This window comes from Thalassospira sp., from assembly GCF_048059015.1.
Classification (GTDB): Bacteria; Pseudomonadota; Alphaproteobacteria; order Rhodospirillales; family Thalassospiraceae; genus Thalassospira.
Genome location: NZ_JBLLNT010000003.1, coordinates 1 through 57,671 on the forward strand (window position 1 = coordinate 1; position 57,671 = coordinate 57,671).

Below are 57,671 nucleotides of genomic sequence, written 5' to 3' on the forward strand. Positions count from 1 at the left end.
ACAGGGTCACAAGCTTGCCATTCTATCGAATGGTGCAAAACATATGTTGATCTCGGCCGCCAAGTCATCGGGTATTCTGGCCCTGTTTGATCACATCATTTGCGTTGATGACCTTAAAACCTATAAGCCGCACCCAACCGTCTATCAGCTTGCGGTCGATAAACTCGAAGTCGAGGCTGCTGAAATATCGTTCCAGTCTTCAAATGGCTGGGACATCGCAGGTGCTGGACACTTTGGGTTCAGAACAGCCTGGATCAATCGGACCAAGCAACCAACCGAACGCTTGTCGCATACGGCTGATGTTGTTCTAGGTGGTCTTGATGAATTGCTTCCGCTCATCAAAGAACAGGCAAAGGCGTAGCGGGCGCTTTATACCCTGCTGACCGTGTAAGTTCGACCATAAGAAAAGGCAGGTCCAACCTCGGGCCTGCCTTTATCGTAGTGATGGTTAGAACAGGTCGGTTACGACCCCAACAAGTTATTACTTGTGTTCTTTTTTCACATTGGCTGCGACAACCTGCCCTGCCTGAATGACGGTAAGACCTCCTTCATCCGCAAGACTTTCGATCCGGCGGCAATGCCCTTCAATATGGGCGCCGGGTTCGATCGAAAGGCTTTCATGCAGAATGTCGCCCATCATCCGTGCAGTGTCCGATAGTGAAACATCACGTGCACGGACTTGACCGATGACAGCACCGCAAATGCGGATTTTGTCTGCAACGATTTCGCCACGGACTTCGCCGTGTTGACCAATCGTAAGGTTACGGGTGCGAATATCGCCATTTACCGAACCATCAACCTGAACATCTGATTCTGAGACCAGATCACCGGTTACGCGCAGATCAGCGTTGATAACCGAAAGGCCGCCTTTTTTTTCGGCTGTGTTTCCGTGTTTATTAGTCCCTGTTTGTGTCGTCTTGCTCGTTTTTGAAAACATAACGTCCCGCCTCAATAAACTTTAGGGGATTTACCGGCTTGTCATGGACCAACACTTCATAGTGAACATGGCTACCCGTGCTTCGCCCGGTGCTTCCCATTAACGCTATTTGGTCTTGGTAACGCACTTCGTCGCCCTTCTTTGCGAGGACCTTGTATAAATGGCCATAACGGGTTCGAACGCCGTTACCGTGATCGATTTCGACCATCTTCCCGTATTTTCCACTCCATCCTGCATGCACCACTTTGCCGGGTGCTGTCGCAAGAATGGGGGTTTTGATCGGCCCGGCTAGATCTACACCGGAATGAAAAGCCCACCGGCCATTGATGGGGTCTTTTCTCTTACCGAACGAACTCGATACGTAGTAGGACGTCGCAGGTTCACCAAGCGGCGCCTTTTTTATCCGTTCATGCAGGCTGGCCAAATGATCCATCCGGTCACCCAGAGCCATAGCTACACCGACAAATTCTTCGTCTTTAGGATGTTCTGGCTCAAACGCCACGAACGGACCACCAACGCCAGGTTCCGGCTCTGCGCCAGGGTCCTGAGGCTTCATTGGCGGTAACACGAATGCCTCTGGCAGTAAGCCGGTCATTTCAAGAACGTTTTCCAGTTCCAGAATAGTAGTGTCAGCGGTTTCCGCGACACGCTGCATGGCCTGCTGTTGAACCGAGTGCAGATCAGCAATCCGCTGACGTGCGTCGCTCAGCTCGCCTTGAAGCTTTTTCGACCGCTGTAATGCCTGATCACGTTCGCGCATCACACGCGACATAACCGTTTCAACAGTCTCCAACTCGTCGCGCAGCGCAAGGTTCCTGTTGGTAATCCCGTCGATTTGCCCCTGAAGCGCATTCATCTGGTTGTCCATCGACGTGCGCAAAGCTGAAATCCGGACTTTCTCCTTCTCGCTATCAGCAAGCTTGGAGGTGTAATCCTGTACCCGCGCTTGGAGCTGCAGGTTCTTCTCCGCCATCGACAGCAGGTTGCGATGGGTGTCTTCCATTTGCGACGTGATCTCACCAAACCGGCGTTGGCTTTCGGTCACACGTGCAATCAGTCTATTATAGGACAATTCACTACGGAAAAGCTGTTCTTCACGCATGGCAAGGCGCTGATCAAGGTACCAGCTATAGCCGGTAACCCCTACTGACCAAGTAATTGCAGCAACCCCGAACGAGGCGAGCGCGACCTGCGCATATTTTCCAAGCCGAAGCTGGTAAACAAATCATTCGAACGGATCAGCAACTGCCGGTCCGGAAACCATTTATCCACCAAGCGACGAATGCCCTCAAACGCCGACATATTCAGTGTCTAACCCCTAATTGCCCGTAGTTACGCCCAGCTTCGCCGGACGGGTTAAGTTTCTTCTGACCCCACCTGAGACTTATTTTGTATTTCCTTTACGCTACCTGTATCTCGACACGCAAGCAAGCACGTTAACACATCCTTAATCGCAATTTTTTCACTGAGGATGGGTCATCATGTGCTACCAAAGCCCATCATTCACATCTCATACGTAAGCAGATAATGCCTTTTTCCCGTTTTTTGATTACCTGTGCCGCAACCTGGTTTTACAGCGGCAAGAGCCCAAAGGCACCCGGCACTGCCGGATCACTGGCAGCCCTGCCGTTTGGTTGGCTTATCTGGGTTTACGGCGGGAATAGCGCCTTAATCGTTGCAAGTATTATCGTTTTCGCGATCGGTGTTTGGGCTGCCCACCAATATAGCCATCTGCTCGGCATTCATGATGCTGGCGAAATCGTCATTGATGAAGTTGTCGGTCAATGGATGTGTCTGCTGGTCATTCCGCTAGGTGCCGGGTGGTCTGACTTGGTCTGGCTGCTGGTTGCTTTTGTTGCGTTCCGGATATTTGACATTGCCAAACCATGGCCTATTCGCTGGGTCGACCGTCGGGTTGGTGGCGGGTTTGGGATCATGTTTGATGACGTTCTTGCCGGCGTATTCGCCATGATTTCGTTGGTCATCATAACGCAACTGATTGGTGGATAATTTCATGCAAATTGAACAAGATGTCCTTGATGCAGCCGCATCCCTGATCACCAAATGCAAAGCCAAGGGCGAGATGATCGCAACAGCAAAATCATGCACGGGCGGATTGATTACCGGCAGCTTGACCGCCGTTGATGGCAGCTCATCAGTCGTTGATTGCGGATTTGTCACCTATTCCAACGAAGCCAAACATGGCTTGATCGGTGTTGGCAATGACCTGCTCGAACAATTCGGTGCCGTTTCAGAACCTGCCGCGCGCGCCATGTGTGAAGGTGCGCTTGATCGCGCACCAAACGCCACCATTGCGGTTTCCGTAACCGGCATTGCTGGCCCAGGTGGCGGCACGGAAACGAAACCGGTTGGATTGGTTCATTTTGGTTGTGTCGGAAAAGATCGGAAGACCGTGACCTATCACGAGGTTTTTGCAGGAGATCGACATGCCGTGCGCAAGGCAACTGTGCTCAAGGCCTTTGCCCTGATCTCGGATATGATTGATCAAAAGTGATTGGAAATGACGGCGGCACGGGAGCTTGCCGCTGCCCTAGCCTTCCGATGATGGCAGTTCCGGTTCGCCATAAACTTCGCGGGCACGTGTTTCAAAAGCCCCGACCATCAGCTTGACCGCCTCGTTAAACACGACGCCGATCATTTTTTGCAACAATGCTGAGCGGAATTCAAAATCCACGAAGAAATCAAGCCAAGTGCCGCCATCTTCGTCCTCTTCAAACACCCAGTGGTTATTGAGGTATTTGAATGGCCCCTGCAGATATTCGACATCAACACGATGCGGACGCTGCAGGGTAACTTTGGATGTGTATTTCTCGCGGAACATCTTAAAGCCGATCACCAGATCGGCTTTAAGCACGTCCCCATCGCGCTTGCGCACACGTGATGCCACGCACCACGGGAGAAACTCGGAATAGGAATCGATATCCGCGACGAGTTCAAAGAGTTGTTCCGGCGTATAGGGCAGTTTCCTGCGCTCTGCATGCGTCGGCACTCGATATCTCCCCTTATCGTCGCGCGTATCGGTAAAGCTTATTGCGCAGCAGTTTCTGCGCGTGCAGCTTTGGCCTTGGCTTCTTCGGCGGCAGCCAGTTTCTTCTCGCGTGCTTCACGAAGCTGCTCGAAGTCACGGTCTGCGTGGTAGCTTGAACGGGTCAGCGGCGTTGCCGAAACCATCAAGAATCCTTTGCCACGTGCCATGGAAGCATATTCGTCAAACTCGTCCGGGGTCACAAAACGGTGGACCGGCTCGTGCTTGAGCGTCGGCTGCAGATACTGGCCAATCGTCAGGAAGTCGACATCTGCAACACGCAGATCGTCCATCACCTGTGCCAGTTCCTTGCGCTCTTCACCCAGACCAACCATCAGGCCGGATTTGGTAAAGATCGTCGGATCAATCTGCTTTACCCGGTCAAGGATGCGCAACGACTGATAGTAACGCGCGCCCGGACGGATATTGGTGTAAAGCCGCGGAACCGTTTCAAGGTTGTGGTTGAAAACGTCAGGACGGGCCTTTGCGACGATTTCCACTGCACCTGGTTTGTCACGGAAGTCCGGGGTCAGAATTTCGATGGTGGTTTCCGGCGATTTATGACGGATGGCCTCGATCACGCGGGCAAAGTGCGCAGCACCGCCATCGGCAAGGTCATCACGGTCAACCGAGGTGATCACAACATGCTTAAGCTGCATGTCGGCAACCGCCATCGCCAGATTTTCCGGCTCGAACGGATCAAGCGCGTTCGGCATACCGGTTTTCACGTTACAGAAAGAACATGCACGGGTGCAGGTATCGCCCATAATCATGAAGGATGCGTGTTTCTTCTGCCAGCATTCACCGATATTCGGGCATGCGGCTTCTTCGCAAACGGTATGCAGGTTCAAACCACGCGCGAGCTCGCGGGTTTCCTGATAGCCCTTGGAGGTTGGCGCCTTAACGCGAATCCAGGACGGCTTGCGTCCGGATGGACGATCAGGCCGTTTTTGCTTTTCCGGGTGACGAAGTGCTTTTTCTTCGCTACGCGCCGTCGACATAGAGTTACCTCCGAAGGATTGGACGGGCGGCAATTTGCCGCCACGCCACGCATTTGTCAAACCGACATTCGTCAAAAAAGGTCATACCGGGCATGTGCGCCCGGTAAAACCCGATATTTTAGAAGTGGATCGCACGACCATATGCGTCAAGAACCAACTCATGCATCATTTCTGACAGGGTGGGATGCGGGAAGACCGTATGCATCAGGTCTTCCTCGGTCGTCTCAAGGCCCATGGCAACCACAAAGCCCTGAATGAGCTCGGTCACTTCGGTACCGACCATGTGCGCGCCAAGCAATTCACCGGTTTTGGCATCAAAGACGGTTTTCACCAGACCTTCTGCCTCGCCCAGTGCAACAGCCTTGCCATTGCCAATGAACGGGAACTTGCCAACCTTGACCTCATAGCCGGCTTCTTTTGCCTTGGCTTCGGTCAAGCCGACACTAGCGACCTGCGGATGGCAATAGGTGCAACCCGGGATCTTGCGCGGATCAAGCGGATGAACGCCTTTAACGCCTGCGATCTTCTCGACACAAATAACGCCTTCATGTTCGGCCTTGTGTGCCAGCATCGGCGGACCTGCAACGTCACCAATCGCGTAGATGCCCGGCTCTGCGGTTGCCGAATAATCATCAGTACCGATCACGTTGCGATCAACTTTGACCTTGGTGGTTTCAAGGCCAAGGTTTTCGGTGTTTCCGATCACGCCAACAGCAGAAATCACACGATCAACAGTAAGTTCCTGTTTCTTGCCGTCTTTGGTTTCAACCGTGACAACAACGTTATCTGCATTGCGCTTGAGATTGGCGACCTTTGCTTCGGTCAGGATTTTCATCCCGTCCTTGGTCATCATTTTCTGCGCAAGTGCTGCAACTTCCTTGTCTTCAACCGGCATGATCCGCGGCATGATCTCAACCACGGTCACATCAGCGCCCATGGTGTGATAGAAGCTGGCGAACTCAATACCGATTGCACCGGAACCGACAACAACAAGGCTTTTGGGCATTTTGTCCGGCGTCATCGCCTTCTTGTAATCCCAAACCACTTTGCCATCAGCTTCAAGGCCCGGCAGCGAACGTGCACGTGCGCCGGTAGCAATGATATAGCTTTTCGCGGTGTAAGTGCCGGCATCTTTGCCCGTTACAACGATCTTTTTCGGACCATCAAACTTGGCTTCGCCGTTGATCACGGTGACCTTGTTCTTCTTGAGAAGATGGCCAACACCACCAGAAAGCTGTTTGGATACACCACGCGAACGCTCGATCACGGCATCAATATCAAAGGACGGCTTTTCACAAGAAAGACCATATGCCTTTGCATGGTTCATGTTGCGGTAAACTTCAGCTGAACGCAGAAGCGCCTTGGTCGGGATACAACCCCAGTTAAGGCAAATGCCACCAAGATGTTCACGTTCAACAACAGCCGTTTTCAGGCCAAGCTGGGCAGCACGGATTGCGGTTACATAACCACCCGGACCTGCACCAATCACGATTACGTCGAAATTGCTATCCGCCATCGTAGGATCTCCTTCGCCTGCCCGTCACCGGTCACAGGTCTTGAAATTCAAATGCTTGCGGGGACTAGTTAAAGTCCCCGCGCAACTTTGGAACCTCAGAGCAACATGCTCAGCGGATCTTCGATCAGCTTTTTGAATTCAGCCATGAACTCAGCACCAACCGCACCATCGACCGCACGGTGGTCAACAGACAGCGTGCAGCTCATGACGGTCGCAACGGCCAGTGCGCCATCCTTGACGACCGGGCGCTGTTCGCCAGCACCAACGGCAAGGATGCAACCCTGCGGCGGGTTGATGATGGCAGAGAAGCTCTTGATACCAAACATACCGAGGTTGGAAACCGAGAAGGTCCCGCCCTGATAGTCTTCCGGCATCAGTTTGCCGTCGCGTGCCTTGCCAGCCAGTGCTTTCATCTCAGACGAGATTTCAGCAAGACCCTTGGAGCCCGCATCGCGGACAACTGGCGTGATCAGGCCACCCTCAATGGCAACTGCCACCGAGATATCCTGTTTCTTGCACTGCAAGGTCGCCTTGTCGGTCCAGATGGAGTTTGCAGCAGGAACTTTTTTGAGTGCCAAAGAGACTGCACGGATAACAAAGTCGTTCACCGAGATTTTGACACCGTCGCCAGCTTTTTCGTTAAGCTGTTTACGGGTGGCAAGCAGGTTGTCGAGTTCGCAATCGACCGTAAGGTAGAAATGCGGAACCTGCTGTTTGGATTCGGTCAGACGACGCGCGATGGTTTTGCGCATGCCGCTGTTCGGAATTTCTTCGTATTCCGGCAGACCATTGAGATCCGGGTTCCAGCCAGATGCTGCCGGGGCAGCAGCCGCAGCCGGTGCGGACGGTGCAGCAGATGCTGCTGACGGGGCGCCAGCGGCCGGTTTGGATGCCATGGCGGCCTCAACATCGCGTTTAACAACGCGACCACGCGGGCCAGAGCCCGACACACCAGCAAGGTCAACGCCTTCGTTCGCAGCAATGCGACGTGCAAGCGGGCTTGCCTTGACACGCTCACCACCCGCACCCGGGGCTGCCGGTGCCGGACTTGCTGCCGCTGGGGTAGCAGACGGTGCAGGTGCGGCTTCAGCGGCCGGAGCAGCAGCAGGTGCAGCGCCAGCAGCAGAGGTATCAGCACCATCAAGAGCAGATGCGTCTTCGTCTTCTTCAAGCAGAAGCGCGATAACTTCGTTCACAGGAACACCTTCGCTGCCTTCGGCAACAAGGATTTTACCGATCGTGCCTTCGTCGACGGCTTCGACTTCCATCGTGGCTTTGTCGGTTTCGATTTCTGCGATGACATCGCCCGATTCAACGGTGTCACCTTCCTTGACGTGCCATTTGGCCAAGGTGCCTTCGGTCATGGTCGGCGACAGGGCCGGCATCAATACTTTTACAGGCATGAACACATTCTCCCGGTAACGGGGCGGCGCGCTTTGTGTTGGCGCCTGCCCCTGTCCGTATCACTTAGCGATAGCAAACGGCCTTGGCCGCATCGACGATGTGCTGCTCTTGCGGAAGCGCAAGCGCTTCAAGGTTGGCAGCATACGGCATCGGAACATCTTCGCCGGTTACACGGGCAACCGGTGCATCGAGATAGTCAAAGGCATGTTCCATGACCACCGATGCGATTTCCGAACCGATGCCGGCGAAGTGCCAGCCTTCTTCACAGGTAACCAGACGATTGGTCTTCATTACCGAGCGAATAATGGTGTTCACATCAAGCGGACGGATCGTACGCAGGTTGATAACCTCAGCCGAGATGCCCTGCTCTGCCAGTTTTTCGGCAGCCTTGAGCGCCTTGCCAACCATGATCGAGAAAGCAACGATGGTAACATCGGTACCTTCGCGTTCGATCTTGGCCTGACCGATCGGCAGAACGAAATCTTCGTCGTCAGGAACTTCGAAGCTCTGACCGTACATGATTTCGTTTTCAAGGAAGACAACCGGGTTCGGATCGCGGATAGCGGCCTTCAGAAGACCTTTGGCATCAGCAGCCGACCACGGTGCGATAACCTTCAGCCCCGGGCAATGTGCATACCAAGATGCATAGCACTGCGAGTGCTGTGCACCAACGCGGGCAGCAGCACCGTTCGGACCACGGAAGACGATCGGGCAACCAAGCTGGCCACCAGACATGTAAAGCGTCTTGGCCGCAGAGTTGATGATGTGGTCGATTGCCTGCATCGCGAAGTTAAAGGTCATGAATTCGACAATCGGCTTCAGCCCCATAAAGGCAGAACCGGTCGCCATACCCGTGAAACCGATTTCGGTAATCGGGGTATCGACGACGCGACGGTCACCGAATTCATCAAGCAGACCCTGGGTAACCTTGTAGGCACCCTGATACTGCGCAACTTCTTCGCCCATGACGAAGACGTTTTCGTCACCACGCATTTCTTCAGCCATTGCATCACGCAGGGCTTCACGAACGGTCTGGGTTTTAAAGCTGGTGTAGGTTTTTTCGTCCTGGGTCGCGTTCATCACGCTCATCGCGCGCGGTTCTGCTTCAGAACGTTCAATCGCACCACTCGCAGCAACCGGTGCGGCACTTGCCGTGCTGGCAGCCGGTGCTTCTTCAGCAGCCGGAGCAGCAGGTGCAAATTCTGCGGCCGCCGGAGCAGTGCCCGACGATGCAGAGACGTTATCGAGTGCAGATGCGTCTTCGCCTTCTTCAAGGATATAGGCGATCACGGCATTTACCGCGACGTTTTCGGTACCTTCGGCAATGATCAGCTTACCCACAGTACCTTCATCGACGGCTTCGACTTCCATCGTCGCTTTGTCGGTTTCGATTTCTGCGATGACGTCACCGGATGCGACAGTGTCGCCTTCCTTGATGTTCCATTTGGCAAGCGTGCCTTCGGTCATGGTCGGCGACAGGGCCGGCATCAAAACTTCAATCGGCATTGTTCCCTCTCTCCCGGGAAATATCGGTCAAAAGCGGTTCGCGAAATGTCGCGATCACGCGTCGATCAGAATATCGGTGAACAGTTCAGAAACATCCGGTTCCGGGCTGTTCTGCGCGAACTCGGCCGCTTTTGCGACTTCGGATTTCACTTCCTTGTCGATATCCTTAAGGCCAGCTTCATCGATAATGTTGCCATCGATCAGAAGCTTTTTGACCATATCGATCGGGTCGTGTTCCTTGCGCATCTTGTCGAGTTCGTCCTTGGTGCGATATTTCGCCGGGTCGGACATCGAGTGACCGCGGTAACGGTAGGTTTTGAGCTCAAGAATGTATGGGCCCTTGCCTTCGCGGCAATGCTTGACAGCGCGTTCGCCTGCTTCCTTGACCGCAAGAACGTCCATGCCATCAACCTGTTCGCCCGGAATGCCATAGGCCATACCGCGCTGATAAAGATCAGGGCTTGAAGAGTGACGCTGGGTTGAGGTGCCCATAGCGTACTGGTTGTTCTCGATGCAATAGATCACCGGAAGTTGCCAGAGAGCGGCCATGTTGAAGGCTTCATAGACCTGCCCCTGGTTGACGGCACCGTCACCCAAATAGGTCAGACATACACGGTCTTCACCGCGATATTTGTAATTGAAGGCAATACCGGTTCCGAGCGGAACCTGACCACCAACGATACCGTGTCCGCCATAGAAGTTCTTTTCTTTGGAGAACATGTGCATCGAGCCGCCTTTGCCGCGGGAATAACCGCCTTCGCGGCCCGTCAGCTCGGCCATGACGCCACCAGCATCCATGCCACATGCCAGCATATGGCCGTGGTCACGGTAACTGGTGATAACACCATCGTCGCCGGTGATGGCAGCCTGCATGCCGACAACGACTGCTTCCTGCCCGATATAGAGGTGGCAGAAGCCACCGATAAGACCCATGCCATACAGCTGACCGGCTTTTTCTTCAAAGCGACGGATCAGAAGCATTTCACGGTAATATTTGAGGAGATCGTCACTGCTCGCCTGGTTGTCGGCGCGCGTAGTGGCGCGTTTGCGTTTTGTGGTCGCCATGTTTCCTCCCGGTGGATGGCTATCGCTTAAGCATCATGTATGAGCGCTTAATTCGGTACTGGACCACCGAAATGACTACCTAAAACGACCGCCTAGGGCAAGCAATCAAACTTCGAATAAACTGTTGTTTTGCAACGCACAATCACAAATAAACCTATTTATGGTTAATTGATAAGATTTCGCAAAGATGTAGAGATGCAGAGTTTTCAGCTACTTGAGCGGATGCTTTAAAATCCGTTCGTGCCTATATGTCACAAATGCTATGCTTTCATGACGATAATACCGCATAGCCGTTGTAATCTGATTACAACTCAGGGAATGCGCGTAATATCAATGCGCTCAACCCTGAACTCATACAAAAGCGTGATCAACCAGAAGTCAGTTTAAACAACGACTTATCCGATAACGTTTATTACTGAAAAAACTTCACAACTGTGAATTACCGCACACTTGGCCCTGCCCGGCGCGATAAGCAGCCCTTTTCGCCTGCGATCATAAACTGATCAGGCGTATGGATTCTCTATACAATCAGATGAGGGTGTTTTCACGTAAATCAGTTGCTGTTTGCAGCAACCGTCGTTGCAAGATCACCATAGCCATCGCGATGGAATAAGATGACATCATCGGGATGGGCCGCATTAAGCATGGCGCGCGCCCGTTCATCCAAAAGGTCTGGATCAAGGTGGCTGGCACGTAAGGAAAGGACATGTTGCTCAAGCGCCTTTCGACGTTCTGTCGTCTCGTCCAGCACTTTGGCAATGTCAGTTACGCGATCCTGCATCGACCAATAGGTCAGCAAACCACGCTCGCCCTCCACACTGTGGAAGATGAAATAGGCCATGACGGTAAATGCAATAACCGGTGCGACAGCCTGTTTCAGGCGACGAAAGACCGGTGAATTTGACGACATTTACTATTGCCCCTTGCGCGGTCACGCGATTTTGGCGACGACCCAAACCATTCCGGATATATAACATTAAAATAACATACGTTATTTCCCTTGTTATTCAGACACATAGCATCTGACAAGGTCATAAACCCGGCAACATTACCGTTTAAATAGCGCATAGTTCGGTAAAAATAGAGTTAAGCCGCAACTACAAAGCCATTGATCTACGCTCAATTCGCTAATCCTGATATTGGCTTTTGCCCCGTCGAACCGGACGCGAAACCAAACGCCAAAATGCAAACAGGCCGCCTGAAACATGCTCAGGCGGCCTGTTATTTCAGGGCGAGATCCCTCGCCGATCAGATTACTTCAGGATCGAACGACCCGGGAAGTAAGCACCAGCATCGAGAAGCTCTTCGATACGGATCAGCTGGTTGTATTTCGCCATACGGTCAGAACGCGAAAGCGAACCGGTTTTAATCTGGCCACAGTTGGTCGCAACAGCAAGATCAGCAATGGTTAAGTCTTCGGTTTCGCCCGAACGGTGCGACATGACGGCGGTGTAGCCAGCACGGTGTGCCATTTCGACCGCTTCAAGGGTCTCAGACAGCGTACCGATCTGGTTAACCTTGACCAGGATCGAGTTCGCAACGCCTTTTTTGATGCCGTCAGCAAGACGTTTCGGGTTGGTCACGAACAGGTCATCACCAACAAGCTGGGTTTTGGCACCAATAGCTGCGGTCAGTTCTGCCCAGCCATCCCAATCGTCTTCTGCCATACCGTCTTCGATGGAGAAGATCGGGTATTTGCCAACGAGGTCGGCCCAGTATTTGACCATACCGGACGAATCAAGGGTCTTGCCCTCGCCCGCCAATACATAGTTACCGCCTTTGTAGAATTCGGTCGAAGCGGCATCAAGTGCCAGTACGACGTCTTCTTCCGGGCGGTAGCCAGCAGCTTCGATCGACTTCATAACGTAGCTGATCGCAGCTTCGGTCGATGCGATGTTCGGCGCGAAACCACCTTCATCACCGACATTGGTGTTCAGGCCATCAGCAGACAGAGCTTTTTTCAGGTTATGGAAGATTTCCGCACCCATACGGATCGCGTCAGAGCAGGTCTCAGCCGAAACCGGCATGATCATGAATTCCTGAACGTCGATCGGGTTGTCGGCATGCTCGCCACCGTTGATGATGTTCATCATCGGAACCGGAAGCGTGCGTGCGAACGAACCACCAACATAGCGATACAGCGGAAGACCTGCGTCTTCAGCAGCTGCTTTGGCAGTTGCAAGCGAAACACCAAGGATCGCATTGGCGCCGAGGCGGGATTTGTTTTCGGTACCGTCAAGATCGATCATGACGTTATCGACAGCAACCTGGTCTTCGGCATCCATGCCAGCCAGTGCTTCAAAAATCTCACCATTGACCGCGGCAACAGCCTTGGTCACGCCTTTGCCAAGATAACGGTCTTCTTTGTCGCGAAGTTCAACAGCTTCGTGGGCACCGGTGGATGCACCCGACGGAACGGCAGCACGGCCAAAGGCGCCATTTTCCAGGGTTACATCAACTTCGACCGTCGGGTTACCACGGCTGTCAAGGATTTCGCGGCCGCGAATATCGATAATAGCGGTCATGACAGAAACGTTCTCCTCACTGGTAGGAACCATGCCTTTTTTGTAAGGGCATGCAGGTTACAGCAAAAAAGAATGCCGCCAATCACTGACTGGCGGCATTTGATACTTATGCGTCGAACATGTCCAGACGAACCGGATTGGCTTTTGCCACTTTGTCCAATTCCATCAGAACCGAAAGAACTTCGGGCAACTTGTTCAACGGGATCTGGTTCGGGCCATCGGAAATGGCCGTTGCCGGGTTATCGTGGGTTTCGATAAACAGTGCCGCGATACCAACCGATACGGCCGCACGAGCAAGAACGGGCGCGAATTCGCGCTGACCACCTGATGAGGTGCCCTGTCCGCCCGGCTGCTGAACCGAATGGGTTGCATCAAAGACAACTGGGTAGCCCTGACGGGCCATGGTGGGAAGTCCGCGGAAGTCCGTGACAAGCGTGTTATAGCCAAAGCTGGTCCCACGGTCACAGAGCATAATGTTTTCATTGCCGGTCGATGCCAGATTGTTGGCAACATTGACCATGTCCCAAGGGGCCAGGAACTGGCCCTTTTTGACATTGACCGCACGACCGGTTTTGCCTGCCGCCTGCAACAAATCCGCCTGACGGCACAGGAATGCCGGGATCTGAAGGATGTCGGCAACTTCGGCAACAGCTGCACACTGATCAGGCAAATGCACGTCAGTGACAATCGGAAGACCGGTGGTGGCCTTCACTTCTGCCAGGATATCAAGACCTTCGGACAGACCGACACCACGTTTGGAGGTGGTGCTGGTACGGTTGGCCTTGTCAAACGAGCTTTTGTAAACCAGTCCGATGCCCAGCCCTTCGGAAAGTTCCTTAAGGGCTGCGGACATCTCAAGTGCATGTTGACGGCTCTCGATCGCGCATGGGCCTGCCAGAACGGCAAACGGCTTGTCATTGGCGATTTCGATATTGCCGACTTTGAGGGTTTTAATTTCGGTCATTTCAATGACTTTCAGACAATCATGTGGGCACGCGGCCATTCATGCAGTCGGACTGCAGTCTCTTACACCAGACGGCTGCGCTCTTTGGCGGCCTTGATGTAAGAGACGAACAGCGGATGCGGGTCAAGCGGACGCGACCGCAGTTCCGGGTGGAACTGAACGCCGATGAACCACGGATGATCCGGGTATTCGACGATTTCCGGCAGACGACCGTCTGGCGACAAGCCAGAGAATTTAAGACCTTTTTCCTCAAGCTGCGGCATGAAGTTTACGTTAACTTCATAACGGTGGCGGTGACGTTCAAGAACAGTTTCACTGCCATAGATGTCACGTGCGCGCGTGCCGTCAACCAGCTTGCACTCATAATTGCCAAGACGCATGGTGCCGCCCAGATCATCTTCGCCAGAACGACGTTCTACCGAACCACCATCTTTCGCCCATTCGGTCATCAGACCAACAAGCGGGGTTTTGGTCGGGCCGAACTCGGACGAAGACGCATCTTTCAGGCCAGCAAGGTGACGGGCTGCTTCAAGAACAGCCATCTGCATGCCAAAGCAAATGCCGAAATACGGAACCTTGTTTTCACGGGCATAACGTGCAGCGGCAATCTTGCCTTCTGCGCCACGCTCGCCAAAACCACCCGGAACCATGATCGCATCAAGCTTCGACAGGATTTCGTTGACGTTGCCTTCTTTTTCCAGCGCGTCAGACGCAATCCATTCCAGATTGACACGAACCTTGTTGGCGATACCGCCATGGGTCAGTGCTTCGGTCAGGGATTTGTATGCATCGGGCAACTGGATGTATTTACCAACGATACCGATGGTAACTTCGCCTTCCGGGTTACGGATGGTGTTGCAAATGTCTTCCCACGGCTGCAGATCCGGTTCCTGCGCCTGAAGACCGAAGTGATGAAGCACTTCATTGTCCAGACCGTACTGATGGTAGCTGATCGGAACCTGATAGATATTGTCGACGTCATATGCCGGAATAACGGCTGCTTCGCGGACGTTACAGAAACGTGCGATCTTGCGGCGTTCGTTGATCGGGATTTCACGATCACAACGGCACAGAAGAATATCAGGCTGAATACCGACGCTTTGCAGTTCCTTGACCGAGTGCTGGGTCGGCTTGGTTTTAAGCTCACCCGCAGAGGAGATATAAGGAACAAGCGTCAGGTGCATGAACAACGCACGGCCATCGCCAAGGTCGTTGCCCATCTGACGGATCGCTTCAAGGAACGGAAGGCTTTCGATATCACCAACCGTGCCGCCGATTTCGACAAGGACAAAGTCCTCGGTCGCATCGGACATGACGAATTCCTTGATCGCATCGGTGATGTGCGGAATGACCTGAACGGTCCCGCCAAGGTAATCCCCGCGGCGCTCACGTGCGATGACGTTGGAATAAATACGGCCGGTGGTCACGTTATCTGATCGGCGCGATGAGACGCCAGTGAAACGCTCATAGTGGCCCAGATCAAGGTCGGTCTCTGCACCGTCTTCGGTGACATAGCATTCGCCATGCTGGTACGGGCTCATGGTGCCCGGATCGACGTTGATATACGGGTCAAGCTTACGCAGACGAACGGTAAAGCCACGTGCCTGTAACGAAGCACCCAAAGCAGCGGAAGCCAGGCCCTTGCCCAGCGATGAAACAACGCCACCGGTGATAAAGATATAACGAGTCATTTCTTTGCCTCATCTCAAAGCACAAAGCCTCGGTTCAATGCCGTTTAGTGCATCACGAACCGGGGAATACAACAATCAAAAATTGAGGCGGCAAGTTTGCCGCCTCTGGTCGTCGGTTAATTTGTTTAGCGGGTCGGAGCCGCCGGGCCGGTGTCCTCAGCGGGTTCAGTAACCGCCGGGGCCGAAGCCGGTGCCTGCTCCAAGATCGAAGCTGGCTTGGTGTGGCTGTTGGACTGCAGCGCAAGAATGATACTGGTGATCATGAATGCACCTGCAAGAATCGCAGTGGTACGGGTCAGCAGGTTTGCAGCGCCGCGTGAACTCATCACGCCGAAGCCACCGCCTCCTCCGCCGCCGCCACTTCCGCCGATACCAAGCCCACCGCCCTCGCTGCGCTGTACGAGAATTACGGCGATCAAGCCAAGCGCAAGAAGAAGGTGGATTACCAGAATGACTGTTTGCATGGTCTCGAAACTCTTGTCCTAACTTCCGATCCGAACGCAATTTGGCCCGGACCGGGCATAAATTTGATGCGTATTTAACGCGTTTTATGGCTGTTGGCTAGGCGCAAGTTTCAATAATTTGCCAAAAATCTTCAACCTTCAGGCTCGCCCCGCCGACAAGCGCGCCATCGACATCGGCGACACCCAGCAATTCTGCAGCGTTAGACGGTTTGACAGAACCACCATAAAGAATACGGAATTCATTACCGTCTTCAAAACGTGCAACAAGTTCAGCACGGATCGCGGCATGAACTTCTGCAACTTCTGCAACGCTTGCCGTACGGCCCGTACCAATCGCCCAGACCGGCTCATAGGCAATTACGGTATTCTTTGCGGTCGCCCCATCTGGAACCGAAACAGCCACCTGCCCGTTCACGACCGGAAGCGTCGCGCCAAGATCGCGTTCTTCATCGGTTTCGCCAACACAAACCACCGCGATCAGACCCGCATCATGTGCAGCAATTGCCTTTTTACGGATATCGGTCGAGCTTTCACCATGATCTGCACGGCGTTCAGAGTGCCCCACCAGAACATAACCGGCACCAATGTCAGCAAGCATCGGGGCGGCAACATCACCGGTATGCGCACCAGACGTCGCAACATGGCAATCCTGACCACCAACAGCCACCGCGCTATCCTTGGTCGCAGCAACGACTTCTGAAAGCAGCGTTGCCGGCGGGCAAACAAGGATATCGCAACCAAGTGTTCCTTTTTCAGACGCCTTTGCCGCAAGGCTTGATGCCAGTGCAAGACCATCTGCGCGCAGACAGTTCATTTTCCAGTTTCCGGCAATCAGGGGACGGCGTTGGGTCATTGAAGGATACCTCGTGCTGGTCATATTTTTGACATTTGTCTTTTATAACAAACCGATAACAGCAAAATTTCGCACGTTACGAATTGTTACAAGATCAGTTTCGTTGCGGGTTTTAGCATGTCAGTCCCGATGGGCCAAGTACCGGAAATCACGCGTCGATGCATTTCAGGGCGTGTTGGTGTGCACTTCCATGCAATCGCCTGTTGCCGCTGTTACCTCTCGCCATTAAGATGCCCGGCAATTTCGTCGGGATTTCGGTTCGCAGACGATCATAATTAAAAGCTGTCGATACATTATATCGACACCAAACCACGAATTGTTAGGCTTATCATATGCTTGCTGGCATTCGCACATTTTCGAAATCAATCTTTGCCAAGATCATCTTTGGCGTGATTGCACTGAGCTTCGTTATCTGGGGCCTGAACGCGTCGATGCTGAACCTTGGCACGTCTCGTGAAGTTGCCGAAATCGGCAGCCAAAAAGTCACCCCGGTCGAACTGGACCGCGCCTTCCAGCGCAGCGTGCAGAATATGCGAAATGTATTCGGCCCGAATTTCAACCAGCAGCAGGCCGTGCAGATGGGCCTTCTGAACAATACGGTCCAGTCGATTGTATCCCAGAAGGTTCTGCGTGAAGATGCCAAGAACATTGGTATCGGCATCAGCGATGACAAAGTTCGTGACACGATCTTTGCCTCGGACAACTTCAAGGATCCGACCACCGGCCAGTTCAGCCGTGATCGTTTCCTTCAGTCGCTTTATCAGGCTGGTTACACCGAGCAGGAATTCATCGAAGGCGTTCGTGGTGATCTGATGAGCCAGCAGGTTGTTGGCAGCCTGACTGGCACCGCAAGCGTTCCGGACATAATGGCAAAGCAGATCGTTGCCTATCGCAATGAACAGCGCGCTGGCTCCTACTTTGCGCTTAACGCTTCTGAGTTTGCTGACATCGCGACCGCCGATGATGCCACCCTTCGTGCCTATCACGAAGAAAACGCTCCGCAGTTCACCGCACCGGAAAGCCGTGATGTCACGCTTGCGACCCTGAGTGCAGCCGACCTGATGGCAACCGTTACGGTCAGCGAAGAAGAAATCGCTGAAGTCTTACAAACAGCGCGAAGCCGAATTTCAGGTTCCGGAAAAGCGTACGGTCGAGCAGATCCTGTTTGCGCCGAATGACGAACAGTCGGCACTGGAAGCCTATAAGAAGCTTCAGGGTGGCGCAGACTTCATGGAAGTCGCCGCTGAAGCAGGCATGGATAAGTCACTTGTTAAGCTTGGTGAATTCACCGCAAACGACATCCTCCCGGATCTGAGCGAAGCAACCTTTGCCCTGTCAGAAGGTGGTGTGTCCGAGCCGGTTGAAACCGCACTTGGCTGGCACATCATTCGTGTTCCGTCCATCACGGCAGGCAGCACCCAGACCCTTGATGAAGTTCGCGACATTATTGTTGATGGCCTGAAGCAGTTCAAAGCTGAAGACGCGATCTATGATCTTGCCGCAACCTTTGATGAGGAACTTGGTGCAGGTACTGCGATTGAAGATGCGGCACGCGACGTTGGCGCAAAGACCTATAAGTTGAACGGTGTTGTCCGTGGTGAAGGCCTTGCAGGCGAAGCCATCGACGGTGCAGATGAAATCAATGCGAAGATCTTCGAACTTGAAAGTGGCGAAGAAAGCTTCCTTGAAGAAACAGCAACCGGCACTCGTTTCGTTGTACGTCTTGAAAACATCACCCCGTCTGCCCTGCGTCCGTTCGAAGACGTCCGTGAAGATGTCATCGCAGCATGGGAAGCCGATGAACGTCAGAAGCTGATGCTGGCCAAGGCTGAAGAACTCGCCAACAGCATCAACACCACGGGTGCTGATCTTATAGGTCTGGCATCTGAAGACGGCGCGTCGGTCATGGAAAGCGGCCTGACCAAGCGTACCGGTCAGGGCCTTGGTGAAGATGTGAACCCGGCTGTTGCCGCCGCCCTCTTCACCCTTGAAGAGCGCAAGGCAAAAGCAATCCAGACCGGCGAAGACGTTTTGGTCGTCAAGCTTGATGAAATCAAGTCGGCAGATGCCAACACGGTTGATGCCGGCCGTGTGACGGATGAGCTTAAAGAAGCCATCAACGAAGACATCCTAGCGCAGTACCTGACGTACCTGCGTGAAGAAATCTCGGTCAGTGTGAATAACAGCGTGATCAACGGGCTTTATGCCCCGACCGCTGCAAACTGATCCTGAAAATGGGGCGACCGGTTGAACTGGTCGCCCTTTTTCTTTTTATAAGAACCACATTTCAAAATACCAAAGACCAGCAATCGGCGAGTAATCGGATAGACCATGGAAATCAAACCGGATTTCACCAGCTTCAAGCAAAACTATGACAACGGCATCTCGCAGGTTCTTTGGACCGCATTGACCGCCGATCTTGATACGCCAGTCTCGGCGTTCCTCAAGATTGCCGAGGGCATGCCAAATACCTATTTGCTTAAATCTGTTGAAGGCGGTGCCGTTCGCGGACGTTATTCGTTCCTTGGACTGAAGCCTGATCTGATCTGGCGTTGCTTTGGCGACAAGGCGGAACTTAACCGCCGCGCGATGGCCGATGCCGAGGCATTTGTTGCCGAAGATGCGGCACCGCTTGATAGCCTCAAGAAACTGATTGCTGAAAGCCATATCGAGCTTCCTCACAATCTGCCGCCGATGAGTGCCGGTCTCGTCGGCTATATGGGTTATGACACCGTCCGCTTGATGGAAAAGCTTCCTGACAGCAACAAGGACGAGCTTGGCGTCCCTGATGGCATTTTCATTCGCCCGACCGTGACGGCAAGCTTTGACACTATCGAAGATACCGTTACCGTAGTGACCCCGGTCCGTCCGGAAGCAGGTATCAGTGCCGATGCCGCCTATGACCTTGCCTGTGCACGTTTGAATGACGTCGTGCAACAGTTCCAGCGTAACCTGTTCATTGATCGCCGCTCAAAGTCGGTGCCAGACACCCTGCCCGATCCAAAGGTCAGTGTCGATGAAGCCGGTTTCCACGATATGGTCGAGAAAGCCAAGGACTACATTCGCGCAGGCGATATCTTCCAGGTTGTTCTGTCACAGCGCTATACGCTGCCCTATCAGCTGCCGCCATTTGCATTTTACCGCGCGTTGCGGCGCATCAACCCGTCACCTTTCATGTTCTATCTTGATATCGGTGGTTTTCAGGTTGTTGGCGCAAGCCCCGAAATTCTGGTCCGTCTGCGTGATGGCGAAGTCACCATACGCCCGATTGCTGGGACCCGTCGTCGTGGCAAGACGCCTGATGATGACAAGGTCATGGCGCAGGACCTTTTGGATGACCCAAAAGAACGCTCAGAACATCTGATGCTGCTTGATCTTGGCCGTAACGATGTCGGTCGTGTTTCCAAACCGGGCACGGTGCGCGTCACCGACCGCGAACAGATCGAATATTATTCGCATGTCATGCATATCGTATCGAACGTGGTTGGTCAGATCGACGAGACCAAATATGACGCGATGGATGCGCTTAAGGCAGGTTTCCCGGCCGGAACCGTATCCGGTGCGCCAAAGGTACGTGCGATGGAAATCATTGACGAGCTTGAGACTGTGCGCCGTGGCATCTATGCGGGCTGTATCGGTTACATCTCGGCCGATGGATCGATGGACACCTGCATCGCGCTCCGCACCGCCGTCATCAAGGACGAGAAAATCCACATTCAGGCTGGCGCAGGCGTTGTTGTCGATAGCAAGCCGGAACTGGAACACAAGGAATGCCAGAACAAGGCAGGTGCACTCATGGCCGCCGCCCGTGAAGCCCATCGCTTTGCGTAGTTCTTTTCGTTTCTGAATATGAAAAAGAGCCGCACGATTTGTGCGGCCCTTTCTATTTTCTGATTTAAGCGCCCTAGCCCGTTGCATGCTGCGATGACCGACGCAAAACATCGGTGATCGGCACCAGAACAAAGCCCTTTGCGAGGATTTCCGGGATCCATTTTTGAAGTGCGCCAATCGTCAGATCACGCGGATGACCAATCGCAATGGCAAACCCTTGCTTGCGGGCGACATTTTCAGTGCGTGCCAACATATCGGCAATCTTGGCCGCATCATCAGCATCATCGATAAAGATGTCGCGCGTGATGGCGGGCACCCCGAACGCATTGGCTGTCGAGTACCCCACAGACTTCGCACTGGTACGGGAATCCAGGAACATTAATCCGCGCGACTTCATGACTTCCATGACGATCTTCATGCGTTCCGGATCTGATGTGAATTTGCTGCCCATATGGTTGTTCACCCCAACATAACCGTCAAAGCGATCCAGCATCCAGTTCATTTCATTGATGATGGTCTGACGATCATAATCAGCCAACAAGGCGTGTGGCCCCGGATCCACTGATTTAGACGACGGCTCCATCGGCATATGTAGCATCACTTCATGCCCGGCCTTGCGCGCGGCATTGACCTGCGGCTGAAGATCACGGGCATACGGAAGATAGGCAATCGTGATCGGGCCCGGCAGATCGACCGTGCGTGCGGTGCGCGGCTGATCAAGGCCGGCATCATCAATCACGATGGCGATAACCGGCTTCTGACCGGTTTCCGGTGTCAGTGCGGCGTATTTACGCCATGGCACGTCATTTCCAGCCGGTCCAATGGCAGTTGCAGGCATATCCGAACCACTATCGCCCGGAAGAATTTGGTTCGATCCGGCTGATTGTTCCGACTGCGGTTTGGATGGAGCGACAAAGCCAGACAGCCCTTGGGTGCTTGAACCGGTATTTGCCGCACCATCACGGTTTCCGCCCACCAAGTATCCGGTACGGTCGCGGGTGGATGACGGTGCATTTTCCGACAGCTGATAATCTTTGCGCAGCATCGGGGTCGGTTCCGGCTCTGCCAAGGCATAATTCGGGGCCTTTTGATCAGAAGCACGGCCAAACTCATCAGATGCGCGATCAAGTTCAAGCATGCTGCCAACGGCAATCATGGCAGATAGCGTGCCCGCAACAAAGGCGCCGCCCAACATCAGGCGACCAATACCGCCCGTTTTCTTTTTCGGGGCGGCTTTCTTGCGGGTAGATTTCTTGGGTGCCGCCTTTTTACGTTTGGCGGTCGTTGCCCGGCGTGCCACGCTGTGGTCTCCAGTATCGTTCGCTGGGTGCTCGCAGGTGCTGCGCGTATCGCACGGCTCCTTCCCATATGGTGATTATACACCGATCGTGTCGGCTGTTGTTGAGATGTTTTTAAACGGTTCTGGTTAGCACCGCGTTAAGAGAACGTTATCACCAGACAGACGTGACAACCGGGCATAGGAAAAAACCCTTACCGTGCTTCCGCTTGACGTAGCGGCAATGGCGTTTATTCTCTGCCAACCTTAATGTGCACAGGCCTTCTTTCTGATGTATCTCCTCATCGATAATTACGACAGCTTCACATTCAATTTGTGGCATTACCTGCGCGAACTCGGCCCCGAGGTCGAAGTGCGCCGCAATGATGAGGTCACGGTCGAAGAGGCACTGGCTCTTAACCCCGAAGGTATTGTGATTTCGCCCGGTCCCTGTGACCCGGAACGTGCTGGCATCTGCCTTGATCTGATCAAGGCGTCTGCTGGCAAGGTCAAACTTCTAGGCGTTTGCCTTGGCCATCAATCGATTGGTCAGGCCTTTGGTGGCAAAGTCATTCGCGCGCCGCATTGCATGCATGGCAAAACCGACGCGATGAAGCATTCCGGCACCAGCGTTTTTGCCGGATTGCCAAGCCCATTTGAAGCAACCCGCTATCATTCACTGGTTATTGAACGCGAAACTTTGCCCGACAGCCTTGAAATCACGGCTGAAAGCGAAGATGGTCTGATCATGGGCGTGCGTCACAAAACCCATCAGATCCATGGCGTTCAGTTCCATCCCGAAAGCATTGCTTCGGAACATGGGCACGCCCTGCTAAAGAATTTTATCGACTATACCGGCGCCTGAACCCGCACCGGACTGCAAACCGAGGAACACCGTATGTCGACTGATAATGATCTGAAGCCGATTTTGGCCAAAGTCGCAGATGGCGAGAAACTAAGCGAAGCCATGGCCGAACAGGCATTCAGTGTGCTGATGTCAGGTCAGGCCACCCCGTCCCAGATGGGCGCGTTTCTGATGGGTTTGCGTATTCGCGGTGAAACCGTTGATGAGATTACCGGTGCAGCCCGCGTCATGCGCGAAAAGGCAACCGGCATCATTGCCCCGGAAAACTCGGTCGACACCTGTGGCACCGGCGGTGATGGCAGCGGCACATTCAACATTTCGACTGGCGCTGCGATTGTCGCGGCTGCAGCTGGTGCGACCGTTGCCAAGCATGGTAACCGCGCAGCATCGTCGAAATCGGGTTCTGCCGATGTTCTGATGGCGCTTGGCGTGAACCTTGATGCGGATATGAAGCTTCTGGAAAAGGCGCTTCGCGAGATCAATCTGTGCTTCATGATGGCGACCCGTCACCATTCAGCAATGCGTCACGTGATGCCAACCCGCGTTGAAATGGGCACACGTACGATCTTTAACCTGCTTGGCCCGCTTGCCAACCCGGCGAAAACCAAACGTCAGGTCATGGGCGTTTTTGCCAAGGAATGGGTTGAGCCGGTTGCCAATGTGCTAAACCGTCTTGGATCGGTCCATGCATGGGTTGTCCATGGTCACAGTGGCCTTGATGAAATCTCGACCACCGGCCCGACATTCGTCGCCGAGGTCAAAGACGGCAAGGTCACGACATTTGAAATCAGCCCGGAGCAGTTTGGTCTTGCAACTGCGACCCTTGATGATCTTAAGGGCGGTGATGCGGATATGAACGCCAAGGCGATCCTTGATCTTTTGGCAGCAAAGCCTGGTCCCTATCGCGATATCGTTTTGATGAATGCTGGTGCGGCGCTTGTGGTCACGGGCGTTGCATCAGATCTTGCAGATGGTATTGCCAAGGCAGCCCAGGCAATTGATAGCGGCAAGGCGGCAGAGACGCTACAGGGTCTTGTGACGATTACCAACGAAGGAAATGCAGCGTGAGCGACGTTCTCGAAAAGATCTGCAACGACAAGCGTGACCATGTCGCAGCCTGCAAGGCGCGTAAAACTCTTGGCACGCTCGAAGCAGAGGCAAAGGCACAATCAGCACCGCGTGGGTTCATCAATGCGCTTGAAACCAGTGTTGCAGCCGGTCGCTATGGCCTGATTGCCGAAATTAAAAAGGCATCCCCGTCCAAGGGCCTGATCCGTCCGGATTTCAACCCGCCAGAACTTGCCAGGGCCTATCAGGCTGGTGGGGCAAGCTGCCTTTCGGTTTTGACCGATGTGCCCTATTTCCAGGGTGATGACAGCTATCTGGTGGCAGCGCGTGCTGCTGTTGATCTTCCGGCCCTTCGCAAGGATTTCATGGTTGATCCGTATCAGATCACCGAAGCACGTGCATTGGGTGCCGATTGCATTCTTTTGATTATGGCTGCCCTTGATGATGCCTTGGCCGCCGAACTTGAAGATGCTGCGCACAGCCTTGGTATGGATGTTCTGATTGAAGTCCATAACGCGCCGGAACTTGAACGTGCGCTTAAGCTGAAATCACGTTTGGTCGGGGTAAATAACCGCAACCTCAAGACCATGGAAATTTCGCTTACCACGACTGAAGAGCTTGCTAGCATGGTCGATAAGGACCGCCTACTTGTCGCGGAAAGCGGTTTGTTCACGCCAGAACATCTGTCGCGCATGGCAAAGGTTGGCGCGCAATGCTTCCTGATTGGTGAAAGCCTGATGCGTCAGGATGATGTGACAGCAGCCACCCGCAATCTTCTTGGCCTGGCGGCCTGATCTTTACCGGACAGAATTGATGGCAGACAAGCTTTCGCATATCGACGGTGGCGGCAATGCCGTGATGGTGGATATCTCGGCCAAGGCCGATACAACCCGCATCGCAATCGCCAAGGCACGCGTTTTGATGTCATCTGAGACTGCAAAGCTGATCACAGAACGCGGCCATAAAAAGGGTGATGTTCTTGGCATTGCCCAGCTTGCCGGGATCATGGGCGCGAAAAAGACGCCTGATCTGATCCCGCTCTGTCATCCCCTGCCTTTGACGTCGGTTACGGTTGATTTGGAACTGGCCGACGGTGTCGATGCCGTCGATATCACTGCAACTTGCAAGACGACCGGCAAAACCGGTGTTGAGATGGAGGCCCTTACAGCGGCCTCTGTCGCGGCACTCACCGTGTTTGACATGTGCAAGGCGGTTGATAAGGCAATGCAGATCACCGATATCCGCGTGACACGCAAGGAAGGCGGAAAGTCGGGTACATTTATTGCCGATTAAGGCAAAGATTGTCCTGCACAACCCCATCAAACTTATACTTACTGCATGATTGATGGCCAATCTGGTGTTTTTGGCCCGATGCGCTTGACCCGATAAAAGAACTAAAGTAGAACATTTATGTATCCTTTTTGTTCTTGCTACAGGTTCGGGAAATATCATGCTGACGCGCAAGCAATATGAGTTGCTGGTCTATATCGACAATTACCTTCGCGATCACGGTATCTCGCCCTCTTTTGACGAAATGAAAGAGGCCCTGAACCTTAAATCCAAATCTGGCATTCATCGCCTGATTACCGGGCTTGAAGAGCGCGGGTTTATCCGCCGCCTCGCCCATCGTGCCCGCGCACTTGAAGTGATCCGCCTGCCGGAAAACAGCGATGATGATGCACCAGAAACGCCAAATAATGTGACATCGATTGCCAGTGCCCGAAAGGCACCGCATCGTCCCGCAACCGTCCCGACAGCGTTTTCGGAAACCGGTAAGTCCATCGGTCTTCCGCTATATGGTCGGATTGCTGCGGGTACGCCGATTGAGGCCCTTCGCGATCAAAGCACGATGGTGCAGGTTCCGGCAGCCCTTTTGGGGGCTGGTGATCATTACGCACTTGAAGTTTCCGGTAATTCCATGATCGAGGCAGGTATTCTTGATGGGGATACAGTCCTGATCCAGCGCTGTGAACAAGCCCATGACGGCACGATCGTTGTCGCACTCGTCGATGACAGCGAAGCGACCCTAAAGCGTCTTAAGCGCGGTCGCGGTGAAGTCCTTCTGGAACCGGCCAACGCACGATACGAAACCCGTGCCCTGTCACCTGATCGCGTGCGTATTCAGGGTCGCTTGGTTGGGCTTCTGCGCCAGTACTAAGCTGTTCCCGATCAAACCAAACGATCCAACTGAATTCAGATCGCCCGGTGCATCTTGCCCGGGCGATTTTTTGTTTCTGGGGTCATTTTGTCGCCTAACGGCTCGTACGACCGCCGATCACAATCCATGGCCAATCACCAACAACGTCGCGAACGGTTTTGATCGCAGCACCATTCATGCTTTGGTTCGTTAACGTCATGGCAACACCGCCCTGCCACCACAGGACATCGTCATCAATGATCTTTGATCCACCTAACATTTTGCATGACGATCCCGGCATATCATTTTGTAAATTAACAATTATTTTAGCATTACGGCAGAAATAGAACGGATCATCCATACGACTTGCGATGATGATTTGCTTCTTATCTTCGGCCGACCCAACTGCGATTGCACATGGATCATCGCAGGACCTGATACGTAGTGCAGCATCTTCAGGGCGAATACCAAACCGACCTGTCCAAAGCGACTTTTGAAACCCGTTCAAACCCGCTGACACATGCAGGATATCTGCATGGCGGTCATAGACAGCCCAACTTTCCTGATCCCCTGATATCAGGATTTCCGGTTCATCATGGTTAAGCTGGACCACCAAAACCAAGATCATGAATGGGGCCACAAGATATGTCATGATGCGCTCTTGCCATATCACGGCCCAACTGACGATCATGACCAGACCGGCAACGGCAATCATATCAAGGCCCGATACATACCAAAGGCCCCAATCCTGAGCCGCCACCATGTCCGCCGTGGCAATCAGAATACTCAGCCCAGGTTTCATCAGTGCGAAGGCAATTCCGGCAAGGCCAAGGGGCATCAGTGCAAGCGAGGCAACAATCAATGGCATCACCCAGAATGCCATCACGGGAATTGCAATAAGGTTGGCGATGACGCCCAACATTGATATTCGGCCAAAGTGATAGCCAATGATGGGGGCCGTAACAGCCGTGACGATCACGCCTGTAACAAGCAATCCCAGCAAATAGAACACCGCACGCTCATACCAGGGGCGCATGCCCTGACGATCGAGCCATCGCCTGCCCGGTCCATCATAAAACGCCACCAACGCGCCAACCGCGGCAAAGGAAAGCTGAAAACTTGCACCCAAAACAGCATCTGGCCGCAACACCAAGACCACAATTGCAGCAACCCCAACCAAGCGCAGCGATATGGCCCGTCGATCAAGCAACAATGCCACCCAGACCACCAAAAGCATGACGAATGCGCGCTGGGTCGGAATAGTCGCGCCAGATAGCCCTAGATAAACAAGGCCCGAAAACATCGCAGCGATGGCCGCCCATTTCTTGATCGGATAGCGCAAGGCAATCCGTGGCACCAGTGCGAGCCCAAAACGGACAATAAAAAACACAGTCCCACACAGAAGCCCCATATGCAGGCCAGAAATCGCCAACAAATGTGCCAGACCAGATTTACGCAGATTTTCGGCAATTTCATCGGTGACTTCGCCGCGTTCACCAATGATCAAGGCTTTGGCAACGCCACCTTCATCGCCCGTAAGATGATCTCGAATTGTAACGCCGACAGATTGACGCACTCCTTCGATATACGACCATATCTGGTTGTAATATCTTATTTCTTCATGATCGAGGATTTCGAACTGACGCCCAAAAACAAATCCGGTCGCACCAATTCCACTAAAATAAAGATTGCGGGCAAAGTCCGGATCATCTGGCACGGATGGTGGGCGCAACGGAAACAACCGGGCAGATGCACGAACATGGTCGCCAATTGCAAGTTCGCTATCGCCAAGGAAGCTTAACCTGACATTCCAGTCGATCTGATCGCTGTCGATCCCTTCGATCCGGGATGGCTGTATGGTTGCGCGGATACGTCCGTTGCGTGGTTCCAACATCAAAATAGTGCCGGTAACCTCGGTGCTATACAGCGTCTTGGTGGGAATGTTGGATGGGCCCAAGTCGGTATGAATGGCACTGACAGTCGCACCTAGTGCAAGGCTTGCGGCCAACTGAAACGCGAATGCCAGAAGCGCACGACGCCTGCTGATCCAGAAACCGGAACTCAAAAGAATCACAGCACCAAGAAGCTGAACAACCCCAATACGCGCAGGAAGCAAGAAATAGCCTGCACATCCCAACCCAAAGAAGAGAACGGACGACAGAAACCATTTATTTCTTTGGCTTGTAACAACAAAAGCCATTTGTGAAAAAACATTCACAAACAACTGTTTTGTATGCATTTTGCTAAAGGTATTACGACGAATGTCCAATAGCCTGCCTGCGGGTTAGTTTCTATCTAACATCCGCTGTGGTGCAACAGCGTGTCATTTGTGTTATAGCCTGCACGCCAAAAGTCCATACGACAAGCGACAACATCCAAATAACGGATAGATTGAATGACGGTTGTTACCCGTTTTGCCCCGTCCCCGACCGGGTTTTTACACATCGGCGGCGCACGCACCGCTCTTTATAACTGGCTGTATGCTAAACATACCGGCGGCAAATTTTTGCTCCGTATTGAAGACACTGACCGCGAACGTTCAACCCCGGAAGCTGTTGAAGCGATCTTTGATGGTTTGAACTGGCTGGGCCTGACCGCAGACGAGGAGCCGACTTTCCAGTTCGCCCGTCGCGACCGCCACGCTGACGTTGCAAACGAGCTGCTTGCAGCTGGCAAAGCTTATTACTGCTATTGCTCGCCCGAAGAACTGACCGAAATGCGCGAAAAAGCACGCGCAGAAGGTCGCCCGATGAAGTATGACGGCACCTGGCGTGACCGTGATGCATCCGGGGCACCCGAGGGTGTAAAGCCTGTTGTACGCTTAAAGGCGCCACTAGAAGGCGATGCCGTGATCATGGATCAGGTCCAGGGTGAAGTTCGTGTCGCCAACGAACAGCTTGATGATTATGTCATCCTGCGCGGCGACGGTACGCCCACCTACATGCTTTCTGTTGTCGTCGATGACCATGACATGGGTGTGACCAACGTTATTCGTGGTGACGATCATTTGACCAACGCATTCCGCCAGAAGGCACTTTATGATGCGATGGGTTGGGATGTTCCGACCTTTGCCCATATTCCGCTGAATTCATGGCCCGGACGGTGCAAAACTGTCCAAACGTCATGGTGCGTTGGGTGTTGAATTCCTATCGCGACGAAATGGGCTTCTTGCCAGAGGCCGTGAACAACTACCTGCTGCGTCTGGGCTGGGGTCATGGCGATGATGAAGTCATCTCCCAGGAACAGGCCATTGAATGGTTTGACGTTAAGGATGTGGGCAAAGGTGCTTCACGCTTTGACTTTGCAAAGCTCACCAACCTTAACGGTATCTATCTGCGTCAGGCAGACGATGAGCGCCTTGTGAACGAGATTTCCGGCCGTGTTGCAACGATTGCAGGACTTGATGCAATTGATGCAGCGCAAAAAGAAACCTTGATCAAAGGCATGTCAGGCCTTAAAGAAAGAGCCAAGACACTTATCGAGCTTGCCAAATCATCGGCCTTCTACGTTACGGATGGCGTTGCGTCCTTTAACGAGAAAGCTCAGTCCCTCATTGATAGCGCACCTGAAGGTCTGTTTGCTGAACTGGCCAACAGTCTCGAAGCGCTTGATACCTGGACCGACGAAAGCGTTGACGCAAGTGTACGTGCAACTGCCGAAAAGCTTGATCTCAAGCTCGGAAAAGTTGCACAGCCCTTGCGCGCAGTGCTTACCGGCTCCAATTCTTCTCCAGGCATCTTCGAAGTAATGATTGTGCTTGGCAAAGACCAAACGCTGAAACGCATCCGTCAAACCGGGGCATAACAACAGCGAATTATAAAAAACTAATAGTCTGTTTGCGCTTGATGCGCCGCAGCATTATGCTGCACCCAACTTGAAACCGTGTTCGTTCAAACAGGGAAGGAAAAATAAGTCATGGCTCAGAATTCCAAGACTTCCCACACCGTAACACTCACCGACAATGCCACTGGCAAGTCGTTCGAGATGCCGGTGCTTGAAGGCAGCGTTGGCCCGTCTGTCATCGACATTCGTAAGCTGTATGCTGAAACTGGATATTTTACTTATGACCCGGGCTTCACTTCGACCGGCTCCTGCCAGTCCGAGCTGACCTATATTGACGGCGATGTCGGTATCCTGCGTCACCGTGGTTATGCAATTGACGACCTTGCAGAACAGTCTGACTTCCTCGAAGTCTGCCATCTGCTGCTTTACGGTGAGCTCCCGAACGCTGCCGAGAAAGCAAAGTTCGAAAACGATATCACCATGCACACCATGGTCCACGAACAGATGCGCAATTTCTATAACGGCTTCCGCCGTGACGCGCATCCGATGGCCATCATGGTCGGTGTTGTAGGTGCATTGTCGGCCTTCTATCACGATAGCACCGACATCAATGATCCGAAGCAGCGCATGATCTCCGCGTATCGCCTGATTGCGAAAATGCCGACCATTGCTGCGATGGCATACAAGTATTCGATCGGTCAGCCGTTCCGCTATCCGAACAACAAACTCGGCTATGCAGAAAACTTCCTGCAGATGATGTTTGGCAACCCGTGTGAAGACTATGAAGTCAACCCGGTACTGGCCAAAGCAATGGATCGTATCCTGATCCTGCATGCTGACCACGAACAGAACGCATCGACTTCGACCGTTCGTCTTGCTGGTTCATCGGGCGCAAACCCGTTTGCATGTATTGCTGCTGGTATTGCATCCCTTTGGGGTCCGGCACACGGTGGTGCGAACGAAGCCGTTCTGGTTATGCTCAACGAAATCGGCGATGTGAAAAACATTCCGGAATTCGTTGCAAAAGCAAAAGACAAGAACGATCCGTTCCGTCTGATGGGCTTTGGTCACCGCGTTTACAAAAACTACGACCCGCGCGCCAAAGTTATGCAGGAAACCTGCCACGAAGTTCTCAAGGAACTCAATATCAGCGATCCGCTGCTTGACGTTGCTCAGGAACTCGAGCGCATCGCACGTGAAGACGAGTACTTCATCGAGAAGAAACTCTATCCGAACGTCGACTTCTATTCGGGCATCATCTTCAAGGCGATGGGCATCCCGGTCAGCATGTTCACCGTGCTGTTCGCAGTTGCACGTACCGTCGGCTGGATTTCCCAGTGGAAAGAGATGATCGAAGATCCGTCGCAGAAAATCGGTCGTCCGCGTCAGCTGTTTACCGGTGTTGCAGAACGTCCGTTCGTTCCGGTCGACAAGCGCTAAGCAATCGATCCGATCTTACAAAGATCAAGAAAAAGGCCCGGATTTTTCCGGGCCTTTTTTGTATTTCCAGGCAGTTCCAAACACCCTGCCCCAAATATCTGCAAACTGAATTACCAGCTGCCAACACTTTCCATGCTGACCCACGGCTCAGCCGGGGGAAGGTTGCCACCCTTTTGCAGGAATTCGATCGAGATACCATCAGGCGACCGGACGAATGCCATACGGCCATCGCGTGGCGGACGGTTGATGGTAACGCCCGCATCCATCAGTTTCTGGCAAGTCGCATAGATGTCATCAACTTCATACGCCAGATGTCCGAAGTTGCGACCACCTGTATAGCTTTCCGGGTCCCAGTTATAGGTCAGCTCAAGTTCCGGGGCACGGTTAGCTTTCGCACTTTCGGCATCAGCTTCCGGTGCCAGGTAAATCAGGGTGAAACGGCCCTGCTCGCTGTCGATACGGCGGGTTTCGGACATGCCAAGAAGATCGCAGTAAAATTTCAGCAACTCTTCAACATTCTCGACACGTACCATCGTGTGCAGATAGCGCATTACAATGTCTCCGTCAGGAATTGATCAATGCCCTGAAATTAAATGCAAACAGGACATTGCGCCACCCATCGGAGGCTATTTTTTAGCAATGATTTTCAGAATTTGCTCAGCCGCCTTTTCGCTTGGTGCGCGATCGCCAAAACCAAGCATGGTGCAGGCATCATCAAATCCGGCCTTCTGATCAGAACGAACAGGCCCCTCTGCCAGAAGTTCATCCAGCAGCGGGATGATGTTCGCTGCCTTACAATTTTCCTGCAGGAATTCGGGGATAAGTTTACGCTTCAGAACCAGATTAACGATCGTCACGGTATCGATCTTGATCAGACGCTTTGCGATCCAGCCTGTAACTGCATTTACCTGATAGGCGATGACATGCGGTACGCCTGCGATTGCCAATTCCAGCGATACAGTTCCGGACGCCGCCAAAGCACAATTGGCTGCCGCAAACGCATCATGTCGTTCCTGATCGGTCGCAACAACAATCGGGTCCAGCGGCCAGGACGCCATTTCCGCACGCACCGTATCGGCCACCTTACTTACAGTAGGAACGACAATTCGCGCATCTGGGTATTTCTCTGCAATCGCGTCGATGACCTCCCGAAATACCGGCAGCAGGCGTTTTACTTCGGAATTTCGGCTACCGGGCAGAATCGCCAGCAGCTTTTTATCGGCGCTGATGGCGTGTTGGACACGAAACCGCTCGCCATCTCCATCATGACGTTCTTCGACGGCTGAATGGCCGATAAAGGTGGTCGGCAGGCCTTCTTTTTCAAAGTATGGCGGCTCAAAAGGCAGCAATGCGAGAAGATGGTCCAGGAAGCCGGCAATCTTCTTTGCCCGCCCCTCGCGCCAGGCCCAAACGGATGGCGCGACATAGTGGATCAATGGGATGCCTTTGCCTTTTAGCTTCTTACCAACCCGAAAGCTGAAATCAGGCGCATCAATAGTTACGACCGCGTCAGGACGTTCCGATTTCGCATAATCCGCCGTTTGTGAAATTCGTTTAAGCAAATGGGGAATGTGGGGAATGACCTCGGCCAAGCCCATCACGGACATTTCATTCATCGGAAACAGGCTTTTTAGGCCCTCGCTTTCCATTCGCGGGCCACCGACACCAATGAAACGTGCGTTTGGTTCCAGCTGCTTGATAGCAGCCATCAGGCGACCACCAAGCTGATCCCCGGATGCTTCCCCGGCCACAAGCATGATTTTCGGGCCGTTTGGCGCGTTTTCAGACGCCATGCTCTACATCCTTATCAGGACCAGCCAGACCGATCACAAACAGTCCCAAATCGTTTGCACGGGCAATCACGGCGTCACGATCAATGATCATTGTACCGCCAGCCAAAAGGGCGACACCACGCAAACCGGATTTGTGTGCTTCTTCGATCGTTGTCAGACCAATTGCCGGCAGATCAAGACGCTTGTCTTGTTGAGGCTTGGACGATTTGACCAGAACGCCGCCAACACCCTCTCGCCGATAATTCGCAGATCGACGAACCATCTCGTCAGTGCCTTCGATCGCTTCCAGTGCAAGAACCAGACCTTGCTGAACAACGCAGCCCTGCCCCACATCTGCTGCACCCAAGGTTCGGGCAACTGCAAGACCATGCTTGGCGTCGCTAAGCGCCTGCTCGTCGGGCTTAATTGTCCCCAGAACGCCCTCTGGCACGGCCAGATCGGTCAGAATTTCATGCGCACCAACCAAGCGGAAACCTTCGCGTTCAAGTTCCTCGCCCACTAGGCGCAGCAGACCATCATCGCCCAATGCCTTCATACCGACTTTCATCAGCAGTTTGGTGGCACGCCAATCGGGGCGCATGGCAGAAAAACTTGGGCGCACGACTTTACCTGCCAGAACCACGTCCTGACATTCATGACTGCGCATCGCATCAAGGATTTTAGCAGCCGCACCAAGGCGGACAGTCACATTGGGATAGCTATCTAGGTCATCGTCGTTGGCGTGCCCATCAAGCTTCACAACGAAAACAGCCCGCCCGGCTGTCTTTGCAGCAGCAGCCAAGCGGGCGGGAAGTGCGCCTCCACCAGCGATAATCCCCAATTTTGGTTGCGGATTATCCTGCGGAGCTATCATATTTCGGGGTGCATACCGAACGCATGCTTTCCGCTTTGAGGAAGTTGATGATTTCCATCACCGGTCCAACGCCTTCGAAGTCTTTGGCAACTTCTTCGACGCGCTCGGCAAGCGTGCCTTCCTGTGCAAACAGAAGACGATAGGCCTTCCGAAGCAAATGGATGGTTTCACGGTCAAAGCCGCGGCGCTTCAGGCCAACAATGTTGAGCCCGGAAAGATATGCACGGTTTCCAATGACGGAACCATACGGGATCACATCACTTTCAACACCGGTCATGCCACCAATCATGGCGTGCTTACCGATGCGAACGAACTGATGCACTGCTGACAAACCACCAACGATCGCGAAGTCTTCAACAATGACGTGACCAGCAAGGGTTCCGTTATTGACCAGAATGCAGTGATTGCCAACGTGGCAGTCGTGACCAACATGGGCACCCGTCATCAGCAGGCAATCATCACCAATCGTCGTTTCCATCCCGCCACCTTCGGTACCAGGATTAAGGGTTGCCCCTTCGCGGACTTTGGTGCGTTTACCAACGATCAGACGGCTTGGTTCGCCTTTGAATTTCAAATCCTGCGGCGCATGGCCGACAGAGGCGAAGGGATAGATTTCGCACTCTTCACCAAGCGTCGTGTAACCGGCGACCGCAACATGGCTATGCAGTTTGACCCGGTCACCCAAGACAACATTCGGACCAACAACGCAATAAGGTCCGATTTCGACATCCTGACCAATCTGCGCGCCGTCTTCGACGACGGCGGTTGGATGCACTTTTGACATTATCAGTTATCCCGGATCATCGCGGCAATGGTGGCCTCGGCAACGACCTGACCGTCGACGGTGACCTGGCTTTCAAATTTCCAAACCGGGCCGCGGCTCTGCTTTTTGGTAACGTGAATATGCATGACATCGCCCGGCGTTACCGGCTTGCGGAAACGGGCATTGTCGATGCTCATGAAGTAAACAAGCTTGCCTTCTGCATCCGCACCAAGGGTCTGTACGACCAGGATGGCCGCAGTCTGCGCCATGCTTTCGACGATCAGAACCCCTGGCATGATCGGCTGTTGCGGGAAATGGCCGGTGAATTGCGGCTCGTTCATCGTAACGTTTTTGATGCCGGTGGCGGACTCGCCAACATTGATATCGACAACCTTGTCGATCAGCAGGAACGGATAACGATGCGGAATCATTTCCAGAATGCGCTGAATATCAACACTTACCAGTTCGGTCATGTGTGTAGCCCTTATTTCTTTTTTCGTATCAGACGCGACAAGGCGACGGTCTGTTTATGATATTCCATAACCGGAACTGCCGGGCTGCCGCCCACGGTTTCCCCCGGTCCGATATTTTTCATCACACCAGACTGGGCTGCGACTTTTGCGCCATCACCAATCTCAAGATGCCCGGTGATCCCCGCCTGTCCGGCCAAAACCACGAAATTACCTAGCTTGGTAGAGCCGGAAATCCCGACCTGCGAGACAATAACACAGCCCATGCCAAGTTCGACGTTATGTCCGATTTGTACCAGATTGTCGATACGGCAACCATTGCCAATGATAGTGTCTGGCCCAGCACCACGGTCAATCGTGGAGTTTGAACCGACTTCAACATCATTACCAATGACAACGCGGCCAAGCTGCGGCACCTTTGCATGGCCTTGCGGCCCCATGGCAAAGCCAAACCCATCCTGACCAATGCGTGCGCCCGGATAAATCAGACACAGATTGCCAATCAGGCTGTGGCTAATTGATGCATTCGCGCCGATCTTGCAGCCTGCGCCGATTACAACGCCATCACCAATGACGGCATTGGACGCAATGATCGTTCCATCACCAATTTCGCAATTGGCGCCAATCACGGCACAGGCATCAACCTGAACGCCCTGCCCCAGTTTAGCTGACGGATCAATCACCGCATGCGGTGATACGACGCCGTTGCCAGCCTCAAACGGATAGAACGCCGTCGCTGCCTTTGCATAAGCGCGATACGGATCGGATGTGGTGAAAAGCACCATGCCTTCCGGCGCGCGATCGGCAAATTCCGGGCGAACAAAACATGCGCCCGCTTTGCTATTCACAAATGCATCGATGTATTTGCGGTTATCAAAGAAGCTCAGGATTGAACCATCTGCATTCTGCAACGGAGATACATCTTCAAAAACACGCGTTTCATCCGGCGCGTTTTGAACGGTCGCACCTGTTAGCTCAGCAATTTCAGCGACACTGAACGGTCCCTTGCGACTAAAGAAACGCGCATCCGCCATCAGGAACCTTCCTTGAATTCAACTTTGATGGTTGGAACCTGTTTGTTAACGCGGTCGAACACATCTTTGGTTGCATTCATTGCGTTGGCAAACAGAACAACCTGGCCCTGTTGAAGTACCAGTGTCGCACCACGCTCTTCAGCGACCTTGGCAATCACATCGTTAAGTGCTTTTGCAAAGCCGCCTTGGACCTCTGCAAGTGCTTGGTCGAGAACGCGACTGCGTGCCTGTGCAAATTTCTGGAACTCCGCAACCTTCTGCTGGAAAGCGCGCTGCTTTTCCTGAAAAACGTCAGCTGCAAGCAAGGTGCGCTGTTGGGCAAGCTGCTTTTCTTCTTCACGAAGCCCCTGTTGACGGGTTTCGATATCCTGCTGGTAAGCGACTTGACGGTCACGGATCTGCTTCTTGGCATCAACCATCGCAGACGCCTCACGCATGATTCCGTTGTAGTCGACAACCATGACCGTCGCAATTGTTTCAGGATTTGCCGAGGCATTCTGCGCCTGTGCATCAGATGCAACGGTAAAGCCCAATGCCAGAACAGCAACTGCAGCCAATTTATAGATCGAATTCATCATACTCATCAAAATCTGGTTCCGAAGTTAAGTCGGAACACTTCCTCTTTGTCGTGATCTTCTTTCAGGATGGCTTGAGACAGGTCGACACCAATCGGTCCGAATGGAGATTCCCAGCCGACGCCGACACCAACGGATCCACGAATAGATCCGGTGTCGTATACCTCTCCGGCCCGCGCTCCATCAACACCTTCTGACGAACCAAAGTCGCTGAATACACGACCTTTAAGGGCGAATTCAGACGGCAACCCAAGCGGGAAATCCATCTGCACAGTACCAGCATAGAACATTTTGCCGCCCAGAGCATCGCCAGTGCTAATATCACGGGGACCTACACCTGCTGATTCAAAACCACGCAGGTTTGAACCGCCAAGCATAAAGCGCTGTGATATACGTGTATCGTCGCCAATACCGACAATATAGCCAGTCGAACCACGCGTAGAAAGTATCCACTCGTGTTCACGATCAAGCGGGTAGAAGTAACCACCTTCCACGCGAGACTTAAGGTAAGTTTCGTCGCCACCCACACCGGCAAAGTCGTTTGACAGGCGCGCAAAATACCCTTCAGTTGGTGCAATAGTGCTATCTCGTTTGTCATAAGTCAGGGTGTGCCCAACAACTAACTCGATAAACTCGTTCTCTTCCTCTCGCAACAAGCGAGACGCGTCGCTATCAACATCAGAGTAAGAGTTTTGTTCAATCGTGTAACGGAATGAATGAGACAGATCTTCAGTGTACTTGAAACCAGCACGAAGACGACCACCCGTTTGCTCTTCGTCATAAGAGCTCTCGTCCTGGTTATCCTCTTCGCGACGGTAAATATCAAAACCAGCTGCGATTTCCCGGTCCAAGAAATACGGCTCGGTGAATGACAGGTCGATCTGCTGATCACTGGACCCTAGGGTAAAGTTCAGTCGCAGGTCTTGACCTTTACCGAGCAGGTTGCGCTCACGAATACCAAGCTGACCAAAAGCACCGTCATCGGTTCCGTAACCTGCACCGATTGAGAACTCACCCGTAGATTTCTCTTCGACGTCAACTTCAATAACGGTCTGATCAGGTGTTTTGCCCGGGAGGGTTTTGACATCGACTGTTTTGAAGAAGTTTAGGTTTTCAATGCGTTGCTTCGAGCGCTTCATTTTGGAGCTGCTGAACGCATCACCTTCCACCAAACGGAATTCACGGCGGATCACTTCGTCGAGTGTACGAACGTTACCAACCACATTGATACGTTCGACATAGACCTTCGGCCCTTCGGCGATTGTGAAGGTCAAATCAATAGTGCCGTTTTCGCGGTTACGCTGAACATTTGGTCGAATGTCGATAAAGGCATACCCTTGGTCACCAACGCTGGTTGTCAATGCGTCAACGGCATCGTCCACGAGATTGGCGTTGTACCATTCACCTGCCTGGATTTCCTCTTCGATTAGAGGGCGAAGGGTTTCCGGATCAATCTTATCGATCTGTGAAACAATGTTGATATTACCGAACTGATAGCGTTTACCCTCGCTGACAGTGTAGGTCACGAAGAAGTCTGAACGGTCCGGGGTCAGTTCTGCGACAGATGAAAGCACCTGGAAATCTGCATAGCCCGCCGCCAGATAGAAGCGGCGCAATAGTTCGCGGTCAAACGTTACGCGATCCGGGTCGTAATTGTCGTCTGACGTCAGGATTTTCCACCAGGCACTCTCGGTCGTGCGGATGACATCCGAAAGTTCGCCATCATCAAACGCTTTGTTGCCCACAAAGTTGATCTTGCGGATACCTGTGGCATCCCCCTCGTCAACCTCAAACACCAGATCAACGCGGTTCTGCTCAAGCTGAATGACTTTAGGCTCAACCGTTGCGGCAAACCGACCACTACGGCGGTACAGTTCAAGTACACGCTGAACGTCCGACTGAACCTTTGTACGGGTGTAGACAACGCGCGGGCGGAGCTGAAGCTCGGCACTCAGGACATCGTCTTTAAGTCGCTGGTTACCCTCAAACGCGATACGGTTGATGATGGGGTTTTCAACGACATTGACCTTCAGGATGCCCTGATTGAAGGAAAATGAAACGTCAGCGAAAAGACCCGTCGAAAACAACGCCTTAAGCGAGTTGTTGATTTGCTGTGCGTCATAAAGTCGCCGGCTTTGATCGTAAGATAGGCATTTACCGTCGCACTTTCGATACGATTGTTGCCTTCGACCTGAATGTCGCGGATCAGCCCGGAGCTTTGGGCATATGCTGCCACAGGAATGACCATTGGCGCAGTTCCGCCAAGCAGTGCTGCAGCCAGTGCAGCTGCTTTTACCTTACGCAGCAAGTTAACCCCCCTGATGCTGTCACGCATTAGCCAGCAAGTCCTTTGAGGAAACTAAAGACGCCCAATTGCGTCAAATCGTTCCACGTTGCGAAAATTATTAAGCTGAATACCAAACCCGCGCCAATACGGAAACCATATTCTTGTGCTTTTGCGCCCAATGGCTTACCTCGAATTGCCTCAATCGCGTAAAACACCAGATGCCCACCATCAAGGACCGGAACCGGCATCAGGTTGATCAACCCAAGGCTGATGGAAAGATAGCCCATAAAGAACAGGAGCGGTGCAAGACCACCTTCTGCTACCTGCCCCGACATCTGTGCGATCCGAATTGGTCCACCAAGTTCCGAGCTGTCACGATCGCCGCTGATCATCTCACCCAGTGCCGCAAAGGTCTGCGTCGTCAGGCTATAAGTCGTTTCAAAAGCACGCCCGACACTGGCCACCACACCGTCGCGGCTTGTTTCAAATGCACCCGCAGTAATGCCAAGTCGACCGAAAACCTGCGTTACACCGCCCTCTTCTGCTTCGATAGCTTCCGGCGTAACTGAAAGCGCGACATTCTCGTTTCCACGCAGAACCGATACGGACAGTGTTTCATTCGGGTGTGCACGGACAATATCAGACAGTTCCGAGAACCACGCGACCGGCTGTCCATCAATTTCGACAATCCGATCCTCAGTCACAAAGCCGGCAGTGGCTGCCGGACTGTTTTCCAACACTTCACCAACAACAGGCAAAGCACGCTGCTGACCCACAGCCGCAAACAGAACCGTAAAAATCACAATCGCAAAGATGAAGTTGGCAAGCGGACCAGCAAAAACAATCGCGGCGCGCGCAGCTACACCTTTGTGATGAAAGGCGTACTTCTCTTCCTCCGCATCAAGGTCGTCACGCGAACCAGCACTTGCCGGATTCATATCACCGAACATTTTGACGTAACCGCCAAGTGGGATCAGGCTGACCTTCCAGCGGGTGCCTTTTTTATCGCGCCAACCAAAAAGCTCGGGGCCGAACCCAATCGAAAATGCTTCGACCTTTACACCGTTTTTGATTGCCACCCAGTAGTGACCGTACTCATGCACGAATACGAGGACCGACAGCACAAAAAGAAAAGAAAGCAAGGTTTCCATCAAAACGTCCCTTTACCGGTAAAACCGGCATAATTCACTTAAACAGAAGCAAGATAGTTCGCTGTTTCGCGACGTACCAATGCATCTGTCTCAAACACTTGTTCCAGACTGGTCAGCGCAGAACTGCCAATCTTTGTCATCATTTTTTCCACAGTATTGGCAATATCAAGGAAGCCAATTCTGTCATTGAGGAACGCCTCAACAGCAACCTCGTTTGCGCCGTTCAGGATGGTAGGCAGTGTACCGCCTTCCTGCAAGGCCTGTCGCGCAAGTCGAAGTGCTGGAAAGCGTTCCAGATCCGGTGACTGGAAGTTCAAACCGCCGATCGTGGCAAAATCAAGACGCGGTGCATCCACCTTAATCCGATCTGGCCAGGAAAGCGCATAAGCGATTGGGGTACGCATGTCTGGCGAGCCGAGCTGTGCCAGGACTGACCCATCGCAATATTCCACCATGCTATGCACGACCGATTGTGGGTGCACGACAATCTCAATGCGCCCTTCCGGAACCGGGAAAAGATGCCAAGCTTCAATAAGCTCAAGCCCCTTATTCATCATCGTCGCAGAATCGATGGAAATCTTTGCGCCCATCTCCCAATTGGGATGCGCCAAGGCTTGCGCGCGGGTTACAGATTTCATGTCTGCCAAAGACCATTCGCGAAATGGCCCACCGGATGCGGTCAGCAAAATTCGGTCGATACGATCATCTTTGCGGTCCTCCAGGACCTGAAAGATCGCACTATGCTCCGAATCGACCGGGATCAAAGTCGCACCGTGTTTAACGACTTCCGCCGTCATCAGGGCACCCGCACAAACAAGGGTTTCCTTGTTGGCCAATCCAACACGCACGCCACGTCGGATAGCAGCGAGTGTGGGTTTCAATCCAGCTGCGCCAACGATTGCGGCGATGACGATATCAGACGGACGCTCAGCCGCCTCAATAAGAGCTTCTTCGCCAGCAGCAACTTCAATATCCGAACCTGCCAAGGCATCACACAACGCGCCATAGCGAGAAGCATCACCAATCACGGCGCATTTAGCGCCCAAGTCACGGGCTGCTTTGGCCAGAGCATCCACATTGCGATGCGCGGTGATCGCCTCCACGCAATATTTATCGGTGTGGGATTTCAGAATATCAACCGTGCTGGCACCAATTGAGCCAGTCACACCAAAAACGCTGACGGATTTCTTCGAAGTCATCAAACACCTGTGAAAAAAGCGGCCGGAAATACGACCGCCCTATCGCAGCGCAAGCCCTGCGAAACAGATAATAACAAATGCGACCGGAAACACCGATAGCATCCCGTCAGCCCGATCGAGCAAACCGCCATGTCCCGGGATCAGATTGCTGCTGTCCTTGACCTTGAAATGACGCTTGAGCGCGGATTCACCAAGATCCCCTATCTGCGCAACAACAGCCAAAATCATGCTCACCAAAACGATCAACCAATTGATGGCGCCCGCGCTGAAATAGGTCACCAACCCACCGATCAGGGCCGCACACGCCATACCACCGATCAAGCCAGCCCAAGTCTTTTTCGGGCTGAAACGCGGTGCGAGCTTAGGTCCACCAATCGTCTTACCAAACGCATAGCCGCCAGTATCCGTCGCCCAAACAAGGAAGAACAGCCACATGATGATCAAAAGACCATCGCCTTCCTGAGCGCGCAGCCAAAGCGCTGCCAATGCCGCGACCGAGATATATAAAACCCCGAAACCAGCAAGGAGCCAGTTACGCCCAGATCTGGCTGCAGCAATAACAACACTGATTGCCAAAGGCATGACAAGGAATTCAGGCTGCCCGGTAAGGTGCATCATGATTGCAACGCCAAGCGCAACGCCAGCTACGATGGAAATGGCCGTCGCGTTCTTTGGGGAACACATGCGGACCCATTCCCACATCATACCTGCGGAAAAGGCAAACAGCAGAATATCGAAATAAGGAGTGCCGAACCATACGGCGGCAACAGCGATCGGCGACATTACCAGCGCAGAAAGAATGCGTGGTTTCAGTCCGGAATTGGTATCTTTTTGACGTTCGGTTTCAGATGACTGCACCAAAACGCCGCTCCCGTCCGGCAAAATTGTCAATGGCTTGTTCCAGATGGCTGCGATCAAAATCTGGCCAAAGAACATCCTCAAAGACGAACTCGGTATAGGCCGACTGCCACAGAAGGAAGTTACTAATCCGTTGCTCCCCACTGGTCCGGATCAAAAGGTCCGGATCGGGAATGCCCGCGGTCGACAGATGCTGTTCGATCAGGTCTTCAGAAATATCCGAAGGAGACAACTCGCCCGTCGCAACCTTGGCAGCAATTTCACGCATCGCATCAGTGATTTCGGCGCGGGCGCCATAGCTAAGCGCAATGGTCAGGTTCAAACGCGTGTTTTCACGTGTTTGCGCCTCTGCCTTGGCAAGCAGATCACGGATATCATCAGCAAAACGCGTGCGATCCCCGATGATGCGGATCTTGATACCGTTCTTATGCAAGGTTGCCAGTTCCTTTTTAAGGAACAGGCGTAAAAGCCCCATCAGATCACTTACTTCAGTTTCCGGACGCTTCCAGTTTTCCGTCGAGAACCCGTAAAGCGTCAGATACTCAATACCAAGATGGCATGACGCTTCAATGGTGCGACGAACTGCGTCAACACCAGCGCGATGTCCCATGGTGCGCGGACGACCGCGACCACGCGCCCAGCGTCCATTGCCATCCATAATGATGGCAACGTGACGTGGAACGCACTGGGATTCTGAAGGTTGGATTTGCGAAGAAGTCACAGTCATCGTCAGACTTGCATGATTTCCTGTTCTTTGTGCGCGAGCACTTCATCGATCTCGCCGATGACCTTGTCGGTCAACTTCTGGATCTCTTTCTCTTCGCTGTGCATCTCATCCTTGGAGATGTCACTGTCCTTTTCCCATTTCTTGAGCTGATCCATACCGTCGCGGCGCACGTTACGAACAGAAATCTTTGCCTGTTCGGCATATTTGCCGGCAACTTTGGACAGCTCTGCACGACGTTCTTCGTTCAGTGCAGGAATCGGCACACGAATCAGAGTACCGTCAGCAGCCGGGTTAAGACCAAGACCAGCTTCGCGGATGGCTTTTTCGACAGCCTTGGCCATCGACTTGTCCCAGACCTGAACCGAAAGCATACGTGCTTCGGGAACGCTCACAGACGCCACCTGGTTAAGCGGGGTCGGCACGCCATAGGCTTCTACCATGACCGGCTCAAGAAGGCTTGCACTGGCGCGCCCGGTACGCAGACCGGTGAATTCCTTGTGCAACACTTCGACAGCCCCTTCCATACGGCGGGACAGGTCCTTTTTTAGGCCAGCAACGTCAGACACGTTCAGTCTCCATTCGAAATAATCGTAAACGTACCCTTTGCAGTTACAACGTCTGCAAAGGCGCCCGGATTATGCAAAGAAAATACAATAACCGGAATATCATTTTCGCGTGCCAAAGAAATAGCCGATGCATCCATTACACGCAAATCTTTGGACAAAACTTCCATATAGGTCAATTCGTCATAACGTTCTGCGGTCGGGTCGGTTTTCGGATCGGCGGTATAAACGCCGTCAACCTGCGTCCCTTTAAGCAGCGCATCACAACCCATTTCAACCGCGCGCAAAGCAGCAGCAGTATCAGTGGTGAAGAACGGATTGCCCGTGCCCGCAGCGAAGATCACAACGCGACCTTTTTCCATGTGGCGCACGGCACGACGGCGAATATAGGGTTCGCAAACAGACGACATTGGAATGGCTGATTGTACGCGGGTCTGAACGCCGTGGCGTTCAAGTGCGTTCTGAACTGCAAGTGCGTTCATAATGGTGGCCAGCATGCCCATATAGTCGGCAGTGGCACGTTCCATGCCCTGCGAGGCACCCTTGACACCGCGGAAGATATTTCCGCCGCCAATCACCATGCAAACTTCAGCACCCATGTCATGAACGGCTTTGATTTCGCTGGCAATCCGGTCAACCGTTTCAGGATCGATCCCGTATTGCTGTTTGCCCAAAAGCCCTTCACCAGAGAGCTTCAAAAGGACGCGACGAAATTTCAGTTGGCCGTTTTCTGCCATGTCGGAATGCCTCTTAAATGCCGATGTAGCGCATTGCCCGAAAAGGGGGAAATGCAAAATTCAGATATAAAAAGACCGGCGAGTAACAGGGCGGATATGCCGTGCCGACCTCGCCGGTCTGGATCATACACGAAATGATGACGAACGCACCATTCCGATCAGATGTTTTATTTGTTCAGCTGCTCAGCAACTTCTGCAGCAAAGTCTTTCTCTTCGCGCTCGATGCCTTCACCGAGTTCGAAGCGAACAAAGCCCTTGAGGGTGATCGGCTTGCCAGATTCTTTAGCAGCGTTTGCAATCACGTCTTTGACTTTGTTTTCACCGTCAATAACGAAGGTCTGCTCAACCAGAACAACCTGCTCGTAATATTTACGGATACGACCTTCGATCATCTTTTCGATGATCTCTGCCGGACGGCCGGATTCTTTAGCCTGTTCGGTCAGAACGGCTTTTTCACGCTCGACCAGTTCCGGATCCAGATCTTCAACCGTTGCCGAAGCCGGGTTGGTTGCAGCAATGTGCATTGCGATCTGTTTGCCAAGACCTTCGAGAACGCCGGCTTCAGCTTCTGATTCCAGCGCTACGAGAACGCCGATTTTACCGAGATCCGGTGCAACAGCAGAGTGGATGTAGGAAGCAACAACACCGTTATCGACCGAAAGACCAGCCGAACGACGCAGCGACATGTTTTCGCCAATGGTGGCGATCATGTGCGTGACCTGCTCTTCAACGTTACGCGAGGTGCCCGGGAAAGCGGTTGCTTTCAGAGCATCGATGTCGCCATTTGCAGCAACAGCCTGTTTCGCGATTTCGCCAACGAACTTCTGGAAGTCTTCGTTACGCGAAACGAAGTCGGTTTCAGAGTTCAGCTCGACAACTGCACCATTGGTACCGTCAACTGCAACAGCAACCAGACCTTCTGCAGCAACGCGGCCAGCTTTCTTGGCAGCAGCAGCAAGGCCTTTGGTACGCAGCCAATCAACAGCTGCGTCGATGTTGCCATCGGTTTCGGACAGCGCCTTTTTGCAATCCATCATGCCAGCGCCGGTGGTTTCGCGAAGCTCTTTTACGAGAGCAGCGGTAATAGCCATTTTTAAAGCCCCTATTACGCGATCAGGTTAACACCTAACAAAACGGCGGCATGCTAGCCGCCGTTTCATCAGGTACAAAATGAAACTTATGCGGAAGCTTCGTCTGCAGCTTCTGCTGCGGCAGCGGCTTCAGCCGGAACTTCTTCCGCTTCGCCGAGATCTGCGCCAGAAGCAGTCATTTCTTCCTGGATACCGTCCAGAACAGAACCAACAAACAGATCGCAATACAGCTGGATCGCACGGATCGCATCGTCGTTACCCGGAACCGGGAACTGAACGTTTGCCGGATCAGAGTTGGAGTCGAGGATCGCAACAACCGGAATGTTCAGGTTTTTAGCGTCCTGGATAGCGAGCGATTCTTTGTTGGTGTCGACCACGACGATGATGTCCGGAAGACCACCCATGTCCTTAATACCGCCAAGCGCGCGCTCAAGCTTGTCGCGCGAACGGGTCAGGTTCAGGATTTCTTTTTTGGTCAGACCTTCTGCGCCAGTCGAAAGGATTTCTTCCTGTTCTTTAAGGCGTTTGATCGAGTTGGAAACGGTGTTCCAGTTGGTCAGCATGCCGCCGAGCCAGCGATGGTTCACATAGTACTGGCCGCAACGCTTAGCAGCGTCTGCGATGATCGGGGAAGCCTGACGCTTGGTACCGACGAAGAGAACACGACCACCCGAAGCGGTTACGTCACGAACTGCCTGCATCGCGCGATGCAGCATCGGAACGGTTTCCTGCAAGTTCAGGATGTGGATGTCGTTGCGTGCACCAAAGATGTATTTCTTCATCTTCGGGTTCCAACGGCGGGTGTGGTGACCAAAGTGGACACCAGCTTCCATGAGCTGGCGCATGGTAAAGGTTGGCAGAGCCATAATAATTCCTACCTTTTTCCGGTTAATACCTCCGCGAAAGGGAATTTCATACCTCATGCATGAAACACCGGATGGACGAGTTGCCATATGACGGCAGTCGCCGCTCTTCCGCGTGCGATGTTCGGGGCGGGTTTTAATCCCGTCCCGCAAAGAATGCAACCCCTAAACGACGCATAAATGCGCGGTTTTTGATGCATGGCCGGGATTAAACCATACAAATAGCTGAAATCGTCAGATTTCTTCGGCAAACTCCACACCCGGAATGGCACCAATCGCACCAATCAGGGATGGACCGACTTTATAATTGTCTTCAAGCTCAATCTCCGCCATCCGGCCATCATCACAAACTGATGACAGGGTCACAAGCCCCCGGCCCTTGCCCGCACCTTCAAGCAATTGACGAATTTCGGGCACCGGGTCCGGGCGGTTCAGTCGAATGCGAATGCCTTCGGCGGCACCGGCAACGGCCTGCTCCAGATCCTCAACACGCTGACCCTGGATACGCAATTGTCCTTCACGCATTTCGGCCGCAACGATCAGCAATACCGGGCGCCCCGCATTAATGATTTCCTTATATGCTGCCCAGGCTTCGGCCCAGAAGGCTACTTCGAAGCTTCCGGTCGGATCGGAAAACATGACAAAGGCGAACTTCGATCCGTTCTTCTTGGAAATCATCTCACGCGCATTGATCAATGTGCCGGCCAAGCGGATCGCCCCCTTGTTCTGGGCGCGCATGCGAGCTGGCAATTCCTTGATCGGTGCAATGCCAATTCGCTGGATACTTTTGCCAAATGTATCAAGGGGATGGGCAGACAAATAGAAACCAATGGCTGAGAATTCCTCAGTCAGCTTTTCCATTGGAACCCAGTCGCGCTCATCAGGCAAACGGATCTTGTCTTTGCCAAAGCCGCTACTGTCTCCAAACATTGAAATCTGATCATCGTTGCGCGCCTGCATTTCGCGCTGGGCAACGGCAATGACCTTATCAACGTTTTCGTACATGACCTTGCGGTTTGGTGTCAGACAATCCAGCGCCCCTGCCCGCACAAGGTTTTCAAGCAGACGTTTATTCACCGCACGACTGTCGATACGCGATGCGAAATCGGTAATGTCCTTGAATTGACCATTGGCTTCGCGTTCAGCAACGAGGCTTTCCATCGCGGCATCACCAACGTTACGGACTGCTGCCAGCGCATAACGGATTTTACGCACGCCATCATGGTTTTCCACCGAGAAGGCAACTTGCGAGTTATTGACGCACGGCGGCAGAATTTCGATCTCAAGCCGCTCGACCTCCTGCTTGAACACCGCAAGTTTTTCGGTGTTATGCATATCAAGCGTCATGAGCGCTGCCATGAACTCGACCGGATAGTTGGCTTTCAGAAATGCCGTTTGATAGGCCACCAGTGCATAAGCAGCCGCGTGCGACTTGTTAAAGCCATAAGATGCGAACTTTGCGACCTGATCAAAGATGTCAGATGCCTGCCCGCGATCAACGCCGTTCTTTTCCGAACCATCAACGAAAAGGCCGCGTTGCTTTTCCATTTCCTCGGCGATTTTTTTACCCATTGCACGACGCAACAGGTCAGCGCCGCCAAGCGAATAGCCTGCCATGAGCTGAGCAAGCTGCATGACCTGCTCCTGATAGATCATGATGCCATAGGTTTCTTCGAGGATCGGCTGCAACATCGGGTGCATATAGTCAGGTTCTTCCTGACCATGTTTACGCGCGATGTAATGCGGGATGTTATCCATCGGGCCCGGACGATAGAGCGCCACAACAGCGATAATATCTTCAAGCGTATCTGGCTTCAGGCCGCGCAAAACGTCCTGCATACCCTGAGATTCAAGCTGGAACACGCCAACGGTTTCTGCAGCTGACAGCAACTTGAATGCGGCACGGTCATCAAGTGCAATTGCGCCAATATCAAAGTCTTGCGGAACATCCTTGCGCAATCGCATCAAGTTGACGGCTTCGATAATCACCGTCAGCGTCTTAAGACCCAAGAAGTCGAACTTCACCAAACCGGCGTTTTCGACATACTTCATATTGAATTGCGTAACCGGCATGTCGGAACGCGGATCACGATAGATCGGGACAAGTTCATCCAAATCACGGTCACCGATCACCACACCTGCTGCGTGGGTCGATGAGTTACGATAAAGGCCTTCAATCTGCATGGCGATCGACAGCAACCGATCAATATCCGGATCTTCACGCGCGATGCGACGCAGATCCGGTTCCATGTCGATCCCTTCCTTAAGCGGGATCGGTTTGGCCGGATCACCCGGGATCATCTTACAGATTTTATCGACATAGCCGTAAGGGATGCTGAGCACGCGACCAACGTCACGCACAGCTGCCTTTGCCTGCAACTTACCAAAGGTAATGATCTGTGCGACGCGGTCATGACCGTATTTCTTCTGCACATATTCGATCACCTCACCACGCCGGTCCTGACAGAAGTCGACGTCAAAGTCAGGCATGGAAACACGTTCCGGGTTCAGGAAGCGTTCGAACAGAAGCGAGAACCGCAGTGGATCAAGGTCGGTAATCAAAAGTGCATAGGCAACAAGCGAACCTGCACCAGAACCACGACCAGGCCCAACCGGAATTTCATGGTCTTTTGCCCATTGGATAAAGTCCGCAACGATCAGGAAGTAACCCGGAAAACCCATCTGGTTGATGATGCCAAGTTCGTAATCAAGCCGTTCCCAATAAGGTTTGGCGATTTCTTCCTTTTCCGCATCGGACATGCCTTCGGTATAGACGTGCTTTTCCAGACGGCCCTTAAGGCCCTCTTCGGACATATGACGAAGTTCATCAACCTCGGTGCGGCCTTCGCCACAGTCAAAGGGTGGCAAGATCGGATCGATCTTTTCAACGTGCCACGAACACCGTTTAGCGATCAAAAGCGTATTGTCGCAGGCTTCCGGAATATCAGAAAACAGCTCGCGCATTTCGGCAGCCGTTTTGAAGCGGTGATGCGGTGTGAGTTTCCAGCGTTCTTCCTGCCCAACAACAGCCCCCTGCCCGATACAGATGAATACGTCATGCGCTTCATACATATCAACGGACGGGAAATAGCAGTTATTGGTCGCAACAAGCGGCACGTTGTGATCATAGGCAAGTTTGATCAGCCCCGGTTCGACCTGATCTTCAACTTCTTCTCCGTGGCGCTGCAACTCAATATAAAGCCGGTCGCCAAAGATATCTTTGAGTTGTACCAGGCAATCTTCGGCTTTATCAAGCTGTTCTTCGGACAGAAGACGCGCCAACGGGCCGGTCGGCCCCCCGGTCAAACAGATAACATGTTTGGAATAAGTCCGGATATGTTCGTAAAGCGCTTTTGGCTCGCTCCCGGCTTCGGACGTCATATGGGCGCGAGAGACAATTTTCAGAAGATTGAAATAACCTTCCTTGTTCTGCGCGATCAGAACCAGACGATCAGGCATCGGTTCGCGGGCAATCTTGCCAACGGCGGGTTTGTCACCAAACCGCTCAACCCCCATCTGAACGCCAAGGATTGGCTGAATGCCGCCGCCGCTCAGCGCACCGGCAAAATCAAGCGCGCCAAACATATTGTCCGTATCGGTCATCGCAACGGCGGGTTGGCCGTCAGCTGCGCAAAGCTTGGCGAGCTCCTTCGTCGTGATGGCACCTTCGGCAAGCGAATAGTTGGTGTGAACACGAAGATGGACGAAACCGTTTTCCATCGATCATTAACCCCGGAAAATAAGACAAAAGGCAGGTAAAGCGCCGTATCACCCAAAGGCAAAACGACGCATCAGTTCAGCTTAGAGAATTTTGATCGCTTAGGAAAGTTCAGCCGGATCCAGTTCGATCAAATGACCATCACGCAGGGTGACAACACGGTCCATCTGACGGGCAAGTTCCGGGTTATGGGTCGCAATCAGCGATGCCAGACCGGTTTCACGCACAAGCGTCATCAACATGCCAAACACCGTATCAGCGGTATGTGGATCAAGGTTACCAGTGGGTTCATCGGCAAACAGAACGTCAGGAACATTGGCCAGCGCACGGGCAATCGCCACGCGCTGCTGTTCACCCCCGGAAAGCCTTGCCGGACGATGGTCCGCACGCTTTTCCAGACCAAGACAACGCAGAAGTTCCATACCGCGTTCTTCGGCCTCACCACGTTTCAGACCATTGATCATCTGCGGCATGACGACATTCTCAAGTGCCGAGAACTCCGGCAAAAGATGATGGTACTGATAGACAAAGCCGATATGGCTGCGGCGCATTTCAGTCCGCGCCAGATCAGACAAATCCGTGCTGCGCTTTCCACCGATTGACACCAGACCGGCATCGGGCTTTTCAAGGAGACCAGCAATCTGAAGCAATGTTGATTTACCAGCACCTGACGGACCAACAAGGGCAACGATTTCGCCCTGATGGATTTCAAGGTCTACCGATTTCAGGATTTCGAGCTGATCCGGGCCCTGATTGAAAATACGATCAATCTTTTCCAGACGCAGGACAACATTGCGCGCGCGTTGTTCGGCCGTGGTTTTCATCACATCACTCATAGCGCAGTGCCTCCACCGGGTCGAGGCGCGAAGCACGCCATGCCGGATAGACCGTCGCCAGGAATGAAAGCGTCAGCGACATGATGCAGACCATGACAACCTCGCCCACATCCATGTCGGCCGGAAGCTGCGACAGGAAGTAGATTTCGGCATTAAACAGGTCGGTTCCGGTTAGGCTCTGAATGAACTGACGGATATTTTCGATATTCAGGCAGAACAGAACACCAATGATCAGGCCACTGATCGTGCCAAGCACACCAATCGATGCACCGGCAAGGAAGAACACTTTCATGATCGATTGGCGGGTTGCCCCCATGGTGCGCAGGATCGCGATATCGCGCCCCTTGTCCTTCACCAGCATAACCATGCCTGAAATGATGTTGAAGGCCGCCACCAGAATGATCAGCGTGAGGATCAGGAACATCACATTGCGTTCGACCTGAAGCGCATTAAAGAACCCGGCATTTGATTGTTGCCAGTTCACAAGGCGCAATCGTTCACCGGCAAGGGTTCCCAGCATCTCGTCCATGGTGTCGCCCATGGCCGAGATATCATCAAGCATCACTTCAAAATGCGTGATCTGTTCTGGCAGTCGAAAATAAACCTGGGCCGCTGAAAGTGGCATGAAAATAAAGCCGCTATCGTATTCATACATGCCGATATCAAACAGGCCCGCCACCGTATAGGCCCGCACACGCGGAACAGCCCCAAACGCCGTGACGTTGCCCTTTGGCGAAATCAGATTGACCGTATCACCGACACCAACGCCAAGCTTCATGGCAAGACGCGCGCCCATGATCACGGTGTCATCGCCCTTGAAATCATCAAGCGAGCCGAAAACGATGTTATCAGCAATGGTTTGACGTTTCTTGACGTCTTCTGGACGCATGCCACGCACAATCGCACCCGACGCACGCCCGTTTTTCGATGCCATAACCTGCCCTTCGACCACAGGCACGGTCAGGGTCACATTACCGTTTTCAGCAATCTGCTTTTCGATCTTGGCATAATCACCAATCCCGCCATTGCCCTGTGCATAGACGGAAATATGCCCGTTCAGTCCCAAAATGCGGCCAAGCAGTTCGGCGCGGAACCCGTTCATCACCGACATGACGATAATCAGGGTCGCCACACCAAGCATGATGCCAAGCAACGAAAAGATGGCGATGACGGAAACAAAGCCTTCCTGCCGACGTGGACGCAGGTAGCGGAAGGCCACCATACGCTCGAACGGACTGAACATGGGCAATCTATCCTTGTGGAAGCTGGTCAGGAAACGGAACGCAACCAATTAGTTGGCAGCAGTTCCGGAAATGGCAACGGGGCAGCAAAGGCTGCCCCGTTTCATAAAGTCGATCAGGCGCTGATCTGGTTCAGTGCCGCTTCAAAGGTGACTTCGGTCTTCTCGCCGCTTCTACGGTTCTTGAGTTCGACCACACCGTTTTTCAAGCCCTTCGGACCAATGACGATCTGCCACGGCAGGCCAATCAGATCCATGTCGGCAAACTTGCCACCAGCACGGATATCACGGTCATCATAAAGTACTTCGATGCCAGCATTATTCAGCTTGGCATATGCATCTTCACAGGCCGCATCGCATTCATCATCACCAGTACGCAGGTTGATCAGACCAACCTTGTAAGGTGCGACTGCTTCCGGCCAGATAATGCCGTTCTCGTCATGGGATGCTTCGATCAAAGCACCAACAAGACGGGAAACACCAATGCCGTAGGAGCCCATCTGAACCGGGACTTCCTTGCCATCCGGACCAAGAACGTTTGCACCCAGCGGTGCAGAGTATTTGGTGCCAAAGTGGAAGATATGACCAACTTCGATACCGCGGGTCGCGATCAGGTCATCACCGGAAATCGGGCTGTTGGCGGCGTCATGTTTTTCTTCGGTCGCGGCATAGTCGGCGAGCGTGCCCTGTACCCAGTTTTCAAGGCCGGTACGATCATTCAGATCAACGCCCTGCCCGGTCAGGTCTTTGTCGAGCCATTTCTTGTCGCAGAAGACTTCACTTTCGCCGGTGTCAGCAAGAATGATGAATTCATGGCTCAGATCACCACCAATCGGGCCGGTATCAGCCACCATCGGGATCGCCTTGACACCCAGACGGGTGAAGGTACGGCAATAAGCCAGGAAGATCTTGTTATAGGTGTGACGTGCGCTTTCGTAATCGATATCGAACGAATAGGCATCCTTCATCAGGAATTCACGACCACGCATCACGCCAAAGCGCGGGCGGATCTCGTCACGGAATTTCCACTGGATGTGATACAGCATCTGCGGAAGCTGTTTGTAGGAACGCACATCGTTACGGAAAATGTCAGTGATCGCTTCTTCGTTGGTCGGACCGAAAAGCATCTTGCGGTCATGGCGGTCGGTGATGCGCAGCATCTCAAGACCGTAATCGTCGTAACGACCACTTTCCTGCCACAGCTCTGCCGGCTGAATGGTCGGCATCAGAAGCTCGTTAAAGCCGATCTTGTCCTGTTCTTCACGAACGATCTGTTCGATCTTTTTAAGAACGCGGTAGCCGAGCGGAAGCCATGAATAGATCCCTGCCGTGAGCTGGCGGACCATACCGGCGCGCAGCATCAAACGGTGAGAAGCAATCTGTGCTTCTGACGGGGTTTCCTTCAGGGTCGGCAGAAAGAACTGGGAAAGACGCATTAATGCCTCGTGATGAACAAATCTGAATGGTTGGGCGTTGAATTAACCTTGCCCGGAAAATGCGACAGCACAGCTCGAAACGCAAGCCGGAACTTGCGTTATATGATCGTACTCTCATTAGTTTCCAATGATGGCGAAACTGCGATGGTTCAAATACCTCGTGCTCGCCAATCAGCGAAAGCCCGCTTCACGACATGCCGCAATCAACTCATCATTATTGGCATCATCGCCCAGCGGCTGATCATTGAAGTAAACCCGTCCGTTGCGATAGGTGATTTTGCCAATGCTTTGTTCGCCGCTCATGCCTTCGGGAAGTGATGATCCGGCATATTCCATGAAATCCAAAGTGACCGGGAATTCGATCTCCTTGGGCAGAGATTTCAGGATGTTGCTGCCGCCATTCAAATCGGCCCCAACCACCTTGTTCCCGCGTACATCGACACCCGGCTTATATTCAACGTCATCTGCCGGAACATGTTTGACGATTGCCTTGCAGGCCGAACCCGACACCGTAATTTTCGGTGTGGCTGGTTCTGCGGTCGCGTTTGCTTGGCCGTTCTGATCGCCTGACATCGTCTCACCCTGCGAAGACGGAAACGGGGATTCGGCCTGTGCCTGTGCATTTGCCAATGGCAACGAAACCATCAAACTGGCGGAAACGGCCGCCAAAAGTCTGATTTTAATACCTGAACCGGGGTTTAAAATAGGTTCGACCAATGCAAACTTATTCATCTTTTAGTTTCACCCTATCTGTGTGCAGTGCAGCATCGAATCATTTGTGAAGTTTGGTCAAAACATCTTGCATAAAAATGAAACATGTGGCTTTTTAATCCTCCGCTAACGGCGCAAGATCGTTGCGGAAGGCGTATCGCAGCCGCTCATAAAATTGCGGGAGGCTTTGTTGCCAATAAGCATACAAGAAGCAGGCGCGACGTCGAATTAAAACCTGTGCTACGTGCCCAGGTCTTAGGAGGAAGCATAAAAAGATTACGGGAAAAACAGCTATAAAAATAGCATCTTAGCAAGATCCTTGTGATCTTGCTTTTTTTTGGGGCCGCTCCCCTTCCCGTCCGTTTTTGTGCAGTCTGAAACGACAAAACCCCGCAGCATTTTTGTGCGGGGTTTTCTGTTTTTCGAACGGCGAAAAATTCTTATTGAGGAGGACGAATTTCAATCATGCCACTGGTAATCACAAACCAGGCCACCACCCACAAAATCGCCGAAACCGCACTTGTCGCGAAGACCTTTTTCCACATATGGGCTTTTTGCGGTGCGCCGCTATCGTGACCGGGTTCAACATTTTCTTCGCGCTTCACCCCAAACGGCAGAACCATAAACAGAACCAGCCACCAGATGACGATATAGACCAGAAGGCCAGAAAACCAGTTCATGTGTTTCTCTTTAGCTTGAGGGCGCGGTTGGTGTGACGCAGGAAAAATAAAGCGCCCGAATTCTTTTGCAAGTCCGGGCGCTGTGACGTTGTTCGCAAACTAGGTCAGACTTGTTCAAGTTCGACCAATGTGCCGTTGAAGTCCTTTGGATGCAGGAACAGCACAGGCTTTCCATGTGCACCGATCTTTGGCTCCCCATCGCCCAGAACGCGCGCACCACTTTCCTGAAGCTTGTCACGCGCAGCAAGGATATCATCGACTTCGTAGCAAACATGGTGGATACCACCAGATGCGTTCTTTTCAAGGAACCCCTTGATCGGCGAGTTATCACCCAGCGGATAAAGCAGTTCGATCTTTGTATTGGGCAGCTCGACGAAAACGACGGTCACACCGTGATCGGGTTCATCTTGCGGTTCGGACACCTTGGCCCCCAGCACATCACGATACTGCGCAATGCCTGCTTCAAGGTCCGGTACGGCGATGGCGACATGGTTCAGCCGTCCAATCATGGTCTTACTCCTGCAAATATGATCTGCCCGATCAACGCCAATCTAGGATAGCTGACAACCCAAACACAATTGCCCATTTCGTCGAATGGCAATTTTCCAGCTCGACATCTGCGCAGAGCCGGTCAATCGGGACAAAATATCTGGATTAGCCCTGCTCGGTCACGCGGACGAGATGGACTTCAATCAATGGACGTTTGCCAAGGCGCTGGCGCACAGGACGACGCAGCGCCTGACGCACTGCCAAGATCACAGCGGCATCATCAAGGACTTCGTCATCATTAAGCTGATCAATACGATTGCCGATCTCGGCGGCAAAATGATGAAGGCGCGTTTCGTCTTCGGGTTCATCAAACAGGCTGGGTGCCGTGATCATCGGATCATTGACCATCTCGCCAAACTGGTTAAGCACCACGGTGACAAACATGACACCGTTCCAGACGATGCGATTGCGGTTGCGGAAAGTATCCGCATCACGCTTAAGCAACCGACCACCATCAAGCGCCAGAACACCCGCATCGGCAACACCGATCACATGTGCTTCACCCGGTGCCAGTCGGATCACGGTACCGTCATGCGGGATCACCTGTTCGGGGATCTGGCATTCCGCGCCCAAGGCCGCCTGTTCACAAAGATGGCGGGTTTCACCATGAACGGGCACCAGAATTTTCGGACGTGTCAGCTGATACATCCGGGTTAAATCTTCGCGGCCCGGATGGCCCGAAACGTGGATTGGTTCATCACGTGCGGTGATGACCTTAATGCCACGGCGGATCAAAAGGTTCTGGATATAGCCAATGGATTTTTCATTGCCCGGAATTTCACGGGCCGAGAACACAACCGTATCGCCCGGATCAAGCTCCACCGTCGGGTGATCCCCCTTGGCTATGCGCGAAAGTGCTGCACGTGGTTCACCCTGTGATCCGGTACAAAGCAGCAGCACCTGATCCTTGGGCACTTCCATCGCTTCTTCGTCGCTCAGAAGGTTCGGATATGCTGTCAGATAGCCAACTTCACGTGCGGCTTCGGTCACACGGTTCAATGAGCGACCAGCAAGGCCAACACAACGGCCATTTTCGTGGGCCGCCTCAATCACAGACTGCACACGCGCAACGTTGGTAGCAAAGCAGGCAACGGCGATGCGCCCACGCGAATGTTCGGCGAAAAGGGTCGACAGGTTTTTGGCGACCTCACCTTCTGATCCGGTTTTGCCTTCGGAAAAGACATTGGTGGAATCACAGACCAACGCCATCACGCCTTCATCGCCAAGCTCTTCAAGCTTTTTGACGTCGGATGCTTCGCCGATCTGCGGATCAGGATCAAACTTCCAGTCGCCGGTATGAACAATCAATCCTTTAGGCGTGCGAATGGCCAATGCATTCGGCTCAAGAATCGAGTGGGTCATGGTGACGAACTCGATATCAAAGCAGCCCAGCTTGAACCGACCGCCAAGCTCAATCACATGGATTGGCACCTGATCGGCGAAATCTGTTTCTGCCAGTTTGGCTTTAAGGAATTCCGCGGCAAACGGCGTTGCATAGATCGGACATTTCAGGCGCGGCCAAAGATATGGTACCGCGCCAAGGTGATCTTCATGCGCATGCGTCAGGACCAGACCAACGAGCTTGTCCTTGCGATCCTCGATAAAGGAAGGGTCAGGCATGACAACATCAACGCCCGGCAGGCCTTCCTCGCCAAAGGAAACGCCCATATCCACCATCAGCCATTGATCGTCATAGCCATAAAGGTTCATGTTCATGCCGATTTCGCCGGAACCGCCGAGCGGTACGAACAACACTTCGTCTTTTGGCAAATACAAATCCACGGATGGTAATCCTTTATCTTCGGCACTCAGATCAGACAGGGGTGATGTAATCCCTTGCCCGGCGCAAGCCTGTATCAGGCCTGATTGGCAATCTTTTCACTGTTACGGCGATAAATCATCAAAAGACCAAGCATGGTCAGATCCCCATGCAGGTATTCAATTTCATCTACAGCTTTTGTAAAGAGCGGCGCAAGTCCGCCTGTTGCCACAACTTTCATATGGTCGACATTCTGCTGTTTGCGAATACGTGCAAGCAGACCTTCGATCATAGAAACATAGCCCCAATAAACCCCGGACTGCATCGCTTCGACCGTGTTTTTGCCAACGACACTGCGCGGGGCTTCAATCGCCACCATCGGCAGTTGGGCTGCAGCCATATGCAG

The 57,671-nt window shown here is 53.0% G+C and carries 56 protein-coding genes (1 of these 56 running past the window's edge); 14 read left to right on the top strand and 42 right to left on the bottom strand.

The genetic code is table 11. From position 1 onward, the window contains the following. A partial coding sequence (locus tag ACMZ66_RS03875; RefSeq protein ID WP_416934618.1) for an HAD-IA family hydrolase occupies positions 1–361 on the top strand: 361 nt, incomplete at its 5' end. Between the two features lie 120 nt (positions 362–481). Here the strand turns inward: ACMZ66_RS03875 and ACMZ66_RS03880 are convergent. Beyond that, positions 482–937 carry a bactofilin family protein gene (locus ACMZ66_RS03880; protein ID WP_416934620.1) on the bottom strand — a complete coding sequence of 152 codons (456 nt, stop codon included), beginning with the start codon at positions 935–937 and terminating at the stop codon, positions 482–484. Continuing rightward, positions 897–2,039 carry a peptidoglycan DD-metalloendopeptidase family protein gene (locus ACMZ66_RS03885; RefSeq protein WP_416934622.1) on the bottom strand — a complete coding sequence of 381 codons (1,143 nt, stop codon included), beginning with the start codon at positions 2,037–2,039 and terminating at the stop codon, positions 897–899. Before ACMZ66_RS03885 ends, ACMZ66_RS03880 begins: the two co-directional genes overlap by 41 nt. 425 nt (positions 2,040–2,464) lie before the next feature. Here ACMZ66_RS03885 and ACMZ66_RS03890 point away from each other — a divergent pair, with 425 nt between their 5' ends. After that, a complete protein-coding gene (locus ACMZ66_RS03890; protein ID WP_416934624.1) occupies positions 2,465–2,947 on the top strand; it encodes a phosphatidylglycerophosphatase A in 483 nt (160 codons plus the stop codon). 4 nt (positions 2,948–2,951) lie between these two features. Further along, the gene (locus ACMZ66_RS03895) at positions 2,952–3,452 is read left to right on the top strand and encodes a CinA family protein (RefSeq protein WP_416934626.1); all 501 of its coding nucleotides are present in this window, start codon (positions 2,952–2,954) and stop codon (positions 3,450–3,452) included. 36 nt (positions 3,453–3,488) lie between these two features. On the opposite strand, the gene ACMZ66_RS03900 is transcribed toward ACMZ66_RS03895, so the two are convergent. The 12 genes from ACMZ66_RS03900 to tpiA all read right to left on the bottom strand — a co-directional run bounded on the left by ACMZ66_RS03900 (position 3,489) and on the right by tpiA (position 16,972). Continuing rightward, complete coding sequence (locus ACMZ66_RS03900; protein ID WP_416934628.1) at positions 3,489–3,947, bottom strand: type II toxin-antitoxin system RatA family toxin; 459 nt, start codon at positions 3,945–3,947, stop codon at positions 3,489–3,491. A gap of 38 nt (positions 3,948–3,985) precedes the next feature. Then, positions 3,986–4,984, bottom strand: coding sequence for a lipoyl synthase (gene lipA, locus ACMZ66_RS03905; RefSeq protein WP_416934630.1), 999 nt, complete (start codon positions 4,982–4,984; stop codon positions 3,986–3,988). Between the two features lie 118 nt (positions 4,985–5,102). After that, on the bottom strand, positions 5,103–6,500 hold the full coding sequence (gene lpdA / locus ACMZ66_RS03910) for a dihydrolipoyl dehydrogenase (RefSeq protein WP_416934632.1): 1,398 nt from the start codon (positions 6,498–6,500) through the stop codon (positions 5,103–5,105). Positions 6,501–6,595: 95 nt separating this feature from the next. Next, positions 6,596–7,903, bottom strand: a complete 1,308-nt coding sequence (locus ACMZ66_RS03915; RefSeq protein ID WP_416934634.1) for a pyruvate dehydrogenase complex dihydrolipoamide acetyltransferase — start codon at positions 7,901–7,903, stop codon at positions 6,596–6,598. Between the two features lie 64 nt (positions 7,904–7,967). Further along, positions 7,968–9,410 (bottom strand): pyruvate dehydrogenase complex E1 component subunit beta, encoded by a 1,443-nt coding sequence (locus ACMZ66_RS03920; protein ID WP_416934635.1) that lies wholly within the window; start codon positions 9,408–9,410, stop codon positions 7,968–7,970. 54 nt (positions 9,411–9,464) lie between these two features. Beyond that, complete coding sequence (pdhA, locus tag ACMZ66_RS03925) at positions 9,465–10,475, bottom strand: pyruvate dehydrogenase (acetyl-transferring) E1 component subunit alpha (protein WP_416934637.1); 1,011 nt, start codon at positions 10,473–10,475, stop codon at positions 9,465–9,467. Positions 10,476–11,028: 553 nt separating this feature from the next. Further along, positions 11,029–11,385: an FtsB family cell division protein gene (locus ACMZ66_RS03930; RefSeq protein ID WP_416934639.1), complete on the bottom strand. Its 357-nt coding sequence runs from the start codon at positions 11,383–11,385 to the stop codon at positions 11,029–11,031. A 343-nt stretch (positions 11,386–11,728) separates the two neighbouring features. After that, positions 11,729–13,000: a phosphopyruvate hydratase gene (gene eno, locus ACMZ66_RS03935; protein WP_416934641.1), complete on the bottom strand. Its 1,272-nt coding sequence runs from the start codon at positions 12,998–13,000 to the stop codon at positions 11,729–11,731. A 106-nt stretch (positions 13,001–13,106) separates the two neighbouring features. Continuing rightward, positions 13,107–13,964, bottom strand: a complete 858-nt coding sequence (kdsA, locus tag ACMZ66_RS03940) for a 3-deoxy-8-phosphooctulonate synthase (RefSeq protein ID WP_416934643.1) — start codon at positions 13,962–13,964, stop codon at positions 13,107–13,109. A gap of 62 nt (positions 13,965–14,026) precedes the next feature. Then, on the bottom strand, positions 14,027–15,655 hold the full coding sequence (locus ACMZ66_RS03945; protein ID WP_416934645.1) for a CTP synthase: 1,629 nt from the start codon (positions 15,653–15,655) through the stop codon (positions 14,027–14,029). Between the two features lie 125 nt (positions 15,656–15,780). Next, positions 15,781–16,119, bottom strand: a complete 339-nt coding sequence (gene secG, locus ACMZ66_RS03950; protein WP_416934647.1) for a preprotein translocase subunit SecG — start codon at positions 16,117–16,119, stop codon at positions 15,781–15,783. 97 nt (positions 16,120–16,216) lie between these two features. Beyond that, positions 16,217–16,972: a triose-phosphate isomerase gene (gene tpiA / locus ACMZ66_RS03955; RefSeq protein ID WP_416934649.1), complete on the bottom strand. Its 756-nt coding sequence runs from the start codon at positions 16,970–16,972 to the stop codon at positions 16,217–16,219. Positions 16,973–17,304: 332 nt separating this feature from the next. On the opposite strand from tpiA, the gene ACMZ66_RS03960 reads away from it, so the two are divergent. The 3 genes from ACMZ66_RS03960 (at position 17,305) to trpE (ending at position 20,803) form a co-directional block, all read left to right on the top strand. Next, on the top strand, positions 17,305–18,150 hold the full coding sequence (locus tag ACMZ66_RS03960; protein ID WP_416934651.1) for a SurA N-terminal domain-containing protein: 846 nt from the start codon (positions 17,305–17,307) through the stop codon (positions 18,148–18,150). After that, positions 18,134–19,198 (top strand): peptidylprolyl isomerase, encoded by a 1,065-nt coding sequence (locus ACMZ66_RS03965; protein WP_416935616.1) that lies wholly within the window; start codon positions 18,134–18,136, stop codon positions 19,196–19,198. The genes ACMZ66_RS03960 and ACMZ66_RS03965 overlap by 17 nt, the downstream gene beginning before the upstream one ends. Positions 19,199–19,303: 105 nt before the next feature. Then, complete coding sequence (gene trpE, locus ACMZ66_RS03970; RefSeq protein ID WP_416934653.1) at positions 19,304–20,803, top strand: anthranilate synthase component I; 1,500 nt, start codon at positions 19,304–19,306, stop codon at positions 20,801–20,803. A gap of 73 nt (positions 20,804–20,876) precedes the next feature. Here trpE and ACMZ66_RS03975 read toward each other — a convergent pair whose 3' ends face one another. After that, positions 20,877–22,103, bottom strand: coding sequence for a divergent polysaccharide deacetylase family protein (locus ACMZ66_RS03975; protein ID WP_416934655.1), 1,227 nt, complete (start codon positions 22,101–22,103; stop codon positions 20,877–20,879). A gap of 268 nt (positions 22,104–22,371) precedes the next feature. Here ACMZ66_RS03975 and ACMZ66_RS03980 point away from each other — a divergent pair, with 268 nt between their 5' ends. From ACMZ66_RS03980 to lexA, 5 genes are all read left to right on the top strand, one after another. Further along, entirely contained in the window at positions 22,372–22,944 is a 573-nt protein-coding gene (locus ACMZ66_RS03980) for an anthranilate synthase component II (protein ID WP_416934657.1), read from the top strand. Between the two features lie 33 nt (positions 22,945–22,977). After that, positions 22,978–24,012: an anthranilate phosphoribosyltransferase gene (gene trpD / locus ACMZ66_RS03985; RefSeq protein WP_416934659.1), complete on the top strand. Its 1,035-nt coding sequence runs from the start codon at positions 22,978–22,980 to the stop codon at positions 24,010–24,012. Next, positions 24,009–24,806 carry an indole-3-glycerol phosphate synthase TrpC gene (gene trpC / locus ACMZ66_RS03990; RefSeq protein WP_416934661.1) on the top strand — a complete coding sequence of 266 codons (798 nt, stop codon included), beginning with the start codon at positions 24,009–24,011 and terminating at the stop codon, positions 24,804–24,806. The genes trpD and trpC overlap by 4 nt, the downstream gene beginning before the upstream one ends. 19 nt (positions 24,807–24,825) lie before the next feature. Further along, positions 24,826–25,305 (top strand): cyclic pyranopterin monophosphate synthase MoaC, encoded by a 480-nt coding sequence (gene moaC, locus ACMZ66_RS03995; RefSeq protein WP_416934663.1) that lies wholly within the window; start codon positions 24,826–24,828, stop codon positions 25,303–25,305. Between the two features lie 157 nt (positions 25,306–25,462). Beyond that, positions 25,463–26,170, top strand: coding sequence for a transcriptional repressor LexA (lexA, locus tag ACMZ66_RS04000; RefSeq protein ID WP_416934665.1), 708 nt, complete (start codon positions 25,463–25,465; stop codon positions 26,168–26,170). A gap of 94 nt (positions 26,171–26,264) precedes the next feature. Here lexA and ACMZ66_RS04005 read toward each other — a convergent pair whose 3' ends face one another. Continuing rightward, on the bottom strand, positions 26,265–28,265 hold the full coding sequence (locus ACMZ66_RS04005) for a ComEC/Rec2 family competence protein (protein ID WP_416934667.1): 2,001 nt from the start codon (positions 28,263–28,265) through the stop codon (positions 26,265–26,267). 279 nt (positions 28,266–28,544) lie between these two features. On the opposite strand from ACMZ66_RS04005, the gene gltX reads away from it, so the two are divergent. The 3 genes from gltX to ACMZ66_RS04020 all read left to right on the top strand — a co-directional run bounded on the left by gltX (position 28,545) and on the right by ACMZ66_RS04020 (position 31,372). After that, a complete protein-coding gene (gltX, locus tag ACMZ66_RS04010) occupies positions 28,545–29,291 on the top strand; it encodes a glutamate--tRNA ligase (RefSeq protein WP_416934669.1) in 747 nt (248 codons plus the stop codon). 302 nt (positions 29,292–29,593) lie between these two features. Then, complete coding sequence (locus tag ACMZ66_RS04015) at positions 29,594–29,953, top strand: hypothetical protein (protein WP_416935618.1); 360 nt, start codon at positions 29,594–29,596, stop codon at positions 29,951–29,953. A gap of 111 nt (positions 29,954–30,064) precedes the next feature. Then, the gene (locus ACMZ66_RS04020) at positions 30,065–31,372 is read left to right on the top strand and encodes a citrate synthase (RefSeq protein WP_416934671.1); all 1,308 of its coding nucleotides are present in this window, start codon (positions 30,065–30,067) and stop codon (positions 31,370–31,372) included. A gap of 110 nt (positions 31,373–31,482) precedes the next feature. Here the strand turns inward: ACMZ66_RS04020 and ACMZ66_RS04025 are convergent, their stop codons facing one another. The 26 genes from ACMZ66_RS04025 to ACMZ66_RS04150 all read right to left on the bottom strand — a co-directional run. After that, positions 31,483–31,923: a VOC family protein gene (locus ACMZ66_RS04025; RefSeq protein ID WP_416934673.1), complete on the bottom strand. Its 441-nt coding sequence runs from the start codon at positions 31,921–31,923 to the stop codon at positions 31,483–31,485. 75 nt (positions 31,924–31,998) lie between these two features. After that, positions 31,999–33,165 carry a lipid-A-disaccharide synthase gene (lpxB, locus tag ACMZ66_RS04030; RefSeq protein WP_416934675.1) on the bottom strand — a complete coding sequence of 389 codons (1,167 nt, stop codon included), beginning with the start codon at positions 33,163–33,165 and terminating at the stop codon, positions 31,999–32,001. Next, on the bottom strand, positions 33,155–33,985 hold the full coding sequence (locus ACMZ66_RS04035) for an LpxI family protein (RefSeq protein WP_416934677.1): 831 nt from the start codon (positions 33,983–33,985) through the stop codon (positions 33,155–33,157). Before ACMZ66_RS04035 ends, lpxB begins: the two co-directional genes overlap by 11 nt. Positions 33,986–33,998: 13 nt before the next feature. Next, positions 33,999–34,802, bottom strand: coding sequence for an acyl-ACP--UDP-N-acetylglucosamine O-acyltransferase (lpxA, locus tag ACMZ66_RS04040; RefSeq protein ID WP_416934679.1), 804 nt, complete (start codon positions 34,800–34,802; stop codon positions 33,999–34,001). Between the two features lie 2 nt (positions 34,803–34,804). After that, on the bottom strand, positions 34,805–35,254 hold the full coding sequence (gene fabZ, locus ACMZ66_RS04045) for a 3-hydroxyacyl-ACP dehydratase FabZ (protein ID WP_416934681.1): 450 nt from the start codon (positions 35,252–35,254) through the stop codon (positions 34,805–34,807). Between the two features lie 11 nt (positions 35,255–35,265). Beyond that, positions 35,266–36,285 (bottom strand): UDP-3-O-(3-hydroxymyristoyl)glucosamine N-acyltransferase, encoded by a 1,020-nt coding sequence (gene lpxD / locus ACMZ66_RS04050; protein ID WP_416934683.1) that lies wholly within the window; start codon positions 36,283–36,285, stop codon positions 35,266–35,268. Further along, positions 36,285–36,869, bottom strand: coding sequence for an OmpH family outer membrane protein (locus ACMZ66_RS04055; RefSeq protein WP_416934685.1), 585 nt, complete (start codon positions 36,867–36,869; stop codon positions 36,285–36,287). The genes lpxD and ACMZ66_RS04055 overlap by 1 nt, the downstream gene beginning before the upstream one ends. Then, the gene (gene bamA, locus ACMZ66_RS04060) at positions 36,869–38,947 is read right to left on the bottom strand and encodes an outer membrane protein assembly factor BamA (protein ID WP_416934687.1); all 2,079 of its coding nucleotides are present in this window, start codon (positions 38,945–38,947) and stop codon (positions 36,869–36,871) included. Before bamA ends, ACMZ66_RS04055 begins: the two co-directional genes overlap by 1 nt. Continuing rightward, entirely contained in the window at positions 38,890–39,195 is a 306-nt protein-coding gene (locus ACMZ66_RS04065) for a hypothetical protein (protein ID WP_416934689.1), read from the bottom strand. Before ACMZ66_RS04065 ends, bamA begins: the two co-directional genes overlap by 58 nt. Next, positions 39,195–40,298 (bottom strand): RIP metalloprotease RseP, encoded by a 1,104-nt coding sequence (gene rseP, locus ACMZ66_RS04070; RefSeq protein ID WP_416934691.1) that lies wholly within the window; start codon positions 40,296–40,298, stop codon positions 39,195–39,197. The genes ACMZ66_RS04065 and rseP overlap by 1 nt, the downstream gene beginning before the upstream one ends. Before the next feature lie 38 nt (positions 40,299–40,336). Then, positions 40,337–41,497 (bottom strand): 1-deoxy-D-xylulose-5-phosphate reductoisomerase, encoded by a 1,161-nt coding sequence (locus ACMZ66_RS04075; RefSeq protein ID WP_416934693.1) that lies wholly within the window; start codon positions 41,495–41,497, stop codon positions 40,337–40,339. A gap of 39 nt (positions 41,498–41,536) precedes the next feature. Then, positions 41,537–42,355, bottom strand: coding sequence for a phosphatidate cytidylyltransferase (locus tag ACMZ66_RS04080; protein WP_416934695.1), 819 nt, complete (start codon positions 42,353–42,355; stop codon positions 41,537–41,539). Beyond that, positions 42,342–43,082 (bottom strand): isoprenyl transferase, encoded by a 741-nt coding sequence (locus ACMZ66_RS04085; RefSeq protein ID WP_416934697.1) that lies wholly within the window; start codon positions 43,080–43,082, stop codon positions 42,342–42,344. The genes ACMZ66_RS04080 and ACMZ66_RS04085 overlap by 14 nt, the downstream gene beginning before the upstream one ends. A gap of 2 nt (positions 43,083–43,084) precedes the next feature. Beyond that, the gene (gene frr, locus ACMZ66_RS04090; protein WP_416934699.1) at positions 43,085–43,648 is read right to left on the bottom strand and encodes a ribosome recycling factor; all 564 of its coding nucleotides are present in this window, start codon (positions 43,646–43,648) and stop codon (positions 43,085–43,087) included. Between the two features lie 2 nt (positions 43,649–43,650). After that, positions 43,651–44,382, bottom strand: coding sequence for a UMP kinase (pyrH, locus tag ACMZ66_RS04095; protein ID WP_416934701.1), 732 nt, complete (start codon positions 44,380–44,382; stop codon positions 43,651–43,653). 167 nt (positions 44,383–44,549) lie between these two features. Then, a complete protein-coding gene (tsf, locus tag ACMZ66_RS04100) occupies positions 44,550–45,473 on the bottom strand; it encodes a translation elongation factor Ts (RefSeq protein ID WP_416934703.1) in 924 nt (307 codons plus the stop codon). Between the two features lie 86 nt (positions 45,474–45,559). Continuing rightward, positions 45,560–46,339 (bottom strand): 30S ribosomal protein S2, encoded by a 780-nt coding sequence (rpsB, locus tag ACMZ66_RS04105; RefSeq protein ID WP_416934705.1) that lies wholly within the window; start codon positions 46,337–46,339, stop codon positions 45,560–45,562. Positions 46,340–46,570: 231 nt separating this feature from the next. Beyond that, positions 46,571–50,056: a DNA polymerase III subunit alpha gene (dnaE, locus tag ACMZ66_RS04110; RefSeq protein ID WP_416934707.1), complete on the bottom strand. Its 3,486-nt coding sequence runs from the start codon at positions 50,054–50,056 to the stop codon at positions 46,571–46,573. Positions 50,057–50,155: 99 nt separating this feature from the next. Continuing rightward, positions 50,156–50,890, bottom strand: coding sequence for an ABC transporter ATP-binding protein (locus ACMZ66_RS04115; protein WP_416934709.1), 735 nt, complete (start codon positions 50,888–50,890; stop codon positions 50,156–50,158). After that, positions 50,883–52,133, bottom strand: coding sequence for a lipoprotein-releasing ABC transporter permease subunit (locus ACMZ66_RS04120; protein ID WP_416934711.1), 1,251 nt, complete (start codon positions 52,131–52,133; stop codon positions 50,883–50,885). The genes ACMZ66_RS04115 and ACMZ66_RS04120 overlap by 8 nt, the downstream gene beginning before the upstream one ends. A 113-nt stretch (positions 52,134–52,246) precedes the next feature. Next, positions 52,247–53,566: a proline--tRNA ligase gene (gene proS, locus ACMZ66_RS04125; RefSeq protein WP_416934713.1), complete on the bottom strand. Its 1,320-nt coding sequence runs from the start codon at positions 53,564–53,566 to the stop codon at positions 52,247–52,249. Positions 53,567–53,737: 171 nt separating this feature from the next. Continuing rightward, on the bottom strand, positions 53,738–54,298 hold the full coding sequence (locus tag ACMZ66_RS04130) for a hypothetical protein (protein WP_416934715.1): 561 nt from the start codon (positions 54,296–54,298) through the stop codon (positions 53,738–53,740). Between the two features lie 419 nt (positions 54,299–54,717). Then, on the bottom strand, positions 54,718–54,957 hold the full coding sequence (locus ACMZ66_RS04135; protein WP_416934717.1) for a DUF1467 family protein: 240 nt from the start codon (positions 54,955–54,957) through the stop codon (positions 54,718–54,720). Positions 54,958–55,061: 104 nt separating this feature from the next. Then, entirely contained in the window at positions 55,062–55,466 is a 405-nt protein-coding gene (gene mce / locus ACMZ66_RS04140; protein WP_416934719.1) for a methylmalonyl-CoA epimerase, read from the bottom strand. 145 nt (positions 55,467–55,611) lie between these two features. Beyond that, positions 55,612–57,288, bottom strand: a complete 1,677-nt coding sequence (locus ACMZ66_RS04145; RefSeq protein ID WP_416934721.1) for a ribonuclease J — start codon at positions 57,286–57,288, stop codon at positions 55,612–55,614. A 74-nt stretch (positions 57,289–57,362) separates the two neighbouring features. After that, on the bottom strand, positions 57,363–57,671 hold the 3' end of the coding sequence (locus ACMZ66_RS04150) for a type III pantothenate kinase (RefSeq protein WP_416934723.1). Its footprint extends 483 nt past the window's final position; the window shows 309 of its 792 coding nt (coding positions 484–792); its start codon lies beyond the right edge, outside the window; it ends in the stop codon at positions 57,363–57,365.

Excerpts from the sequence above, each read along its gene's own strand:
- ACMZ66_RS04055 (WP_416934685.1), bottom strand. The coding sequence starts at position 36,869 with ATGAGTATGATGAATTCGATCTATAAATTGGCTGCAGTTGCTGTTCTG.
- ACMZ66_RS04130 (WP_416934715.1), bottom strand. The coding sequence starts at position 54,298 with ATGAATAAGTTTGCATTGGTCGAACCTATTTTAAACCCCGGTTCAGGT.
- secG (WP_416934647.1), bottom strand. The coding sequence starts at position 16,119 with ATGCAAACAGTCATTCTGGTAATCCACCTTCTTCTTGCGCTTGGCTTG.
- tsf (WP_416934703.1), bottom strand. The coding sequence starts at position 45,473 with ATGGCTATTACCGCTGCTCTCGTAAAAGAGCTTCGCGAAACCACCGGC.
- ACMZ66_RS03895 (WP_416934626.1), top strand. The coding sequence starts at position 2,952 with ATGCAAATTGAACAAGATGTCCTTGATGCAGCCGCATCCCTGATCACC.
- trpE (WP_416934653.1), top strand. The coding sequence starts at position 19,304 with ATGGAAATCAAACCGGATTTCACCAGCTTCAAGCAAAACTATGACAAC.
- lpxB (WP_416934675.1), bottom strand. The coding sequence starts at position 33,165 with ATGGCGTCTGAAAACGCGCCAAACGGCCCGAAAATCATGCTTGTGGCC.
- ACMZ66_RS04025 (WP_416934673.1), bottom strand. The coding sequence starts at position 31,923 with ATGCGCTATCTGCACACGATGGTACGTGTCGAGAATGTTGAAGAGTTG.
- proS (WP_416934713.1), bottom strand. The coding sequence starts at position 53,566 with ATGCGTCTTTCCCAGTTCTTTCTGCCGACCCTGAAGGAAACCCCGTCA.
- ACMZ66_RS03885 (WP_416934622.1), bottom strand. The coding sequence starts at position 2,039 with ATGCGTGAAGAACAGCTTTTCCGTAGTGAATTGTCCTATAATAGACTG.
- ACMZ66_RS03920 (WP_416934635.1), bottom strand. The coding sequence starts at position 9,410 with ATGCCGATTGAAGTTTTGATGCCGGCCCTGTCGCCGACCATGACCGAA.
- fabZ (WP_416934681.1), bottom strand. The coding sequence starts at position 35,254 with ATGACCGAACTGGTAAGTGTTGATATTCAGCGCATTCTGGAAATGATT.
- ACMZ66_RS04135 (WP_416934717.1), bottom strand. The coding sequence starts at position 54,957 with ATGAACTGGTTTTCTGGCCTTCTGGTCTATATCGTCATCTGGTGGCTG.
- ACMZ66_RS03930 (WP_416934639.1), bottom strand. The coding sequence starts at position 11,385 with ATGTCGTCAAATTCACCGGTCTTTCGTCGCCTGAAACAGGCTGTCGCA.
- lipA (WP_416934630.1), bottom strand. The coding sequence starts at position 4,984 with ATGTCGACGGCGCGTAGCGAAGAAAAAGCACTTCGTCACCCGGAAAAG.
- moaC (WP_416934663.1), top strand. The coding sequence starts at position 24,826 with ATGGCAGACAAGCTTTCGCATATCGACGGTGGCGGCAATGCCGTGATG.
- ACMZ66_RS03880 (WP_416934620.1), bottom strand. The coding sequence starts at position 937 with ATGTTTTCAAAAACGAGCAAGACGACACAAACAGGGACTAATAAACAC.
- ACMZ66_RS04120 (WP_416934711.1), bottom strand. The coding sequence starts at position 52,133 with ATGTTCAGTCCGTTCGAGCGTATGGTGGCCTTCCGCTACCTGCGTCCA.
- ACMZ66_RS03915 (WP_416934634.1), bottom strand. The coding sequence starts at position 7,903 with ATGCCTGTAAAAGTATTGATGCCGGCCCTGTCGCCGACCATGACCGAA.
- ACMZ66_RS03960 (WP_416934651.1), top strand. The coding sequence starts at position 17,305 with ATGCTTGCTGGCATTCGCACATTTTCGAAATCAATCTTTGCCAAGATC.
- lpxD (WP_416934683.1), bottom strand. The coding sequence starts at position 36,285 with ATGGCGGATGCGCGTTTCTTTAGTCGCAAGGGACCGTTCAGTGTCGCT.
- ACMZ66_RS03890 (WP_416934624.1), top strand. The coding sequence starts at position 2,465 with ATGCCTTTTTCCCGTTTTTTGATTACCTGTGCCGCAACCTGGTTTTAC.
- mce (WP_416934719.1), bottom strand. The coding sequence starts at position 55,466 with ATGATTGGACGGCTGAACCATGTCGCCATCGCCGTACCGGACCTTGAA.
- ACMZ66_RS03945 (WP_416934645.1), bottom strand. The coding sequence starts at position 15,655 with ATGACTCGTTATATCTTTATCACCGGTGGCGTTGTTTCATCGCTGGGC.
- eno (WP_416934641.1), bottom strand. The coding sequence starts at position 13,000 with ATGACCGCTATTATCGATATTCGCGGCCGCGAAATCCTTGACAGCCGT.
- ACMZ66_RS04075 (WP_416934693.1), bottom strand. The coding sequence starts at position 41,497 with ATGACTTCGAAGAAATCCGTCAGCGTTTTTGGTGTGACTGGCTCAATT.
- ACMZ66_RS04065 (WP_416934689.1), bottom strand. The coding sequence starts at position 39,195 with ATGCGTGACAGCATCAGGGGGGTTAACTTGCTGCGTAAGGTAAAAGCA.
- pdhA (WP_416934637.1), bottom strand. The coding sequence starts at position 10,475 with ATGGCGACCACAAAACGCAAACGCGCCACTACGCGCGCCGACAACCAG.
- pyrH (WP_416934701.1), bottom strand. The coding sequence starts at position 44,382 with ATGGCAGAAAACGGCCAACTGAAATTTCGTCGCGTCCTTTTGAAGCTC.
- ACMZ66_RS04085 (WP_416934697.1), bottom strand. The coding sequence starts at position 43,082 with ATGACTGTGACTTCTTCGCAAATCCAACCTTCAGAATCCCAGTGCGTT.
- ACMZ66_RS04020 (WP_416934671.1), top strand. The coding sequence starts at position 30,065 with ATGGCTCAGAATTCCAAGACTTCCCACACCGTAACACTCACCGACAAT.
- ACMZ66_RS03980 (WP_416934657.1), top strand. The coding sequence starts at position 22,372 with ATGTATCTCCTCATCGATAATTACGACAGCTTCACATTCAATTTGTGG.
- ACMZ66_RS04015 (WP_416935618.1), top strand. The coding sequence starts at position 29,594 with ATGTCAGGCCTTAAAGAAAGAGCCAAGACACTTATCGAGCTTGCCAAA.
- ACMZ66_RS04115 (WP_416934709.1), bottom strand. The coding sequence starts at position 50,890 with ATGAGTGATGTGATGAAAACCACGGCCGAACAACGCGCGCGCAATGTT.
- lexA (WP_416934665.1), top strand. The coding sequence starts at position 25,463 with ATGCTGACGCGCAAGCAATATGAGTTGCTGGTCTATATCGACAATTAC.
- rseP (WP_416934691.1), bottom strand. The coding sequence starts at position 40,298 with ATGGAAACCTTGCTTTCTTTTCTTTTTGTGCTGTCGGTCCTCGTATTC.
- kdsA (WP_416934643.1), bottom strand. The coding sequence starts at position 13,964 with ATGACCGAAATTAAAACCCTCAAAGTCGGCAATATCGAAATCGCCAAT.
- gltX (WP_416934669.1), top strand. The coding sequence starts at position 28,545 with ATGACGGTTGTTACCCGTTTTGCCCCGTCCCCGACCGGGTTTTTACAC.
- tpiA (WP_416934649.1), bottom strand. The coding sequence starts at position 16,972 with ATGACCCAACGCCGTCCCCTGATTGCCGGAAACTGGAAAATGAACTGT.
- lpxA (WP_416934679.1), bottom strand. The coding sequence starts at position 34,802 with ATGTCAAAAGTGCATCCAACCGCCGTCGTCGAAGACGGCGCGCAGATT.
- lpdA (WP_416934632.1), bottom strand. The coding sequence starts at position 6,500 with ATGGCGGATAGCAATTTCGACGTAATCGTGATTGGTGCAGGTCCGGGT.
- rpsB (WP_416934705.1), bottom strand. The coding sequence starts at position 46,339 with ATGGCTCTGCCAACCTTTACCATGCGCCAGCTCATGGAAGCTGGTGTC.
- trpD (WP_416934659.1), top strand. The coding sequence starts at position 22,978 with ATGTCGACTGATAATGATCTGAAGCCGATTTTGGCCAAAGTCGCAGAT.
- dnaE (WP_416934707.1), bottom strand. The coding sequence starts at position 50,056 with ATGGAAAACGGTTTCGTCCATCTTCGTGTTCACACCAACTATTCGCTT.